Annotated in this window: 52 protein-coding genes, 4 tRNA genes and 2 pseudogenes (1 of these 58 running past the window's edge); all 58 read left to right on the plus strand. The window is 50.7% G+C overall.

Going from position 1 to position 57,671, the window contains the following annotated elements:
* Positions 1-371 precede the first annotated feature (371 nt).
* Positions 372-447: transfer RNA gene (locus HMPREF1250_RS09160), tRNA-Asn, on the plus strand.
* 1 nt (position 448) lies between these two features.
* A tRNA-Glu gene (locus tag HMPREF1250_RS09165) sits at positions 449-523 on the plus strand.
* Between the two features lie 3 nt (positions 524-526).
* Positions 527-602: transfer RNA gene (locus tag HMPREF1250_RS09170), tRNA-Val, on the plus strand.
* A 391-nt stretch (positions 603-993) separates the two neighbouring features.
* The gene (locus HMPREF1250_RS09175) at positions 994-2,100 is read left to right on the plus strand and encodes a DUF362 domain-containing protein (RefSeq protein ID WP_155914519.1); all 1,107 of its coding nucleotides are present in this window, start codon (positions 994-996) and stop codon (positions 2,098-2,100) included.
* Positions 2,101-2,244: 144 nt separating this feature from the next.
* A complete protein-coding gene (locus HMPREF1250_RS11650) occupies positions 2,245-2,409 on the plus strand; it encodes a hypothetical protein (protein WP_023054432.1) in 165 nt (54 codons plus the stop codon).
* A 230-nt stretch (positions 2,410-2,639) separates the two neighbouring features.
* The gene (locus HMPREF1250_RS09180) at positions 2,640-4,043 is read left to right on the plus strand and encodes an esterase-like activity of phytase family protein (protein WP_023054520.1); all 1,404 of its coding nucleotides are present in this window, start codon (positions 2,640-2,642) and stop codon (positions 4,041-4,043) included.
* Between the two features lie 229 nt (positions 4,044-4,272).
* A pseudogene (locus tag HMPREF1250_RS09185) lies at positions 4,273-5,460 on the plus strand (PLP-dependent aminotransferase family protein).
* A gap of 88 nt (positions 5,461-5,548) precedes the next feature.
* Positions 5,549-7,351, plus strand: coding sequence for a DNA helicase RecQ (gene recQ, locus HMPREF1250_RS09190; RefSeq protein ID WP_023054410.1), 1,803 nt, complete (start codon positions 5,549-5,551; stop codon positions 7,349-7,351).
* A gap of 13 nt (positions 7,352-7,364) precedes the next feature.
* Positions 7,365-8,156 carry a thymidylate synthase gene (locus HMPREF1250_RS09195; protein WP_023054485.1) on the plus strand — a complete coding sequence of 264 codons (792 nt, stop codon included), beginning with the start codon at positions 7,365-7,367 and terminating at the stop codon, positions 8,154-8,156.
* On the plus strand, positions 8,156-8,650 hold the full coding sequence (locus tag HMPREF1250_RS09200) for a dihydrofolate reductase (RefSeq protein ID WP_023054421.1): 495 nt from the start codon (positions 8,156-8,158) through the stop codon (positions 8,648-8,650). Before HMPREF1250_RS09195 ends, HMPREF1250_RS09200 begins: the two co-directional genes overlap by 1 nt.
* 162 nt (positions 8,651-8,812) lie before the next feature.
* Positions 8,813-9,010, plus strand: a complete 198-nt coding sequence (locus HMPREF1250_RS09205; RefSeq protein WP_023054391.1) for a cold shock domain-containing protein — start codon at positions 8,813-8,815, stop codon at positions 9,008-9,010.
* Between the two features lie 172 nt (positions 9,011-9,182).
* Entirely contained in the window at positions 9,183-10,127 is a 945-nt protein-coding gene (locus HMPREF1250_RS09210) for an ornithine carbamoyltransferase (RefSeq protein WP_231391308.1), read from the plus strand.
* A gap of 61 nt (positions 10,128-10,188) precedes the next feature.
* Positions 10,189-11,157 (plus strand): D-2-hydroxyacid dehydrogenase, encoded by a 969-nt coding sequence (locus HMPREF1250_RS09215; protein WP_023054396.1) that lies wholly within the window; start codon positions 10,189-10,191, stop codon positions 11,155-11,157.
* A gap of 12 nt (positions 11,158-11,169) precedes the next feature.
* Positions 11,170-12,024: an NAD(P)-dependent oxidoreductase gene (locus HMPREF1250_RS09220; RefSeq protein WP_023054511.1), complete on the plus strand. Its 855-nt coding sequence runs from the start codon at positions 11,170-11,172 to the stop codon at positions 12,022-12,024.
* 158 nt (positions 12,025-12,182) lie between these two features.
* Entirely contained in the window at positions 12,183-13,742 is a 1,560-nt protein-coding gene (locus HMPREF1250_RS09225) for a purple acid phosphatase family protein (protein ID WP_023054426.1), read from the plus strand.
* A 98-nt stretch (positions 13,743-13,840) separates the two neighbouring features.
* Positions 13,841-14,863 carry a YibE/F family protein gene (locus tag HMPREF1250_RS09230; RefSeq protein ID WP_196806868.1) on the plus strand — a complete coding sequence of 341 codons (1,023 nt, stop codon included), beginning with the start codon at positions 13,841-13,843 and terminating at the stop codon, positions 14,861-14,863.
* Between the two features lie 263 nt (positions 14,864-15,126).
* Positions 15,127-15,579, plus strand: coding sequence for a CtsR family transcriptional regulator (locus tag HMPREF1250_RS09240; RefSeq protein WP_023054476.1), 453 nt, complete (start codon positions 15,127-15,129; stop codon positions 15,577-15,579).
* Positions 15,580-15,602: 23 nt separating this feature from the next.
* The gene (locus HMPREF1250_RS09245) at positions 15,603-16,112 is read left to right on the plus strand and encodes a UvrB/UvrC motif-containing protein (RefSeq protein ID WP_023054445.1); all 510 of its coding nucleotides are present in this window, start codon (positions 15,603-15,605) and stop codon (positions 16,110-16,112) included.
* Between the two features lie 2 nt (positions 16,113-16,114).
* Positions 16,115-17,167, plus strand: coding sequence for an ATP--guanido phosphotransferase (locus HMPREF1250_RS09250; RefSeq protein WP_023054516.1), 1,053 nt, complete (start codon positions 16,115-16,117; stop codon positions 17,165-17,167).
* A 66-nt stretch (positions 17,168-17,233) separates the two neighbouring features.
* Positions 17,234-19,663, plus strand: coding sequence for an ATP-dependent Clp protease ATP-binding subunit (locus HMPREF1250_RS09255; RefSeq protein WP_023054441.1), 2,430 nt, complete (start codon positions 17,234-17,236; stop codon positions 19,661-19,663).
* Positions 19,664-21,037, plus strand: coding sequence for a DNA repair protein RadA (radA, locus tag HMPREF1250_RS09260; protein WP_023054488.1), 1,374 nt, complete (start codon positions 19,664-19,666; stop codon positions 21,035-21,037). It abuts the gene before it with no gap.
* A gap of 96 nt (positions 21,038-21,133) precedes the next feature.
* Entirely contained in the window at positions 21,134-21,493 is a 360-nt protein-coding gene (locus HMPREF1250_RS09265; protein ID WP_023054501.1) for a hypothetical protein, read from the plus strand.
* A 132-nt stretch (positions 21,494-21,625) separates the two neighbouring features.
* Positions 21,626-22,804 carry a PIN/TRAM domain-containing protein gene (locus tag HMPREF1250_RS09270; protein WP_023054461.1) on the plus strand — a complete coding sequence of 393 codons (1,179 nt, stop codon included), beginning with the start codon at positions 21,626-21,628 and terminating at the stop codon, positions 22,802-22,804.
* A gap of 13 nt (positions 22,805-22,817) precedes the next feature.
* Positions 22,818-23,999 carry a 2-C-methyl-D-erythritol 4-phosphate cytidylyltransferase gene (gene ispD, locus HMPREF1250_RS09275; RefSeq protein ID WP_023054386.1) on the plus strand — a complete coding sequence of 394 codons (1,182 nt, stop codon included), beginning with the start codon at positions 22,818-22,820 and terminating at the stop codon, positions 23,997-23,999.
* A gap of 14 nt (positions 24,000-24,013) precedes the next feature.
* Positions 24,014-25,474, plus strand: a complete 1,461-nt coding sequence (gltX, locus tag HMPREF1250_RS09280) for a glutamate--tRNA ligase (RefSeq protein ID WP_036243192.1) — start codon at positions 24,014-24,016, stop codon at positions 25,472-25,474.
* Between the two features lie 319 nt (positions 25,475-25,793).
* A pseudogene (cysS, locus tag HMPREF1250_RS09285) lies at positions 25,794-27,236 on the plus strand (cysteine--tRNA ligase); the annotation flags it as partial.
* Between the two features lie 72 nt (positions 27,237-27,308).
* Positions 27,309-27,728 (plus strand): Mini-ribonuclease 3, encoded by a 420-nt coding sequence (locus HMPREF1250_RS11865; protein WP_269208561.1) that lies wholly within the window; start codon positions 27,309-27,311, stop codon positions 27,726-27,728.
* Positions 27,729-27,730: 2 nt separating this feature from the next.
* Positions 27,731-28,471, plus strand: a complete 741-nt coding sequence (gene rlmB / locus HMPREF1250_RS09290; RefSeq protein WP_036243219.1) for a 23S rRNA (guanosine(2251)-2'-O)-methyltransferase RlmB — start codon at positions 27,731-27,733, stop codon at positions 28,469-28,471.
* The gene (locus tag HMPREF1250_RS09295) at positions 28,468-29,004 is read left to right on the plus strand and encodes an NYN domain-containing protein (RefSeq protein WP_231391309.1); all 537 of its coding nucleotides are present in this window, start codon (positions 28,468-28,470) and stop codon (positions 29,002-29,004) included. Before rlmB ends, HMPREF1250_RS09295 begins: the two co-directional genes overlap by 4 nt.
* A gap of 10 nt (positions 29,005-29,014) precedes the next feature.
* Complete coding sequence (gene sigH / locus HMPREF1250_RS09300; RefSeq protein WP_023054460.1) at positions 29,015-29,704, plus strand: RNA polymerase sporulation sigma factor SigH; 690 nt, start codon at positions 29,015-29,017, stop codon at positions 29,702-29,704.
* Between the two features lie 44 nt (positions 29,705-29,748).
* Positions 29,749-29,985, plus strand: coding sequence for a preprotein translocase subunit SecG (gene secG / locus HMPREF1250_RS09305; protein WP_023054405.1), 237 nt, complete (start codon positions 29,749-29,751; stop codon positions 29,983-29,985).
* Positions 29,986-30,075: 90 nt separating this feature from the next.
* Positions 30,076-32,289, plus strand: a complete 2,214-nt coding sequence (rnr, locus tag HMPREF1250_RS09310) for a ribonuclease R (RefSeq protein ID WP_081696528.1) — start codon at positions 30,076-30,078, stop codon at positions 32,287-32,289.
* A gap of 12 nt (positions 32,290-32,301) precedes the next feature.
* A complete protein-coding gene (smpB, locus tag HMPREF1250_RS09315) occupies positions 32,302-32,766 on the plus strand; it encodes an SsrA-binding protein SmpB (protein ID WP_023054474.1) in 465 nt (154 codons plus the stop codon).
* A 33-nt stretch (positions 32,767-32,799) separates the two neighbouring features.
* Positions 32,800-33,198, plus strand: coding sequence for a hypothetical protein (locus HMPREF1250_RS09320; protein WP_023054393.1), 399 nt, complete (start codon positions 32,800-32,802; stop codon positions 33,196-33,198).
* Between the two features lie 12 nt (positions 33,199-33,210).
* The gene (gene polA, locus HMPREF1250_RS09325; RefSeq protein ID WP_023054457.1) at positions 33,211-35,790 is read left to right on the plus strand and encodes a DNA polymerase I; all 2,580 of its coding nucleotides are present in this window, start codon (positions 33,211-33,213) and stop codon (positions 35,788-35,790) included.
* 9 nt (positions 35,791-35,799) lie between these two features.
* Positions 35,800-36,621, plus strand: coding sequence for a bifunctional DNA-formamidopyrimidine glycosylase/DNA-(apurinic or apyrimidinic site) lyase (mutM, locus tag HMPREF1250_RS09330; protein ID WP_023054404.1), 822 nt, complete (start codon positions 35,800-35,802; stop codon positions 36,619-36,621).
* Positions 36,622-36,634: 13 nt separating this feature from the next.
* Positions 36,635-37,276 carry a dephospho-CoA kinase gene (gene coaE / locus HMPREF1250_RS09335; protein WP_023054472.1) on the plus strand — a complete coding sequence of 214 codons (642 nt, stop codon included), beginning with the start codon at positions 36,635-36,637 and terminating at the stop codon, positions 37,274-37,276.
* Entirely contained in the window at positions 37,254-37,829 is a 576-nt protein-coding gene (locus tag HMPREF1250_RS09340; RefSeq protein WP_023054414.1) for a lytic transglycosylase domain-containing protein, read from the plus strand. The genes coaE and HMPREF1250_RS09340 overlap by 23 nt, the downstream gene beginning before the upstream one ends.
* A gap of 7 nt (positions 37,830-37,836) precedes the next feature.
* Positions 37,837-37,921 (plus strand) — tRNA-Leu (locus HMPREF1250_RS09345).
* 25 nt (positions 37,922-37,946) lie between these two features.
* Positions 37,947-38,618 (plus strand): hypothetical protein, encoded by a 672-nt coding sequence (locus HMPREF1250_RS09350; RefSeq protein WP_231391310.1) that lies wholly within the window; start codon positions 37,947-37,949, stop codon positions 38,616-38,618.
* A 139-nt stretch (positions 38,619-38,757) separates the two neighbouring features.
* Positions 38,758-39,219: a ribosome maturation factor RimP gene (gene rimP / locus HMPREF1250_RS09355; RefSeq protein WP_036243195.1), complete on the plus strand. Its 462-nt coding sequence runs from the start codon at positions 38,758-38,760 to the stop codon at positions 39,217-39,219.
* A 15-nt stretch (positions 39,220-39,234) separates the two neighbouring features.
* Entirely contained in the window at positions 39,235-40,371 is a 1,137-nt protein-coding gene (gene nusA, locus HMPREF1250_RS09360; RefSeq protein ID WP_036243197.1) for a transcription termination factor NusA, read from the plus strand.
* Positions 40,372-40,380: 9 nt separating this feature from the next.
* Complete coding sequence (rnpM, locus tag HMPREF1250_RS09365; protein WP_023054500.1) at positions 40,381-40,644, plus strand: RNase P modulator RnpM; 264 nt, start codon at positions 40,381-40,383, stop codon at positions 40,642-40,644.
* Positions 40,641-40,949: a L7Ae/L30e/S12e/Gadd45 family ribosomal protein gene (locus HMPREF1250_RS09370; protein ID WP_023054416.1), complete on the plus strand. Its 309-nt coding sequence runs from the start codon at positions 40,641-40,643 to the stop codon at positions 40,947-40,949. Before rnpM ends, HMPREF1250_RS09370 begins: the two co-directional genes overlap by 4 nt.
* A 13-nt stretch (positions 40,950-40,962) precedes the next feature.
* Positions 40,963-43,503, plus strand: coding sequence for a translation initiation factor IF-2 (gene infB, locus HMPREF1250_RS09375; RefSeq protein WP_023054462.1), 2,541 nt, complete (start codon positions 40,963-40,965; stop codon positions 43,501-43,503).
* Between the two features lie 18 nt (positions 43,504-43,521).
* Entirely contained in the window at positions 43,522-43,869 is a 348-nt protein-coding gene (gene rbfA / locus HMPREF1250_RS09380; protein ID WP_023054403.1) for a 30S ribosome-binding factor RbfA, read from the plus strand.
* An 8-nt stretch (positions 43,870-43,877) separates the two neighbouring features.
* The gene (locus HMPREF1250_RS09385; RefSeq protein ID WP_023054491.1) at positions 43,878-44,822 is read left to right on the plus strand and encodes a DHH family phosphoesterase; all 945 of its coding nucleotides are present in this window, start codon (positions 43,878-43,880) and stop codon (positions 44,820-44,822) included.
* On the plus strand, positions 44,819-45,706 hold the full coding sequence (gene truB, locus HMPREF1250_RS09390; protein ID WP_023054430.1) for a tRNA pseudouridine(55) synthase TruB: 888 nt from the start codon (positions 44,819-44,821) through the stop codon (positions 45,704-45,706). The genes HMPREF1250_RS09385 and truB overlap by 4 nt, the downstream gene beginning before the upstream one ends.
* Before the next feature lie 12 nt (positions 45,707-45,718).
* On the plus strand, positions 45,719-46,648 hold the full coding sequence (locus HMPREF1250_RS09395; RefSeq protein WP_023054433.1) for a bifunctional riboflavin kinase/FAD synthetase: 930 nt from the start codon (positions 45,719-45,721) through the stop codon (positions 46,646-46,648).
* Between the two features lie 99 nt (positions 46,649-46,747).
* Complete coding sequence (locus tag HMPREF1250_RS09400; RefSeq protein ID WP_023054506.1) at positions 46,748-47,932, plus strand: PLP-dependent aminotransferase family protein; 1,185 nt, start codon at positions 46,748-46,750, stop codon at positions 47,930-47,932.
* 328 nt (positions 47,933-48,260) lie between these two features.
* Entirely contained in the window at positions 48,261-50,234 is a 1,974-nt protein-coding gene (gene recJ, locus HMPREF1250_RS09405) for a single-stranded-DNA-specific exonuclease RecJ (protein WP_023054435.1), read from the plus strand.
* An 11-nt stretch (positions 50,235-50,245) separates the two neighbouring features.
* Positions 50,246-52,438, plus strand: a complete 2,193-nt coding sequence (locus HMPREF1250_RS09410) for a RelA/SpoT family protein (RefSeq protein WP_023054493.1) — start codon at positions 50,246-50,248, stop codon at positions 52,436-52,438.
* Positions 52,438-52,887: a D-aminoacyl-tRNA deacylase gene (gene dtd, locus HMPREF1250_RS09415; protein WP_023054420.1), complete on the plus strand. Its 450-nt coding sequence runs from the start codon at positions 52,438-52,440 to the stop codon at positions 52,885-52,887. The genes HMPREF1250_RS09410 and dtd overlap by 1 nt, the downstream gene beginning before the upstream one ends.
* Before the next feature lie 12 nt (positions 52,888-52,899).
* Complete coding sequence (locus HMPREF1250_RS09420; protein WP_023054490.1) at positions 52,900-53,535, plus strand: MBL fold metallo-hydrolase; 636 nt, start codon at positions 52,900-52,902, stop codon at positions 53,533-53,535.
* Between the two features lie 3 nt (positions 53,536-53,538).
* Positions 53,539-54,666, plus strand: a complete 1,128-nt coding sequence (locus tag HMPREF1250_RS09425; protein WP_023054412.1) for an AI-2E family transporter — start codon at positions 53,539-53,541, stop codon at positions 54,664-54,666.
* Positions 54,638-55,111: a Fur family transcriptional regulator gene (locus HMPREF1250_RS09430; RefSeq protein WP_023054468.1), complete on the plus strand. Its 474-nt coding sequence runs from the start codon at positions 54,638-54,640 to the stop codon at positions 55,109-55,111. The genes HMPREF1250_RS09425 and HMPREF1250_RS09430 overlap by 29 nt, the downstream gene beginning before the upstream one ends.
* Positions 55,104-56,561: a coproporphyrinogen dehydrogenase HemZ gene (gene hemZ, locus HMPREF1250_RS09435; protein WP_023054389.1), complete on the plus strand. Its 1,458-nt coding sequence runs from the start codon at positions 55,104-55,106 to the stop codon at positions 56,559-56,561. Before HMPREF1250_RS09430 ends, hemZ begins: the two co-directional genes overlap by 8 nt.
* Positions 56,561-57,671, plus strand: the 5' portion of a protein-coding gene (gene hisS / locus HMPREF1250_RS09440) for a histidine--tRNA ligase (protein WP_023054443.1). The gene runs 155 nt beyond the window's last position; only the first 1,111 of its 1,266 coding nucleotides appear in the window; its start codon is at positions 56,561-56,563; the stop codon falls past the right edge of the window. Before hemZ ends, hisS begins: the two co-directional genes overlap by 1 nt.

The following is a 57,671-nucleotide window of genomic DNA, read 5'->3' on the forward strand; positions in this document are numbered from 1 at the left end:
AGCTGGGGCGTTATTAGTCGGCCTTGCTATGAAATAGCTGATATATAATATATGTAATATAAAGAAATTTTTATTTATTAATGCGACCAGAGAACAGAACGAGAACAAAATACTTAAACCTAAAAGTAAATGGTAAGAAATGAAGTGATTCGATGCTTGAAAAACCACGATAAAATGGGGCTTCTTAATGCTTCAAAAATTAGGCGAAAATCAATGAAAAAATGCCCGGTATGATGTAAGATCGGTAAATTTATCATATGATTGGGAAAAGCTGTCGTCCGATTCGGACGGCAGCTTTTTTTGAATAAATACTTGCCAAAATATACCTTCTCTGCTATAATACGTATTGTTCCTTGCGAATGGAACCGTATTCCTCAATAGCTCAGTTGGTAGAGCAATCGGCTGTTAACCGATTTGTCGTAGGTTCGAGTCCTACTTGAGGAGCCAAGGCCCCTTGGTCAAGTGGTTAAGACACCGCCCTTTCACGGCGTGAACGTGGGTTCAAATCCCGCAGGGGTCACCATACGGGCGATTAGCTCAGCTGGGAGAGCGCCTGCCTTACAAGCAGGATGTCAGCAGTTCGATCCTGTTATCGCCCACCAAGACAGACAAATGCGAACTTTTGATTCTCATAATGGAGAATTGAAAGTTCGTTTTTGCATTTGATGAAGTAATTGGCTGCCAAGAATTATTCTGTACCTTGCGGCGTAGCGAGGCGATAGATGCGTCGAAGGGGGCACGCGGCGCGGCATGGGGCGCCTGGTGAAACGGCGGACGGCGTAATCTTTCGGCCTGCCGCTTCCGGCTTTTCTGCATGTTTCGTAGCCGCTTTTACGGTGGGACGAAAACGGTAAAGGGGGAATTCATGGCGCTTGATTCTCTCGTATCTGCCGCTTTTCCTTTTTCGGTAAATAGGGTATGATAATAGCGGGTATAGGAAAAGCGCATCTTTTCCGTCAGAATGGAGTCATGTATGTCAAATATAGGGGAGGAATAATCATGTCAGATGTATTTTTTACTACGATGAGGACAAAAGAAGGGGAAGGGCTGGCGCATAAACTGGGAAGGTTGGTGCGGGTAGCGGGGATTGAAAAGATAGATTTTACCAATAAGTTTGTCGCCGTCAAATTGCATTTCGGGGAACCGGGTAATCTGGCCTTTCTTCGTCCACAGTACGCTGCCGAGATTGTGCAAATTGTCAAGTCTTTAGGAGGCAAACCGTTTTTGACCGATTGCAATACATTGTATGTCGGCGGTCGGAAAAATGCCGTCGATCATATTGAATCGGCCTATAAAAACGGTTTCACACCGTACACGACAGGCGCCCAGGTCATTATTGCCGACGGCCTGAAAGGGCTGGACGAGGCGCTGGTGCCGCTGCCGGACGGCGAATATGTCAAGGAGGCCAAGATCGGCCGCGCTTTGATGGATGCCGATATCGTCATTTCCCTGACTCATTTCAAGGGGCATGAGGCGGCAGGCTTCGGCGGCGCCATCAAAAATTTGGGCATGGGCGGCGGTTCTCGGGCCGGTAAAATGGAACAACACAGTGCAGGCAAGCCTTATGTTCAGCAGGAATACTGTATTGGCTGTCATAAGTGTGAAAAAATCTGCGCGCATGATGCGGTGCATGTAACGGACGGCAAGTCTTTCATCACGGAGGAAATTTGCGTCGGCTGCGGACGGTGTATCGGCGTCTGTCCTGTCGACGCCATTGCGCCTGTTTGGAATGAAGCCTATACGGTGTTGAGCAGGAAAATGGCCGAATATACGGCGGCTATCGTCCGGGGCCGGGAAACGTTCCATATCAGTCTGGCCGTTGACATATCGCCGTGTTGTGACTGTCATTCTGAAAATGACGTGCCCATCGTTCCTGACATCGGCATGTTTGCGTCTTATGATCTGGTGGCTCTTGACCAAGCCTGTGTCGATGCCGTCAATCGGCAGCCGGTTATGGCCAACAGCGTTTTGAGTACTAAAGAGCATAACGGGGATTATTTTACGGATATCGAGCCGGAAACGGACTGGCAAGCCGCTTTGGAGCATGCTGAAAAAATGGGCCTCGGTACGCGTGAATATCGGTTAATTGAAATAAAATAACTACCTGAGTATAAAAGGAGAAGGCGTCCGCAACGGATACTTTCTCTTTTTTTATGATTTTACAAGATATTGACGATAATTCAATCATTTATATACGCACGCCGGGTATAGTAAAGGTACAACGTAAATAAAGGAGGGCATGGAATGAAAAGATTAGCAATAGTTGCAGCGGTAGGGACGGCCTTGACGATGTACGTGACACATACCGGTAAAGTTGCTGAAGCGATGGCGAAATTGAAAAAACTGACCCGTCTTAGTATTTACGACAAGCCTCCCAAGGAGTCGACGGATAAACCACTCTACTTCTAATTCGGAGGTGATCCTCTTATCTCCCCGGTCAGGGTTAAGACCGCTATGGTTAGCCCTGTAGAACAGATGGATAAGGCTCTGTTTTACAGTTGATACATACAGGTTGCTCCCCAGTACGAAACCCCAACCAAGGTAAAGCCGGCCGGTGAAGCCGGCTTTACGCTTATTCAGCGGAGGATGACGGTGTGGCGTGCAGCAAAACAATATATAGTGAAGCGGAGGCGTGTTTTATGAAAAAGAAAAGAATAATGATGGTTTTGGCTGGGTTGTGTCTGGGGGGTTCAGCGGCTTTTTTTAGCGTTCATGCCGCGCAGATCGTTGCCTATCAAAAATATCCGCTGGTTATGGATAAACGGTACTATGTCCCCAGCGCCGCAGCCGATAAAAAAATATTTCCCAATGGACTGAACGCGGCTTTCGGCTCGGGGCTTTCTTTTGAAGGATATACGCAAGAGGGAGCGCCGCGTTTATTGACAATCACGGACAGAGGGCCGAATTTGGATGGGATGGATGTCATCTATAACGGTAAAAAATACACTTCCAAGCTCTTCCCGGCGCCTGATTTCCACCCTGAAATCGGCGAAGTGATTTTAGCTGACGGAAAAGCCGCCGTAGTAAAGGTTATGCCGATTAAGGATCCATCGGGAAATGCGATTTCCGGCCGTCCCGTTCCTCCCGGCGAGACCGGTTCCAGCGGGGAAGTAGCGCTGTCCAGTGATCTCAAGCTGCTTCCTTTCGATGAAAACGGTTTGGATACGGAAGCCATTGCCCGTGATCGGGACGGCAATATCTGGATCAGTGATGAATATGGCCCGTTTGTCGTCAAAATGGATCGGCAGGCGAGAATTCTTGAAAAATATTCGCCTAAAAACGGGTTGCCGGCTATTGCTGGCGAACGGACGCCCAATCGCGGCGCTGAAGGTTTGACGATCATGCCCAATGGCCATATCCTGTTTTTGGTTCAAAGTATCTTGACGAATGGCGGAAAAACGAAGAATGCAGTCGTTTGCCGCTTGTTTGACTGGAATCCGACGGATTGTACTTATAAAACGTATGCTTATCCGCTGGAAGGGACGTACAAGAAGATGGGGGATGCGAAATTAGGCGATGCTTATGCAATCGACAATCATCGCGTCTTGATTATCGAGCAAGGAAAGCAAGCCGATAAATCAATGATGAACAGGGTCTATATGGTGGATCTTTCGACCGGTACGGATGTTACGAATACAAAAATCAACGGCAAGGACATCGAATTTGCGTCCCGCGAAGAGCTGGCGCCGTATCTTCCGGTCAAGACGCTGATTGCCGATTTGCGGCGTTACGGCTGGGATACGGAAAAAGCGGAAGGGCTGACGATGAGTTATGACCATAAAACGATGTTCGTATCGAACGATAACGATTTCGGCATTGCGACAACGGTTCGGGACGCAGCGCATAAGAAAGCGAAAATAAGTGATTATACATACGATGCGGCAAGCGGTATGATCTATTATCAGGATAAAACGGGGCGGAACGTGCCGGCTCATCCGCAGATAGACATGGAAGTCGGGCCGGATACGCCGCAAATATGGTCGTTTACATTTGATCGGTCGCTGGACGGCGTGCAGTCGTCTGCACGCGGCAATAAGCAGTGACGTCGGGCGTTTTCAATTAACCGGTTTGAGTGCGGACCCTTCTGTATCTCCGATATGGAAGGGTCTTTTGCTGGCGCCATTCCGGTATGCAGTGATGTGGCGGCGTGCCGGCCGTAGCGGAATAATCGGCGCGGAAATAAAAATGATGGAAAATGAAAATTGCCAATGACGCATAGCGATGGTATAATGTATGCCATTAGGGGATTTATCATTAAAAGGGGTGTTTGTCATGACTAAATTTTCAAATTTTGCCAATTCATTACAGTCGTCCGATATTGCGGCCTTATTAGCGCTGACGGAAAAGCCGGAAATCATTTCCTTTGCGGGCGGTCTTCCGGCGCCGGAGCTTTTCCCGATTGAAGAGATGAAGCAGGTGGATGCGGCTATTTATGCCGAAGAAGGACGTCAGGCCGTGCAGTACGGAACGACGGAAGGGTATGTGCCGCTCCGTGAAGAAATTGCCCGGCGAATGAAGGATAAATTTTTCGTCGATTGCCAACCGGAACATATCGTCGTGACGACCGGTTCGCAGCAGGCGCTGTTCATCTTAGCGTAGATACTGGTTGATAAAGGGCAGTCCATCTTGATGGAAAGCCCGTCGTACATGGGGGCTATCATGGCCTTTGATCCCGCCGGACCGCGCTATACGGAAGTGCCGACAGATGACAAGGGGATTATTCCGGAAGCATTGGAAAAAATTTTAGCTGCAGACGACGCTGTCCGTTTGATTTATGTCATTCCTGAATTCCAGAATCCGACAGGCGTAACGTGGCCCCTGGAACGGCGGAAGGCTTTTATGGATATCGTCAGCAAATACGATGTTGTCGTGCTGGAAGATAATCCGTACGGCGAAATTCGTTACGGTCTTGAAAAAATGCCGTCTTTAAAATCGTTGGATACGCAGGGGAAGGTCGTTTTTCTGGGGTCTTTCTCCAAAATTTTTATGCCCGGCCTGCGGCTCGGCTGGATCGTTGCGGCACCGGACATCGTTGATAAATTTGTCAAGTTCAAACAGGCCGTCGATCTCGGCACATCCACGTTCGGACAACGGCAGGCGGCGTATTTCTGTAAGTTGTTTGATATGGAAGCGCACATTGCCCGTATTACGGCGCTTTATGCGAAAAGGCGCGATCTGATGTGTGACGCGATGAAGACGTATTTCCCCGCCGATGTCACCTTTACGTATCCGCAAGGCGGCCTGTTTACGTGGGTTACCTTGCCTGACGATGTGGACGCAAAAAAATTGATGCCCAAATGTATTGCGCAGAATGTCGCTTATGTGCCGGGCGATATCTTCTATCCGAATGGCGGTCACGGCAATCACTTCAGGCTAAACTACTCCAATATGCCTGAAGACCGGATTGTTGAAGGAATCAAGCGTTTGGGAGCCGTTCTTGCAGAAGAACTGAAAAAATAAATTTGATATAATATAGGGACTGTAATAAAATGAGGAAGGACTCGTTTTATGGCAGTCCCGTTTTTACGTTTTGTTGAATGGAGTTATTATGCAGCCGACAGATGTGTTAAAACAGTATTTCGGATATACGGCGTTCAGGCCCGGGCAGGAAGCTGTTGTCACTGCATTGCTGCAGCAGCGTGACAGTTTGGTCATCATGCCGACGGGAGCCGGAAAATCACTTTGTTTTCAGATCCCGGCGCTGCTGATGCCCGGTCTTACTTTGGTTATTTCACCGCTTATTTCCCTGATGAAAGATCAGGTTGATTCCCTTCTGAATCAGCAGATTGCCGCGACTTTTATCAACAGTCAATGTACCTTTGAAGAATCGAAGGAACGATTTTCGCAAATTTGCAGGAGTAAGTTCAAGTTGGTGTATATTTCGCCGGAGCGACTGCAAAATGAATTCTTTACTTCGCTGATGAAGGAATTGCCGCTTGCCATGGTCGTCATTGACGAAGCCCATTGCGTATCGCAATGGGGACATGATTTCCGGCCAAGCTACGGGGCGATCAGTTCCTGGATCGAGGCGTTGCCGCAGCGTCCCGTTGTGAGCGCATTTACGGCGACGGCGACGGAAAAGGTCAAGGGGGATATGTTGGCGCTCCTGGGGCTGCAGAAACCGCAGTTGTTTATCGGTGGTTTTGACCGGCCAAACTTGTATTTTCGTGTTGTCGGCAACGGCGACCGCATGGCTTTTTTGGAAGCCTATTTGCGCGAACACCGGCGTGACAGCGGGATTATTTACGGGGCGACGCGCAAAGATGTAGATCGTATTTATCAGCGACTGCAGCGTCAGGGCTTTTCTGTCGGCCGGTACCATGCCGGTTTGTCCGATGAGGAACGGCGGCGCGTGCAGGAAGCCTTTTCGTATGACCGGCTGGCAGTTATTGTAGCTACGAATGCTTTCGGAATGGGTATTGATAAAAGCAATGTCCGATTTGTGATTCATTATCAAATGCCGAAAAATATGGAGAGTTATTATCAGGAAGCGGGTCGTGCCGGGCGCGACGGAGCTCCCGGCGAATGCATTCTCCTGTTTAGCAGGCAGGACATTATGATTCAGAATTATTTGATTGAAAGATCCGTGCATGATCAACAACAGCAGCGGCACGAAAAGCTCCTGCTTCGGCAAATGATCGACTATTGCGAGCAGCCGGGGTGTCTGCGCCGCGCCATTTTGGCGTATTTCGGCGAGACGCCTGCTTGGCGTGACTGCGGCCATTGCGGCAATTGCGACAGTCCGAAGGTGGAAGAAAAGATTACGCCGGAAGTTCGGCTGATCTGCCTTTGTGTCGATGAACTGAAAGGCCGTTTCGGGATGACAATGGTCTGTGATATACTGAAAGGGACGGCTAATGCCAAGGTCAGGCGTTACGGGTTTGAAGGGAAGGCGTCGTTTGGCATGTTGGGCGATTTTTCCCAGGAAGAGATTCGCAGCCTTATTCGAACATGTTTGCAGTTACACTTCCTTGAACAATCCGACGGTCAGTATCCTGTCCTGTCATTGACGGCGGCAGGGAGGGAACAACTGCAGAGCGGCAGGACCGTCGTCAGAACGAAACGGATTGCCGCCGCTCCTTCGGCGGAAAAGAAAAAACGGTTTTCTGCCGATATCGACGAAGTTGCGTTGCGACCAGTGTTTGAAATCCTGCGTTCGTTACGGTACAGATTGGCCAAAGAGGAACAAATCCCGCCTTTCGTTATCTTTTCCGATGCCACGTTGTGGGAAATTGCAGGACGGCGGCCTCAGTCGCTTGACGAGTTGGGAGAAGTAAAAGGAGTCGGCTCCTTTAAACTTCACAAATATGGGCATATTTTTTTGGAAGCGCTTCGAGAATTTGATGAATAATGAGGTGAAATGCATGAGCAGCGCAGATACGCAATATCTCGATATTGTTGAGAACATCATCGAGCACGGTTTTTATGGCAATAACAGAACGGGGATTCGGACGTACAAGTTACCGCATCAAGTCATGCAGTTTGATTTAGCGGCGGAATTTCCCATTTTAACGACGAAATTCGTCGCATTTAAGACGGCAGTGAAGGAAATCCTTTGGATCTGGCAGCTTCAGAGCAACGACGTACGGGAGTTGCAGAAGATGAATTGCCACGTTTGGGACGAATGGATGCGGCCTGACGGCACGATCGGCAAGGCTTACGGATATCAGATTCGGAAATACAGGCAGGTAGATACGCTTTTGGAGCAGCTGCGGACAGATCCGCAGAGTCGCCGCATGATCGTTTCCCTCTGGAACTTGGATGATCTGGACGATATGGCGCTGCAGCCTTGCGCTTTTCAGACGCTTTGGGATGTTACGGCAGGACGGCTGAATTGCATGTTGATACAGCGCAGCGGCGATATGGGACTCGGTGTTCCCTTCAATATGACCCAGTATGCCGTTTTGGTACACTTGATTGCCCAGTCTGCAGGACTGAAACCGGGCCTTTTCACACATGTCATTAATAACGCCCATGTTTATGAAAATCATGTAGAAGTATTGCGGCAGCAATTGGCTCGGCGTGATGCCGCCATGGCGGCGCCCGACTTGCTGATCAATACGGCGGTGCGAGATTTTTATGATTTTAAAATAGAGGATATCACACTGGATAATTATCGGCACTTAGGAAAATTATCGATGGAGGTCGCTGTCTGATGCTGCACTTGATCGCCGCCGTTGCGGAAGATGGAGGTATCGGCAGGGATAATCAATTACTCTGTCATATTTCGGCGGATTTACGGCACTTTAAAGCGTTGACGATGGGGCACCCGATGATTATGGGACGGAAAACCTTTGAAAGCTTGCCGGGAATCTTACCGGGTCGCAGTCACTGGGTATTAACGTCTCAGGCGGATTACGGTAAGCGTCGAAAGGATATTGCGGTATATCATTCCGTTGCGGACTTGAGACAGGACATGGAGCCGTCGAAAGAGTACTTCGTCATTGGCGGCGCATCGCTTTATGCGGCATTTCTGCCGTTTGCCTGCAGTCTTTATTTAACAAAAATAGAGGCCGTGTTCGAAGCCGACGCATTTTTTCCACCTTTTGAGGAAGGGCAGTGGCAATTGGAATCGGCAGAACGGTTTGAAAAAAATGAATCTAATAAATATACGTATTCTTTTTGTCACTATCTTAGAAAAGACCTATAAAACAGCAGTAATCATAAATCTTAATAAGATAAATATGAATAAAAATTTTAAAATATTTATAATTATGAGAGGAAATTACATTGACATGCCACTTTGATTATGATACACTAACGTAAGAGCTACAAGATAGCTGGAATTGTTTTTATTTAGGAGGATTTTGGTATGCACGGTAAAGTAAAATGGTTTAGCGCAGAAAAAGGTTATGGCTTTATTGAAAGAGAAGATGGCGGCGATGTGTTTGTACATTTTTCAGCTATCCAGGAAGACGGCTTCAAATCCCTGACAGAAGGTCAGGAAGTTGAATTCGACATCGTCGATGGCGCTCGTGGACCGCAGGCTGCTAACGTTACAAAAGCGTAAGAAGCTTGAGTAAATAGAAAACCTTTTAACCGGTGATTCCTTTGGAATCACCGGTTTTTATTTTGAACAAATAAATTAAAAATGCAAAAATATTGTATAATTACTTGAAAAAAATACGCTTTATATGATACGATAAATGCATTCGACGGAGGCATGTATTTATGGAGGAGATATGATGAAACACGTTAACAGCTTTAAAAATTACACGTCTGATGAATTACAGGGCATCTTATTGTTGGCAAAGAAAATAAAAGAAAATCAAGAGGCATATGCGAATATTTTATCAGGGAAAAAATTATATACGCTTTTTGAAAAAACCTCTAATCGGACATATTTATCTTTCGTCATAGGCATGGAAGAATTAGGCGGAAAGGCGTATAATCAAAAATGGAGTGATAGCAATTTTACGATCGGCGATACGATGAGTGAAGTGCAGTACGTTTGCCGCAATGTGGACTGTATTATGGGGCGATTCAAGAAAGCTGAAACGACGGCAGCCTTTATGAACAGTGCTACTGTACCGGTTATCAACGGTTGCGATAATACGTTTCACCCGACGCAGGCGTTGGCGGATATGCTGACGTTATATGAAAAGCTGGGGCGTTTCTCGGCATCGGTTCTGTACATTGGCGCCAAAAACAATACCTTTAATTCTTTATCTGAAATCGTTACGGCCTTAGGCGGGCAGATGTACGGGCTGACACCTTTCAGTCAGGTCATGGCTGTGGGCGGTGATTTTTACGATTCATTGAAGGCCACGGGACGTTATCATGAAATTTCTCCGACTGTCAGCAAAGAAGAATTGAAGAAAATTGTCGGTGCCGTGGACTGCGTCTATACCGATACATGGGTCGACATGGAATTTTTTACGAATCCTGCCTATGAGGAAAAGAAGAACGCCATCATTGAGCAGATGATGCCGTATCAAATCGATGCGGCATTACTGGCAGGCACAAAGGCGCTCGTATTCCATGATATGCCTATCCATCCGGGCTTCGAAATCAGCAAAGAGGTCATGGAGCAGCACTTGGAAACGATTTTGGATGAAGCCGAAAATCGCCGTCATGCGGAAAAAGGATTGCTCGTCTACTTGTTGACGGGAAAACTGGACTGGTAGAAAAATAGTTCCCGCCCTATGTGATATTGCCGGAAGAGTCCATATATGGGGAGGTTTTCAGTTGAAAATTTTAGTTGCAATGGAAGTTACGGAGAAACATAAAACGCTCATTGAGGCGGCTGCCGGCACCAATACCGTAGTCTATGCCGATGTGCAGGGGCCGGTAAGTGCTCTTGTCAAGCCGCAGGATCTGGCTGACGCCGAAGTCATTATCGGCAATGTGAAGCCGTCTTTGCTGCAGCAGGCCAAGCAGCTTCGCTGGCTGCAGCTGAACAGTGCCGGCGCCAATACGTATTGCGGTGACGGCATTTTGCCGGCCGGCACGTTGCTGACAAATGCTACGGGGGCCTACGGGTTGGCCTTGGCCGAGCACATGCTGGCCCAGCTATTAGCCATGATGAAACGGTTATACGCTTATTATGATAATCAGAAGCAGGCCCTTTGGCGGGATGAAGGCCCCGTTACGTCTCTTTACGGTGCAACAGCCGTGATCGTCGGTTACGGGGATATAGGCAGTCAGTTGGGGCGGCGGCTGCAGGCCTTGGGAACGCATGTCATCGGCATTCGCCGCCGCAGCGTGACGCCTGCACAGGGCACGGATGAAATGGCGCTTATTACTGATCTCGACCGGCAGTTGGCGAGAGCCGATATCGTGGCTTCATGCCTTCCTGATACGCCGGAAACGTATCATTTGTATGATGCGGCGCGTTTCGGAAAAATGAAAAAGGGCGCCTGGTTTTTAAATATCGGTCGCGGTTCCAATGTCGTGCAGCAAGATTTATGTGCCGCCGTGACGTCCGGTCACCTGGCGGGGGCCGCTGTCGATGTTACGGATCCGGAGCCTCTCCCTGCCGCGGATCCCTTGTGGCGGACAGAAGGCATCTATATTACACCGCATATTTCCGGCGGCTATCATGTGACGGCGACGCACGACGCGATCGTCCGTATCGCCGTCGATAATTTGAAGGCGTACATAAACGGCAAGCCGTTGCAGAATGAAGTGGATTTTACGACGGGGTATAAAAAATAGGAGGTAACTGTCATGAAGACGATAGGGTTTATCGGCGTCGGTATCATGGGCAAACCGATGGTACGCAATTTGCTGAAGGCCGGCTTTTCTGTCCGGATCTACGCGCGTACGAAAGAGAAAGCGGCAGCGCTTCTGACGGCGGGCGCCGCATTCTTTCCGACTATCGGTGAATGTGTCAACGATTGTGATCTCGTCATGACCATGGTAGGGTTTCCTGCTGATGTCGAAGAGGTTTATTACGGCGCAGGCAATATATTTGACGCCGCGGCACCGGGAACGTATCTGGTTGATTGTACGACGACGAGTCCGACCTTGGCCGAGCGGCTTTACCGGGATGGCAAGGCCAAAGGCTTTCACGTCCTCGATGTCCCCGTCACCGGCGGCGAAAGCGGCGCCATTGCCGGTACGTTGTCACTTTTGGCGGGTGGCGAAAAGGGCGACTTTGAAACGCTGTTGCCCGTATTTCGCGCCGTCGGTAAGACGATTACGTATTTGGGAAAAGCCGGCAGCGGTCAGCACGGCAAATTGGCGAACCAGATTCTCATTGCCGGCGCGCTCAGCGGCGTGTGTGAAGCGTTAACATACGGTAACGCGCAAGGTCTCGATCCGGCCGTGCTCTTAGGGGCGATTTCCGGCGGCGCCGGCGGCAGTGCGCAGCTCAGCAGCTTAGGGCCGAAAATACTGGCACATGACTATGCGCCGGGATTTTATATGAAACACATCATCAAGGATTTCAAGTTGGCGCAGGAAGAAAGTGAAAAGAAAGGGATTTCCCTGGATATTTTACAGAAAGCCTTGGAAAACTTTGAAGAACTTGCCGCGGCAGGCTATGAGAATGAAGGCACACAGGCCTTGATCCGGCATTAATTATATAAAAAAATAACCGGCAGTACGGCAGGCGGAGCGAGCAGCGTTTCACCTGTTTTTTTACAGGACTTTGACAGAAAGCTCGGCGATTCATTACAGAGTACCGGTATAGTGAAAGAAATCATGTTTATAATTTATGACGAGGAGATGTTGAATCGATGGATTCCTTTCACACGAACAAAAAGAAAATTACTGCGTACGTTGCTGCTGTATTATGTATGGCTTCTGTCGGCGTATTTGCGGCGACAAGTCATTGGAATGATGCTTCCCTGACGCCGCAAGCGACGACGCGGACCGCCGTTTCCGATAACACGGACTGGCAGGAATGGAAGGCGCATTGGGAAGAAATCAAAAGTGATTACGAGCAGGTTTCGATTGCCCCCGGTACGAATGAATCGAAGTTGAACTTTGCCTGGTATTCGAAGGAAAAGGCAGATCGTGCGGAAGTGCGTATATCCCGCAACGAGGATATGTCGAAAGCCAAGACTTTCGGCGGCGTCTGTCAGGAAGGAACGGTTATTGGCGGCAAAACCTATTATGCGAACAAGGTTGAAATCAGCGGCTTGAAGGCCGATTCGACGTATTGGTATCAAGTTAAGAAGAACGGGCAATGGCAGAAAGCCGAAATGATCAAGACCGGAAATCCGCATGATTTTTCCTTCATGTATGTCGGCGACCCGCAGATCGGCGCTTCGAAAGGACAGACTCCTGCCGACGGCGCGAAGAAGATGAACGGCGATATGGCGGCCAGAAACGATGCGTACAACTGGAACAAGACGCTGAATGCCGCTTTGGCGCAGCATCAGGATATCGATTTCCTGGTTTCGCCTGGCGACCAGATCAATGAACCGGCAGCCAATCAGGATCCGGCTAAAATTTTACAGCAAGAAGAAGAATATGCCGGGTATCTGTCGGCCCGCGCTCTGCGCAGCTTGCCGGAAGCATCGAGCATCGGCAACCATGACAGCATGACTGTCGGCTACGGGAACCATTTCAATGTGCCGAACCCGTTTGTGGAAGAAAAGAATCCGACCGTTGCCGGGCACGGGTATTACTATGCTTACGGCAGTGCGCTCTTTATCGTCATTAATGCCAATAACTATAATGCCGCCGATCATCAGGCGTTGATTCAAAAAGCGATCGCCGCGTATCCGGATGCCAAATGGCGTATCGTCGTCATGCACCAGGATATTTACGGCAGCGGTCTCGATCATTCCGATTCTGACGGCATCCTCTTGCGTACGCAGCTGACGCCGATCTATGACGCCAATCATATCGACGTCGTTCTGCAAGGACATGACCATACGTATGCGCGGACTTATCAGATCAGCAGTGACGGCAAGAAGCATCTGTCTTTCAGCGACCTGCGCGGTCAGGGACAGAGCGGACAATCGCACAGCTTGTTGGACACGGCGCTGAAAAACAGCGCGTTTAAGGATATGTACACGTCACAAAACCTGTGTTATACGATTGCCGATATGAAGCAGGGCGTACTGCACAATCCGCAAGGCGTTTTCTATATGTCCTCCAACTCGGCGACAGGGTCCAAATTCTATGAGTTGATTCCGCAGCAGCAGGATTATATTGCCGCCAGAAGTCAGACCTGGCGTCCGACATATTCCGTCATTCGCGTGACCGATACGTCATTCACGATCAACACATATGACGTTGAAAGCGGCGCGCCCATTGATGACGCGTACAGCATCGTCAAAGACTGATGACCTTGCAAAAAGCAAAACGATTTGCACTGATAATCGCGGTGCTTCTTGGCGCCGCGCTTTTCCTCCAGAACTTTCAGCATGTAGAGAAGCCGGAAATGGTCGCTACCCAAGGGCGGACCTTTGAAACGGCAACTGTTGCTGAGATCGTGCGGGATAATTTGCAGGAAGACGGCAGCCGTGCAGGCGATCAGGAGGTATTGCTGCAGATGACGAGCGGCAGCCAAAAGGGTCGGCTCGTGGCGGCAAACTGTCCGAACGGACTTTTGTTCGGTACGATCTGTGAGCCTGGCATGAAGGTCATCGTTTTGTCCAGCGTCGTCGGGGCTCTGGATCTGCATACCGTTTATAATGTCGACAGATCACTGCCGATTTATCTTTACATCGGCACGTTTTTGCTCATGTTGTCGCTTATTGGCGGTAAAAAAGGCATGAAATCCGCCGCGGCCCTGGTCTTGACCTTTGTCTGCTTTGTCTATCTCTTTTTTCCTATGATTTTCCGCGGGACGCCGCCTGTCGTTGCCGCTGTTTTGACAGCAGCCGTAATTTTAGCGGCAACGATGTACCTGATAAACGGTTGGAGCCGCAAAGGAGGCATCGCCTTCTTGGGGACTCTCGGCGGCGTCGTTGTTTCCGGCGCGGCAGCGCTGATTTTCGGACAGATGACCAACCTTTCGGGATATAATGTGTCAAATATCGAAAGCCTGCTGTTCGTTGCGCAGAACACGGCGATCGACGTCGGGCAGCTGCTCTTTGCAGGCGTTCTTTTTGCTAGCCTCGGCGCCGTTATGGATATTGCCATGGATATTACGGCGGCCTGTACAGCCGTGGTCAAAGAAAACCCCGCTATTTCCCGGGAAAAACTCTTCGCCGTCGGCATGGATGTCGGGCGCGACGTGATGGGAACCATGGCGACGACACTGATTTTGGCTTTCTTCGGCGGTTCACTTAGTGTTTGGGTATTGGATTATGTTTATGACCTGTCGTATTTACAACTCATTAATTCCAACTCCGTCGGCGTTGAGATTATGAAAGGGTTTGCCGGAAGCTTCGGCGTCATTTTGACGGTACCCCTGTCGGCGGCATTAAATGCTTTTGCTGCGGAAAGTAAAAAATCATAACTATCTTTTTAGAATCACAGAAGCAGGAGGACTGTGCCGGTCTTCCTGCTTTTACTATATCCGGAATCGGGTTTGCAATTGCGACGGCGCATTTCAGCGCACGATTTATGCAGATTGTTCGGAGATAAAGAAGTCAACGGATACAGGAATGGAATGACGACTTTTCTTGCAAAAAGTCAAAAAGACGAATATAATATACAGTGTAAGGTCAAAAAGTTTATCTTAATGAGATAGGATAGATACCGATAAGAAAGGTGATCAGCATGAGCGTATTGGCAGATAAAATTGAACAGTTTATTTTGCATAAACTGTTGGAAGAAGAAAAAGAGAATATTATTTTGCGGCGAAATGAGCTGGCTGATGAATTGGAATGCGCTCCGTCTCAGATCAGCTATGTCCTGAGCACACGTTTTTCTAATGAACGGGGATTTCTCGTTGAATCGCGGCGCGGTTCGGGCGGGTTTGTACGGATTGTCAGGCTGACGGCAAAAAAAGCGGACCATACACCGGCTTTACTCACGGAACGCCTGCCTGCCGTGAGTATTACCTTGGATGACTTGGATAATTTACTGTTTCAGTTGATCAGGAACAAGGTAATTACCAACGGAGAAGCCATTATCCTCCATCATACCTTTCAGGCGCTTTTCCTTGAAATTGACGACGCGTCAAAGCGCTTTGCCGTCATTAGCCGTATTTTGAAACAGATAGCGATATAGCGTTACAGGAAGGAGTGTGTACCATGCTTTGTGATCACTGTAAAAAGCACGAAGCTGTCGTGCATATTACGAAAATAGAAAACGGCCGTCGCACGGATATTCATCTCTGCGCCGATTGCGCGGGAAAACAGAGTCCCTTCGGAAGCGACGGAGAGTCGAATATTGTCGATAATGATTTCTTTCGTAAAATGGCTTATCCCGACCATCACGGCCGGTACGGCGAGGAATTGCGCTGCAACAGCTGCGGCACGACTTATGAAGAATTCAATCGCAACGGAAAATTCGGCTGTCCCGATTGTTATGAAACGTTTGCAGAAGAAGCGACGCCGCTGCTGCGGCGTATACATGGTCACGGCAGACACGTCGGCAAGGTGCCCGAACGGGGCAGCGGCGTGTTTCGTACGGAAACACAGTTGAAGCGGCTTCGGCAACATCTGCAGAAGCTCATTGCCGCGGAAGCGTATGAAGATGCGGCAACGGTGCGTGACGAAATTCGCGCCCTTGAACAGCAGCGTGGCGGCAAGGAGGGATAGGGATGTTTGCAGAATTGCTTACGGCACCGTTGCTGCCCTGGCAGGACGGCTCCGGTGAAGCTGCCGATATCGTTTTGGAAAGTCGGATCCGTTTGGTGCGGAACCTGAAAAAGTATGTTTTTCCCGGTAAAGCGTCGGCTGCGGAACTGCAAGCCGTCCTGACGGAGGCGAAGGCGCAGGTACCGCGTTTACAACAGTTGGGGACGGGGCGCTATGAATATCTCGAACTCGGCAAGTTGTCTCCAGCGGAGAGGGATTTGGCTGCGGCCAAGCATTTTATCGCGCCGAGTCAGCCGGGGACGGGACAAGGCCTGCTGTTGCGAGAAGACGGCGCTGCGGAGGTCATTGTGAATGAAGGTGAACATTTTATCATTCAGGCGGCTGCTGCCGGTGCGGCATTGGATACGGTATGGCGTACGGCCTTGCAGCTTGACGATACGTTGGAAAGCAAGCTCAACTTCGCTTTCCGCGATGACTTCGGCTATCTGACGGCGAATCCGGCCTTGACGGGAACCGGCTTGGTTGCCGGCGTTACCTTGCATTTGCCAGGATTGGTGACACAAAAAAGGATGCAGAAGATCGTTCAGGGCATTACCAAATTCGGATTTTCCGTATGCGGCGTCTATTGCCGGGGAAATACATATATCGGCAATATTTTCCAGATCGCCAATCAGATTACGTTGGGGATGTCGGAAGACGATGTCCTGACGCAGTTGAAAAAAATTGTTACGCAAATTGTCAAGGAAGAGCGGAATTGCCGACAGCAACTGTTGGAGAGAGACGAAAACGGTCTCCGCGACGGTGTTCTTCGCAGTTACGGCATCCTTTCGCAAGCCTGGCTCATGGAGCAGGAGGAAGCGATTCGCCTGTTGAGCGATTTGCGCTTAGGCATTGATCTCGGCATCATTCATGAACGGCCTTCTGTCTATGAAGCCCTGCTCTTTCTCTGCGAAACCGCACATTTACGGCAATCTGGTGCGGGAAAGAATGATGACGCCGAAGACCGGGTACGGGCGGATATTATCCGTAAAACGCTGGCGGCGTATGCCATATAAATTGTGATAATTACGATAAAATGCCAAACCCTTTACGGGCAGGCACGTGCATGAGGGGGGAACGACATGTACAACAGATTTACAAATGACGCAAAAAAAGTGCTGCATTATGCCCAAGAAGGGGCGCAGCGGTTTCATCATGACTATGTCGGCACGGAACATATTTTGCTGGGGCTGGTAATGGCTGACGGCGGTTCTGCCGGGCAGCTTCTGGCTCAGTTGGGGGTAACACAGGAAAATGTGAGCCGCGCTATTGAAAATACCGTTGGTATCGGAACGAAAGGCGCTTCCGGTCTGGCGTTGACACCGCGAACGAAGCGGGTTCTGGAGATGGCTGTTGCCGAGGCGAACCGACTGGGACAGGAATACGTCGGTACAGAACATATTCTGGCCGGTATCCTGGCTGAAGGGACGGGGATGGCCGTTCAAATTTTGGAAACGATGGATATTGATCCGGAACAGATCGTGCGGAAGCTGAATGAGCTGTTGGGAGCGGCTCCGGATGAAGGCGCCGCCGCGGAAGAAAACGGCAAAGTTTCGCTGGAAAATTACGGCCGCGATTTGAATGCCGCCGCCAAAAGTGAAAAAATAGATCCCGTAATCGGCAGAGAAAAGGAAATAGAACGCGTTATTCAAATCCTTTGCCGTCGGACAAAAAATAATCCTGTATTGTTGGGGGCTCCCGGTGTCGGCAAGACGGCGATAGCCGAAGGGCTGGCGCAGCGGATCGTCAACGGAACGGTGCCTGAACTGTTGGCGGCAAAGCGTGTCTTTTCCCTGGATATGGCCGGTTTGGTTGCGGGAACGAAGTACCGCGGCGAGTTTGAAGAGCGAATCAAAGCGGTAATTGAACTGTTGGCAAAAGATGATTCGGTTATTCTCTTTATTGACGAATTGCATCAGCTTATCGGTGCCGGCGCCGTCGAAGGGACGATGGATGCGGCAAATATTTTGAAACCGGCGCTGGCTCGCGGTGAATTGCAATGTATCGGGGCGACGACGTTGGACGAATACAAAAAGTATATTGAAAAGGATGCCGCCTTGGCGCGCCGCTTCCAGACGGTCCACGTGGGAGAGCCGTCCGAAGAGGAAGCCGTTCAGATACTGAAAGGCTTGCGAGACCGGTATGAAGCTTTTCATAATGCGCGCATCACCGACGAGGCAATTGAAAAAGCCGTAAAATTATCAGCCAGGTATATTTCCGACCGGTATTTGCCGGATAAGGCGATCGACATTATGGATGAAGCGGCCGCCAAGGTAAAGTTGGCCGCATATGCGCCGCCGGAGAAGCTGAAAGCACTGGAAGTTCAGTTGGCCGATATTAACAAAGAAAAAGCGGCGGCGTTGGCTGCTGAGGAGTTCGAACGGTGCGCAGCTCTGCGTGACGAAGGACAGCAGTTGAATGACATGATCTCGCAACTGCAGCGCGAACGGAAGCAGCAAGATGATGTCAAACTGATCGTGACGGAAGCGGATATTGCCGCGGTAGTTTCACTTTGGACGGGGATTCCGGTGCAGCAAATTACGGAGACGGAGTCGCAGCGGCTGCTGCATCTGGAAGAAGAACTGCACAAGCGCGTCGTCAGTCAAGATGAAGCGGTTACGGCGGTGGCCAAGGCGGTGCGTCGAGCCAGGGCCGGCTTGAAGGATGAGAAGCGGCCGATCGGCTCCTTCCTTTTCCTCGGTCCCAGCGGTGTCGGCAAGACCGAATTGGCGCGCACGTTGGCATGCCAGCTTTTCGGCAGTGAAGAGGCGATGATCCGTATCGATATGAGTGAATTTATGGAACGCCACAGCATTGCCCGCCTGGTTGGGGCTCCTCCGGGGTATGTGGGCTATGAAGAAGGCGGGGAACTGACGGATAAGGTCAGGGAAAAGCCGTACAGTGTCATCCTTTTTGACGAAGTGGAAAAGGCCAGCAGCGATTTCTTTAACATTTTGCTGCAAGTGCTGGATGACGGCAGATTGACCGATTCCAAGGGAAGAACCGTCGATTTTCGCAATACCGTCATTATTATGACCAGCAATCTCGGGGCGGCTCATTTGAAGCCGGCAGGGCCGACGGTGGGATTTGCCGCTGCCGCCGGCAAGCAGGACAGTGAGAAGGAATTTCAGCGGGCGAAGAATGAAATTCTCAGTGAGGTGCGGCGCTTCTTCCGTCCGGAATTTTTAAATCGTATTGATGAAATACTCGTTTTTAAGCCGTTGAAGCAAGAAGACCTGCGCCGTATTGTGTCGCTTCTGTTGCGGGAACTGACGGGACGTTTGGAAGAACAGGGCATCAACATGGATTGGACAGCGGCTGCCGACACTATTCTCGTTCGCGAAGGAAGTGATTTTGCGTATGGTGCCAGACCGCTGCGGCGCGCTATACAAAAACTTGTAGAAGATCCTATTTCCGAAATGCTCTTAAGCGGCGAACTGAAGAGCGGCAATTGCGTCCATGTTGATGGCGGCGATCAAAAGAAACTTGTGTTTACGACGGAGAAAGAGTAAATGGCTAAAAGCAAGAAACGATATGTCTGTGAACAGTGCGGCAGTGTCTTTAGCAGTTGGTTTGGCCGCTGCCCGCACTGCGGTGAATGGAATGCGATTCGCGAAGAAACCATCGTTCAAGATGGGCCGAAGAAAGCTGCGGCAGTGAAACGAGACGGGGACAGCGTCAGGCCGGCCTTGCTTAACGAAATCGCTATGGAAAAGATGCGCCGGCTGACAACGGGGATCGCCGAAGTGGATCGCGTCCTCGGCGGCGGCATCGTACCCGGTGCGCTGATGCTTCTCAGCGGTGATCCGGGTATCGGCAAATCAACGCTGGTTTTGCAGTTGTCCGTTGCAGTCAGCCGTCATCAAGGCAGCGTCCTTTATGCGTCAGGCGAAGAATCGGCCGGGCAGATTAAGCTTCGTGCAGACCGGCTTCGCTTGGCTGCCGACGGCCTTTGGATACAGGCGGACACTTTTTTGGATGCTATTTTGTCGGAAGCGGAAAAGAAACATCCGGGACTGCTCATCATTGATTCTATTCAAACCATGTACGGCAGTGAATGCGACGGCGCTCCCGGCAGCATGATGCAGATTCGGGAAGGAACGAACCGTTTGCTGACCTTTGCCAAGACGACGGGAATACCGGTTATCGTTATCGGGCATGTGACAAAAGACGGAAATATCGCCGGGCCGCGTGTTATGGAGCATCTTGTCGATGTCGTTCTTTACCTGGAAGGAGAGCGGCAGTACCCATTCCGCATCTTGCGGAGTATTAAGAACCGTTTCGGCTCGACTGATGAATCCGGATTGTTCACGATGACGGAAACGGGACTGACGGAATTGGATAACCCGAGTTCACTGCTCTTGGCAGAGCGGGCGACGGCGAACTCGGGTTCTGCCGTCGTCGCCGTCATGGACGGTATGCGGCCGCTTATGGGCGAAATCCAGGCCTTGACAACGCGATCCGTTTTTTCCGTACCGCGCCGTACCGCCGTCGGCATGGATTATAATCGGCTGATCATTCTCCTGGCGGTGTTGGAAAAGAGGGTCGGTCTTTCACTGGCGGCTCAAGATGTCTATCTTACCGTTGTCGGCGGCCTGAAAATAACGGAGACGGCAGCTGATCTTCCCATCCTTTTGGCGATCCTGTCGTCTTGTCGCGACAGCGTTATCGACAGCAATACGGTTTGCCTCGGTGAAGTCGGCCTCACCGGTGAGATTCGCCGTGTACCCCATTGTCTGCGCCGTATCAGGGAGGCCGTCAAGTTGGGGTTCAAACGCTTTATCATTCCCCGGGGAAACCATGAAGAGGTAGTCGGAGCCGTCGACGCGTCTTGTCGCGTTATAGCCGTTGCTACGTTACAAGAAGCTGTAGCGGCGGTTTTTTGATCGGAAAAGCGGCAGGTTAAAGAGAAAAACTGTTCTTTTTTATAAATAATGTGTTATACTAACAATAGTATGACCATTTAATGGAGGAGGAATCATATGGATACGGAGCAGACGGACAGGCGTCGTATGCTTACGGCGCTGGTCTGTGCCTTGTGTGCTACCGTCCTTTTTGCAGCCGGTACGGTCTCGGCATCTTCGCCGGTGGGAAGTGTGAACAATCGGCAAGTTGTGTATACAACGGGCTCGAACGGCATGACAGGCCCGATCGTAAACTACGAGCATTATCGGATCATGGCTGACGGGCATATGGAGCCGATTGTGAATCATGACACGTATGTGATCAATACGCAGGGACAGCAGGAACGGGTACAACCTGTCAATTATCGTTATCAGCGATCCGATTGCCGCTCCGGCGGATTTTGCAGCTATGGAGCGCGTGCCGGATTTCATCGGTAAGAACGTGCAGATGCAGCTCTGTCGAAATGTTGTTTTCGGCAGAGTTTATTTTGCCGCAAAAGTTTTTAACGGATGATACATTAAAAACGTGTACAATCGTATTATCGTGAATCTTAAAAGGAGGTGAACCATATGTCGGAAAGGAAGGAAACCGCTCCGTCTGCAGAAGGCAAAAACAATAAGCGGTTCAATGGGCGAAATATGGCTAATAAGGTGATGAAAGCAGCTATTTCTTTGGTTTTCGCGCTGATTTTTGTCATGCTTGCCGATCAAATTGTTTCGATGCCGCTGTTTAGCGCCGAACTGGAGATCGAAAGCGGGACTGCCGGCATATTCGGCACGACTGTCGTGACAATCGTCGCCTATATTCTCAGCGCCGTTTTGGGGGCCTGTATCGGGTATTTGCTTTCATCATTCATTTTGCGTCTTCTTTGGATTGCGATTCATTGGATGGAAAATAGTTTGGGCGCTTTCGCCAGTCAGGATCTGATGGTCGGGACCTTGGGCCTGCTTTTTGGACTTATTATTGCTACCTTAATTGGATTTGCCTTTGCCCGCCTGCCGATTATCGGCGCATATGGACCGATTGTTTTCAGTATTGTTTTCGGGTATGCCGGAATGAGTATTGCCATGCGCAAGAAAAATGAAATCATCCAAATGGTGTCTGCTCTTCCCTTCGGCAAAGCCGGTAAGGAAAACCGTAAAAAGGAAAGGGAATTTTCCGGGAAATTACTGGATACGAGTTCCATTATCGACGGCCGCATTGCCGAAATTTTCCGGACCGGTTTTCTGGAAGGTCCTTTGCTGATACCGGTATTCGTCTTGGAGGAATTGCAGCTCATTGCCGATTCTTCCGACCTTCTGAAACGGAACAAAGGGCGGCGCGGACTGGATATCTTAAAGCAAATGCAGGAAGATCACCCTGTTGAAGTACAGATTATTCATGATGACTTTGATGATGTGCAGGGAGTCGATTCCAAGCTGGTTCGTTTGGGAAGAAAAATCAATGCCAAGATTGTGACGAATGATTATAATCTGAATAAGGTCGCCGCTTTACAAGGCGTAGTTGTACTGAATATCAATGATTTGGCCAATTCCTTGAAGCCGTCGCTGATACCGGGGGAAGAAATGGAAGTACTCGTTGTCAAAGCCGGTAAAGAGAACAATCAAGGGGTGGCGTATTTGGATGACGGTACGATGATCGTTGTCGAAAACGGTGAGAAATATATCGGAAAGACGGTTCCGGTAACAGTGACTTCCGTACTGCAAACCTCTGCAGGCCGTATGATTTTTGTTCGTGTTTCGGAATGAGCAGGTGAGTTGATTGAACGTTTCTGTAATACTCGTGGCTGCCGGCTCCGGCCGGCGTTTCGGATACGAACAGAATAAGCTTTTTTACCCCTTGTGCGGCAGTCCCGTTTTGACGCACACGTTAAAAAATGTGTTGGCGGCGTCTTGCGTTTCCGAAGTCGTCATTGTCTTTGCCGAAGTGGATCGGAAGATGATTGAAGCGATTGTCGCCTCTTTGCAACCGGCAGTTCCGATAAAATACGTCTTAGGCGGTGCGGAGAGAGAGGATTCTGTTTATAACGGTCTTCTGGCGACTGCCGCAACATCCGAGATCGTCATGGTTCACGACGGTTCGCGTCCTATGGCAGGGCCGGAATGGTTCGACAATGCCGTTGCGACGATGGCCCATGCTAATGCGGCCGTTTATGCCATTCCCGTAACGGATACGGTAAAAATGAAGGAAATAGCGGAAGCGGAAGGACTGCAACGAATAACGACATTGGACAGAAGCCGACTGATCGCCGTACAGACACCGCAGATATTTCGGCGAAATACGCTGTTGCAGGCACATCGTCATGCCAAGGAAACCGGGATCAGCGGCACTGACGACGCGTCGTTGGTAGAAGTACTGGGGGAAAAAATCCTCATCTTGCAGGGCAATAAACGAAATCATAAAGTGACTACGATGGATGATGTGCCGATTCTGGAATTTTATATGAACGGGCCGACAGAGCATCGGGTCGGCAGCGGCTATGATGTTCATCAGCTCGTTACCGGCAGGAAGCTGGTACTCGGCGGCGTTGAGATTCCCTTTGAGAAGGGACTGGCCGGCCATTCCGATGCCGATGTGTTGATTCACGCCCTGATGGACGCTCTGCTCGGCGCTGCCGGCTTGAAGGATATCGGTACGTATTTTCCCGACAGTGATATGACTTTTAAAAATATTTCCAGCCTTGTTTTATTGCAGAAAGTGCGACAGATATTGGTGGAAAACAGCTGTCGCGTCATTAACGTCGACGTGACGCTTATGGCGCAGCGTCCGAAGATAAAAGCATATGTAACGGAAATGATTCAAAATATTGCGGCTGCTCTGCAAATTGATGCGGCAGCTGTATCGGTAAAGGCGACGACGACGGAACGTCTCGGCTTCGTCGGCAAAGAAGAAGGCATGGCGGCACAGGCGGCGGCCATGATACTCAAATACAGGACAATATAGTAGGAGGCAGTATGATGTCAGAAGAAATGCGCGTTCGTTTTGCTCCCAGCCCGACAGGGCCTTTTCATATCGGCGGTGCCAGATCCGCTCTTTTTAATTATTTGGCCGCCAGGCACGCAGGCGGAAAGTTGATTGTCCGCATTGAAGATACGGATCAGAAGCGTTCGACACGGGAGTCGGAAGAAAATATTAAGGAAGCGTTGCGCTGGCTCGGCATTACTTGGGACGAAGGGATTGACGTCGGCGGTCCGAACGGTCCGTACCGCCAGATGGAACGGCTCGCCTGCTATCAGCAGTATACCGATAAGCTGCTGGCTGAAGGAAAAGCGTATTACTGCTTCTGTACCCCTGAAGAACTGGAAGCGGAACGACAGGCGCAGATGGATAAGGGAGAGACTCCGGTTTATGGCGGTCATTGCCGTAACTTGCCGAAGGAAACGGTCGAACGGTATTTACAGGAAGGCAGGCCTTATGTCATCCGCATCGTCACACCGCCCGATGAACTTCTGGAATTTGATGATATCGTGCGCGGTCATGTATCTTTCGACGCCAATAAAGTAGGCGATTTTGTTATCGTCAAGTCTGACGGTGTTCCCGTTTACAACTATTGCGTAGTTCTGGATGATGCCTTAATGGGAATCACCCATGTCATCCGCGCTGAAGAACATTTATCCAATACGCCGCGTCAGCTTGTTCTGTACAAGGCATTGGGGTTTGCTGCGCCGACGTTCGCTCATGTTTCGCTGATTCTCGGTAAAGATAAAAAGAAAATGAGTAAACGGCACGGAGCCACGTCTGTACAGCAATATCGTGATTTGGGGTATTTACCGGAAGCCCTTGTCAACTTCCTCGCTCTTCTCGGGTGGACACCGGAAACGGATCAGGAAATCTTTTCGAAAGAGGAATTGATCCATTCTTTTTCACTGGGCAGAGTGGCAAAAAATCCGGCTGTTTTTGATATTGAAAAGCTGAATTGGATCAACTTCCACTATATGAAGGCATTGACTCCGGAAGCACTGCTTGATGTTTGTCTGCCTCATTTGCAGCAAGCCGGTTTTGTATCGGAAGAAATAGACGACGGGCAGCGTCAGTGGCTCATGACCATGGTCGACGCTTTGCGCGAACATCTCCAGTACGGCGCACAGATCGTCGATGCAGCCAAAATCTTTTTCAGTGATGATTTTACACCGGAAAACGAAGAAACGGCAGCCGTCTTGAACGAAGAAACGGCGGCTGCCGTTTTGCAGATGTTTGCCGATGAATTCGCCGCGCTTGACGAAGTGACCCCCGACGCGGTACAGCCTCTCTTTAAAAAAATTCAAAAAGGGCTTAAGGTAAAAGGAAAGTCCGTCTATATGCCGATCCGTGTAGCCCTTACCGGCGTTATGCACGGCCCTGATCTTAATGTCATCGCGGCGTTGATGGGACGGGAGAAAGTGTTGGAACGAATTGGGAAAAGTGGACTTTTACAGTAAATTTCCTTGACAGAATGGCACTTACTGGGTATTATAATGAGTACAAAATAATAATCCATGTCAACAACGATGAGCAAAATTTTTTGCTGGTGACCGCGACAGAGAAAGGAAACGATGGCTGAGAGTTCCTTACGCAGACGAGCCAGCAGAGCTGCCTTTGTGAGTTGACCGGGTGAAGTGACAGTAATCCGGTCCGGACGGCTCCGTTATAGGCCTTTGAGATTGCGGTGCAGAACCGTAAAGCAGAGTGGAATCGCGGGCCACCGTCTCTGTAAGGGGATGGCGGCCTTTTTGTATGCATTTTCGGGAGGGAATCGGAATGAGAGAATTAATGGTATATAACACGCTGACGCGTAAAAAAGAAAAGTTTGTGCCCGTAACGCCCGGACAGGTTAAGATGTACGTATGCGGCATTACGCCGTATAATCATTCCCATATGGGAAACGCCAGGCCCTTTGTGACTTGGGATGTCATTAAACGGTATCTGGAACATCTCGGGTATGAAGTGCTTCATATTCAGAATTTTACCGATGTTGACGATAAAATCATCAATGCCGCCAATGGGGAAGACGTATCGTGGGATACGATTTCCAATCGGTACATTGCGTCTTATTTCGAAGTTATGGATGCGCTTCACGTACGTCGCGCCGACAAGTATCCGCGCGTTTCCGATCATATGAGAGATATCATCCGTATGGTAGAGACGCTGATTGAAAAGGGACATGCTTACGTCCTTGATCATGACGTTTACTATAAGGTGGACAGTTTTGCCAACTACGGTCAGCTCAGCGGCCGTACGCTTGATGATATGATGGCCGGCGCTCGCATAGAGATTGATGATCGCAAAGAAAACCCGATGGATTTTGCTTTGTGGAAGGGGGCAAAACCGGGCGAGCCGGCTTGGGACAGTCCTTGGGGTAAAGGGCGCCCAGGCTGGCATATTGAATGTTCGGCAATGAGTAATCGGTATTTGGGAGATACCTTTGATTTTCATGGTGGCGGCAGTGATTTGATTTTCCCGCATCACGAAAATGAAATCGCTCAGTCTGAAGCTTTTTGCGGTCATGGTCCTATGGTCAGATATTGGCTCCATAACGGTTTTATTACGATCAATTCGGAAAAAATGAGCAAATCGTTGAACAATTTTTTCCTCGTCAAAGATGTGTTGGCTCATTACAGCGCTGATGCGCTCCGTTATTTCCTCATTTCCAACCATTATCGCAGCCCGCTGGATTTCAGCGACGAACGTCTGGAAGAAATGACGCGCAGTTTGGAACGTCTCGGCACGGCGATTGACAATACGCTTTTCCTGCTGGAACAACCGAGCGGTGCGCAGTCTGCGGCAGGAAAACAGCTGTTGGCTGATGCGCAAAAGGCGGAAGAAGATTACGAAGCGGCTATGTGCGACGATTTTAACACGGCCCTTGCCAGCGCGTCCATGTTTGAGTTGGCCAAAAAAATCAATATCTACAAGAATGATGTTGTTGCCAACGGCGTACCTGTCGATGCCTCCGTGCTCGCCGAAGTCAAACGCATTTTCAAGACCATGACCGATATTCTCGGCATTTTGGAAGCGCGTTGGACCGGATCGGCAAGCAGTGCCAATGATGAAGATTACGCGAAGCTGATGGCGGCCATTTTGGAGATCCGCCAGGAATGCCGTGTGCAAAAGCAGTATGCGCTGGCAGATGCTATCCGCGATAAACTGGCGGCGCTCGGCATTACGATCGAAGACTCGCCGCAGGGAGCGCATTGGAAAAAAGTGAAATTCAAACAATTTACGTCATTAAAAAAAAAGGCTTATGACGCCTTTGCCGCCGGCAGTCGACTCGATGTGCCGCAGCAGCAGGCGATCGGCCTTGATTCCATTTCCCTGGCCTTTGTAGGTGACGCTTACTATGCGCTGTATCTGCGGCGCCGCCTGGTGGCGACAGGGATTCCCAACGTGCAAGTTTTACATACGTTGGCAGCGGAATTTGTTTCGGCCAGAGTACAAGCGTATGTGTACCGGCAGCTTCAACGTACGTTGACGGAAGAGGAAGCCGCCTGTTGCAGGCGGGCGCGCAATGCCTATTCGCAAGTGCCGAGGAGCGCGTCTGTCGCCGAATACCACGACAGCACGGCGCTGGAAGCGTTGATCGGGTATCTGGTTATGGCTGAAGATGCGGAGCGGTTGACTGAAATGATGGAAATGGTTTACACCTGCACAAGGGATTATTGCCGGACGGTGCATGTTGTGAAAGAGCGGGAATGACGATGAGCAGCGAATGTATTATTACGGGCCGCAACAGTGTCAGCGAGGCATTGCGTGCCGGTCGGTCCATTACGAAACTATATTTGGCGAACGGTCGTCCGTCGCAGCCTTTGCAGCGAATTTATGAAATTGCCCGCGAACGCGGCGTCACCGTGGAAATGGTGCCGTCAAAGGTATTGCAACGGTTGGCCGGAGGAACGGCGCATCAAGGTGTCGTTGCCGTGGCGGCGGCCATTGATTTTGCCGATTTGACTGAGGTTTTGGCCGATGCGGCAGACAAGGGAAAGGTGCCTTTTTTGGTTCTGTTGGACGGGATTGAAGATGTGCATAATTTGGGAGCCATTATCCGTACGGCAGAGTGCGCCGGTGTTGATGCGATTCTGCTGCCGAAACGGCACAGTGCGCCTGTGAACGAGACTGTCGGTAAAACCTCGGCCGGCGCCGTTGAGTATATGCCTATCGTACAGATCGGCAACAGCACGCGGCTTTTGAAGGAATTGAAAAAACGCGGATTTTGGGTGATCGGTGCCGACATGGACGGTACTGTCGATTATTTCCACAGTTCGCTGACAGCGCCTGTCATTCTGGTTATCGGCAGTGAAGGACGCGGCATTTCACGGCTTGTGAAAGAAACGTGTGATGTGCTGGTACAGATTCCCATGTTCGGCAATGTTAATTCGTTGAACGCGTCAGTGGCAGCGGCCCTGCTGATGTATGAAGTTGTGCGTCAGCGGCGGTTATGACCATGAAGGATCTGTATTTTATAGACGGGTATAACATTATTTTTGCCTGGGATGAGCTGAAACAGCTGGCACGGGAATCGCTGGAGCACAGCAGAGAGCGGCTGCAGTCTCTGCTGGCCAGTTATGGCAAGGCTAAAGGCATCGAGATCGTCGTCGTCTTTGACGCCATGCACACCGACGACGATGGAAAAATACAGCACATCGGCGCCGACTGCACCGTCTTATTTACTGATAAGGATGAGACTGCCGACAGCCGAATCGAAAAGCTGGTTTACACTTGCCGGAATCGTCAGCGGACGATTTACGTCGCTACCTCCGATGGACCGGAACAATTTCAGGTTCTCGGCAGCGGCGCTTGCCGCCTATCGGCCCGGGAATTGGCGGATGACGTCAGGCGCGTTCGCGAAGAGGCAAAACGGTATCACGTCGGGAACGGCGGCGTTGCTGACGGAAGTAACCGTAATGAAGTCGTTTACCGCGTTCGGGACAGAGATGTTCTGAAAAAGCTGGAGGAACTGAGAAGATCAAAATAGGAGCGATGAAATGGCTGAAGAAACAGAAGATAGTCTGATCGGCCGGCGGTTTGAAACGATGACGGACGAAGAAATCGTCACGCTGGCTCAGGAAACCGATGACGGCTATGCTACGGATTACATTGTCCACAAGTACAGAAATTTCGTAAAGGCGAAGGCGCGCTCGTATTTCCTTATCGGCGCCGATAAAGAAGATATTATCCAGGAAGGAATGATCGGTCTTTACAAGGCGACCCGCGATTTTCGCAATGATAAACTGGCATCGTTCCGTTCTTTTGCCGATTTGTGCATTACGCGGCAGATTATTACGGCCATCAAAACGGCAACACGACAGAAGCATATGCCCCTTAATTCTTACATATCGCTGAATAAGCCGATTTACGCGGAAGAATCTGATCGGACACTGCAAGATGTCCTGACGGGCATCAGCGTAACGGATCCGGAAGAACTGATTATCAGCCGTGAAGAGATCTGCGACATGGAGTTGAAGATGAACGAGATTCTGAGCGATCTGGAGTGGAAGGTACTGTTGGCATATCTGGATGGCAAATCGTATCAGCAAATGTCGGAGGAACTGCAGCGCCATGTCAAGTCCATTGACAATGCCTTACAGCGGGTCAAACGGAAATTGGAACGGTATCTGGAAATGCGTCACAGTGAAAATAAAGCGCAGTCACCTATTGATAGAAAATATAAATAAGTGTACAATGATACTGTTAGGTATGTTTGGTTAGGAGGAATAGCGTGATTACCGTATTGCAAATTGCAGTAGTATTATTGGCACTGCTTCTCATCGGGGTTGTCGTGGCACAGAAGAGCAAGACGCAGGGCATGGGTGCCGGCTTCGGCGGCGGTGCCGAAGATTTATTCGGCAGCAGAGCGCGCGGGTTGGATGCGTTGTTGTCAAAAATAACGATCATTCTGTCCGTTCTGTTCGGAATACTGACGCTGATTTTGGGACGAATGATGAATACCTTTTGAGCGATGTACGGGCCTGCAGTTGAAGCTGCAGGTCTTTTTTTGTAGGGACAGAAAGCGGTTGTAGGTGTTTATGGCCCGGTCATGGTATAATTGAAACGTACAGTAAGCAGGTCATCCGGTCCGTGCGCCGGAACGTTTTTTTTAATAAAGGAGGGAAGGCTCGTGGGCGTCGCAGGAGATCGTTTGTTGGCAACCAAGAAACCGTTGGAGATCGTCGGCATTTATAAGGGGTATACGAAGGCTTTCGGATTCGTGCTCAGTGAAGATATGAAGGAAGATGTCTATATTGCCGAGCAGCATCGCCATACGGCAATGAATAATGATAAAGTTGTCGTCCGCATCATTCATCGTGCCGATGGCGGTCATAAACGGGAAGGCGAGATTGTCCGCATTGTGGAACGGGCGAATGAAACGCTGGTCGGAACGTATGACAGACAGAAAAATTTCGGCTTTGTCACGCCCGATGACGAACGGATCCGGGAAGATATCTACATCCCGCTTCAAGCAGACGGCAATGCCCGCAGCGGCGCCAGAGTCCTCGTCGGGATCACGCAGTGGCCGCAGGAACAGCGCAAGGCCGAAGGCCGCATTCTGGAAGTGCTCGGTTATGACGGCGATAAAGATTTGGACATAAAAGTTATTATGGCCCGTCATCAGTTGCCCTTCGCATTTCCCGAAGCCGTTCTTCAGGAAGCGGCTCGCATCAATATGGCTGTCCGCTGTACCGATGATCGCCGTGATTATCGCGACAGGACGCTGATCACCATTGACGGTGAAGATGCCAAGGATTTGGATGACGCCATTGATATCGCTCTCTTGCCCGACGGACACTATCGTCTCGGCGTCTATATTGCCGATGTCAGTCACTACGTCCGGCCAGGCAGCGCCATTGACAAAGAAGCGTACGAACGGGGTACCAGCGTTTACCTGGTGGACAGGGTGATTCCCATGTTGCCGACGGTTCTCAGCAACGGCATTTGCAGTCTTAATGCCGGCGAAGACAGGTATTCCATGACTTGTGTCATGGAAATCGACGAAACGGGTAAGGTCCTTCAGGCCGATATCGGGCCGGCCGTGATCAATGTCAAACGGCGTTGCAATTATAAAGAAGTCAAAAAAGCGCTTGTCGATGATATTGTTCCTGACGATTTGCAGCCGTTCCTTCCCATGCTGCGAAATCTGGAGAAATTGTCGAACATCTTGAAGGCGATGCGCCTTCGCCGCGGCGCCGTCGATTTCGATTTCCCCGAATACAAAATCCTTTTGGATCGAGAAGGGAAACCGCTGCGGTTGGAAAAAAGGGAACGGACGATTGCCGAACAGATCGTGGAAGAATCGATGTTGATCGCCAACGAAACGGTTGCGGCTTATTTGCGGGACAGTGAAAACCCTGCCGTTTATCGGATTCATGAATTGCCGGATCCGGAGCGGATCACCTTGATGAAAACAGTCCTTTCCGCTTTTAATCTGCCTATTCCGGCAGCGGATGCGGTTACGCCTGCTGATTTTCAGCGACTTCTGAATCTGACTAAGGGAACGGAAGCGGAACTTGTCGTGCAGACGATCGTCCTTCGCTCGATGCAGCAGGCCTGCTATTCTACGGTAAATGCGGGACACTTCGGACTGGCTTCCGAATGTTATACGCATTTCACTTCGCCGATTCGGCGTTATCCCGATCTCATGGTTCATCGCCTTATACGGACTTATCAGCAACGAGGCAAGATGAAAGAAAAAGAAATCGAAGAGTCGCGTCTTTTTCATACGGAGGCGGCCGCTCAGGCAAGTACGCGCGAACGGATTGCCGTTACGGCGGAACGGGAGACAGATGATCTGAAGAAGGCTGAATATATGGTACCCTTTATTGGCGAAGCGTATGAGGCGCACGTTGCGGGCATTACGTCTTTCGGCCTTTTCGTCGCGCTGGAAAACGGCATTGAAGGGCTGGTACATATTTCTTTTCTGACTGACGACGAGTATGAATTCGATGAAGGAACGTATACGATGATCGGCAGGCGGAGCGGCAATGTCTACCGTTTGGGCGATGCGCTGACCGTTACGCTGGCACAGGTCAACGTCGAAAAGTGTGAAATAGATTTTGTTCCCGGCAAGATAGAATCGTTGGATGATTTGCAGCAGTTAATGGCGGCAAATAACGAACGTCGTCGTAAACGGGGCAAGAGCGGCAAGGAAAGCCGCGGCGGAGACGAAGCCGGAAAAAAGAGCAGAAAAGGCAAGAAAACGGAAAAAGAGAGCAAGAATAAAAAGGGCAGAAAGAAACGCAAGACAAGTAAGAAAAGAAAGTAGGAGGAAGTGCGATTGGCTAAGACGACGGCAGGCGTAAAATATATTACGGATAACCGCAAGGCGCGCCACGATTACTTTATTCATGAAACCTTCGAAGCAGGGTTGGCACTGACGGGAACGGAAGTCAAGTCGCTGCGTCAGGGGAAGGTGAACTTAAAAGACAGCTTCTGCCGCATTGAAAACGGTGAACTTTATCTGCTCGGCATGCATATCAGTCCCTATGAACAAGGCAATCGGTTCAATGTCGATCCGCTGCGGACGAGAAAACTGTTGATGCATAAATATGAAATACTGAAGCTTTTCGGAAATGTCAAAGAGAAGGGATATACTTTGATTCCCTTGAGCTTGTATTTTAAAAAGGGAAGAGTAAAGGTGGCCATAGCCTTGGCAACAGGAAAGAAGCTTTACGATAAACGCCGAGACTTGGCGGAAAAAGAAGCGAAACGAAATATTGAGCGAACGATGAAAAATCGATAGTAAAAGAAAAATCTTCAGGAAGGAGGCATTGCGATGCAGTCTGTCGTCGGCTCGGAATCAGGTGCTGGCGGCGGTAACGATGGCGGCATTGCAGATGCGGCAGGTATATACAGGATGGAACAGGATACAAAGATAATGTCCGAAGAAGAGCGGGATAATTTCCAAGGACAAACGATAGAAGAAGACGGGACCGTCCACGCTGCCGGACAGCAGCGCAGCGTGGCTCATGATGACGTTGCAGGAGCGCGCTTCAACGTATACAGCAGCAATCTGAACTGGCGCGTCAAGCTGGCGTTGGGATTCATTGTTTTCTGTATTGTCGCCGTGATCGTCAGCGTTTTCGGGTTGCTGCTCGTTGCCGCGCCATATCTGATCGGCACTGCGCTTATCATTATTGTCTACAATCTTGTTAAATCGTTTTTAAACAGGTAGAAGAGAGGAATTATGAAGGAAAAGCTGATGATCATTGACGGCAGCAGTCTGTTATATCGGGCTTTTTTCGCCATTCCGACGCTGACCGACAGTCATGGGAATTATACGAATGCCGTATACGGGTTCCTCACAATGTTGTTGAAGCTTTATGAGGAAATCAATCCGCAATACGTTGCCGTTGCCTTTGATAAGGATAAGCATACGTTCCGCAATGAACTGTATGACGGGTATAAGGCGACGCGCAAGCCGGCGCCTGACGAGTTGCGGCCCCAATTTGCTCTGATTCGCGAAGTGCTGGCCTGTTTGGGGATCAGTGTTCTGGAAGTGGAAGGCTATGAAGGCGACGATATTATCGGCACGCTGGCCAGAGAGGTTGCCGATCTGGACGTCGCCGTTATTACCGGGGACCGTGATGCGCTTCAGCTTGTTGATGACAGGATTACCGTCTACCTGACTAAAAAAGGGATAACCAATATGTTGGCTGTCACACCGGAAGTAATGCGGGAAACGTACGGATACGGGCCGGCGCAGGTCATTGAGATGAAAGCGCTCATGGGCGACAGCGCCGATAATATTCCCGGCGTACCCGGTGTCGGAGAAAAGACGGCGTTGAAGCTGTTGGATGCTTACGGAACGGTACGGGGAGTCTACGATCATCTTGATGACGTGCAAGGCAAGAAGTTGCGGGAAAAGTTGGCTGACAATCATGCGCAGGCCCTCCTTTCCCGGGAACTGGCGACGATTCGCTGTGATGTGCCGTTGGCGTACGGCTTGGCTGATTTCCTGCCGCACCCTCGCGTCAGTGAAGTGACGGAGTTGTTTCGCACCTTGGGGTTTAAAAACCTTTTGGCCCGATTGGCATCTTTTGATCGCTTTGCCGACTTGGAAACGGTGGAAACGACTGTGCCGGATATGACTTTGCTCACGAAGGAAGATTTCCCGCCTGAACGGTTGTGTCGTCGGCTCGTTGCGGCGGAGGCCGTCTATGCGGCCGGGCAGCCGGCGCCTTCTTTTCGGACTTTGGCCATTGCGACGGAAGACGGTGTTCTCCTTGTTGCGGCGGCGGATTTGGAGACCTATGTTCAGGCATTATCGACGGCGGCCGGTGTTATCACTTCGGACGGGAAAAAATTGTTGAAAGCGGCCTATGGGATTACGGGCGGCCGGCGAATCGCCGTGCGTGATGTTACGCTGGCGGCGTATCTGCTTGACCCGTCACGGACGGCGTACGGTTTATCGTATCTGTCCGAAGCCTTTGCCGTGGATTTTCGGGAAGACGCGGGCGATGAGGCGCGGCAGGCGGCGGCCTGTGCCGCTTTTGTCTATCGTTTATGGCCGCCAATCGACGCCGCCTTGGCGCAGCACGAGCTGCTGCCGTTGTACAATGAGATCGAGCGTCCGTTGCTCCATACCTTGGCCGTCATGGAGATGACGGGCTTTGCCGTCGACCGGCAGCGTTTGGAAGAAATGGATCGGCAGCTGTCGCTTGAGGCCGATACCTTGGAAAATGAAATTTATGATGCCGCCGGAGAGGTGTTTAATGTAAATTCAACGAAGCAGCTCGGCGTCGTTCTTTTTGAAAAACTCGGACTTCCCCTCATCAAGAAGACGAAGACCGGTTATTCGACGGATCAAGCCGTATTGGAGGAATTGAGCGGACTGCATCCGCTGATTCCCAAGGTACTGCGCTACAGGGAATTAAAAAAACTGATCTCGACGTATCTGGACGGGCTGGAGCCGTTGATCTCAGCGGAAACGGGGCGTATTTACACGTCTTTCAACCAGATGGTGACGGCGACAGGAAGACTGAGCAGTTCCGATCCGAACTTGCAGAATATACCGATTCGCACGGAACAGGGACGAAAGATCCGTTCGTTTTTCGTACCAGGACCCGGGTATGACTATCTTCTGTCCGGCGACTATTCGCAGATTGAACTGCGTCTGCTGGCACATCTGTCGCAGGATCCGACGATGATTGACGGTTTTCGGAAAAACCAGGATATTCATCGCCGCACGGCGGCAGAGGTTTTCGGTGTGCCGTGGGAAGAGGTCACTGCTGAACTCCGGTCTCACGCCAAGGCCGTAAATTTCGGCATTATTTACGGTATCAGCGATTTCGGTCTGGCACGCAATTTAGGCATTACGCGGCAACAGGCCAAGAACTATATTACATCTTATTTCGACCGGTACGGAACGATACGGAAATATTTGGACAGCCTGATTGATGACGCGAGGGAACGGGGCATCGCCAAGACGATGTTCGGCAGAATTCGGCCGTTGCCGGAGATCAACAGCAAGAATTTTACCCGCCGATCTTTTGCCGAACGGACGGCGATGAATACGCCTATTCAGGGCAGCGCCGCCGATATCATCAAGATAGCCATGAATCAGGTGCAGGAAAAACTGGAGAAAGAAAATCTCAAAAGCCGCATTCTCGTCCAGGTCCATGATGAACTGGTTCTGGAAGTTCCGGCGGCGGAGCGGGAAACGGCGGCGGCTTTGCTGAAAGAAACGATGGAACAAGTCGTGACTTTAGCGGTACCTCTCGTTGTGGACATTCACTGGGGCAAAGATTGGGAAGCGGCAAAATAGGAGGAGATCATGCCTGAATTACCGGAAGTGGAGACTGTCCGCGCTTATTTGGCTCGGACTTTGAAAGGACGGCGCATCGAGGCCGTGGAAGTGCGGTTGCCGCGCCTCCTCAAAAACAGGACGGCGACTGCATTTATCGGTGCTCTTACGGGACGGCGGATCCGATCTGTAACGCGCAAGGGAAAATACCTCGGCGTGCAACTTGATGATGCGTCGATGCTGTTAATTCATTTACGCATGACCGGCACGCTGCGCTACCTTTCCGACGAACGGCCCGTTCCGCCGTCAAGTCATTTGATCTTCACCTTGGATAAAGGCTGTCTCGTCTATGGAGATGTGCGTACTTTCGGTTGTTTTTGGCTCGTGCCGCAGCAGGGAGAAACTGGCGTCAAGGGGTATGATTCGTTGGGGCCTGACGGTAACGGCGAGGCCTTTACGGCCGACTATTTGTGGCAGTTGTTGCATGCTTCGACGCGGCGCATTAAAACGTTGCTCCTGGACCAGTCGGCAGTGGCGGGATTGGGTAATATTTATGCCGACGAAGCGCTTTTTCTGGCCGGCATCCGGCCGGCGCGACGTTGCAGCCGCATCAGCCGTGCCGCTTCCGACAGGCTGCATGCGGCGATCCGCAAGGTGTTGGCGGAAGGTATCGCTCATGGCGGCACGACGATTCGTGATTTTGTCGACGGCAGCGGCAATGAGGGAAAAAACAGGGAGAACCTTGCCGTTTACGGCAGAGAGGGACAACCTTGCAAACGTTGCGGCACACTTATTACATACGTCAAGCAAGGCGGCAGAGGTACGCATTACTGTCGTCGGTGTCAACGATAAGGGAGGAATTCGGTTGTATCGGATCGGGCTTACAGGCGGTATTGCATCGGGGAAAAGCACAGTTACGGCTATGCTCCGTACTCTTGGCGCCGCCGTGATCGATTGTGACGGTTTGGCAAGGCATGTCGTCCGGCCGTCTTCACCGGGGCTGGCGGCGGTAGCCGCCGCATTCGGCCCGCAGACGCTGCTGCCTGACGGCACGATGGATCGGCAGTATATAGGCGCCTGCGTTTTTGGGGACGACGGCGCGAAGAAAAAGCTGGAGCAGATCCTCTTTCCGCTGATTATGGAAGAAATTGACGAGCATATTACGGCATGGGAAAATAATGCAAAATATCCGTTCATATTTCTTGACATGCCCCTGCTATTTGAGATAAAATATGATGCGTATGTTGATGAAGTTTGGCTCGTATACGTTGATCCTCAGACGCAGTTATGCCGTTTAATGGAGCGAAACGGGTATACGGAGGCCGAAGCTTTATCACGTATGCGCGCCCAACTTCCGATAACGGAGAAACGGGCGTTGGCACAGGTCATCATTGATAATACCGGTGCTGTCGATGCGACACGGGAGCAGGTTCGGCATTGCTGGAATAGGCTGATGTCAAATTTTGGTCTCCAGGGAGATAGTATTGAAACGCAGTCGATACCATAAGGGAAATCTTATAACGGCAATTATACTGGTCGTTCTGTCCGGAACCTATTTCGTCTCATGGCGTCATGTTTTGGTGCAGAAATACGTATTTCCCATGGATTACGGCGTGACGCTTCAGACGTATGCCCGTGAGGATCAGGTGGATCCTGCGTTGGTCGCCGCCGTTATCCTAGCGGAGAGCAAGTTCAACCAGGGCGCTTCGTCTCATCGCGGCGCCAGCGGCTTGATGCAGATTATGCCGGAAACGGGCGCGTGGATAGCGGAACAGATGGGTATTCAGCATTTTACGCCTGAAATGCTGAAAGATGTAGAGCAAAATTTGAAGATGGGGACGTGGTACCTCTCCTACTTGTTGCGAGAGTACGACGGTAATCAAATCCTGGCTCTGGCAGCTTATAATGCCGGCCGCGGCCATGTCGACGAATGGATGCAGGAATACGGTTGGGATAAAAGTTTTTCAAAAATTGAAGAAATCCCCTTTTCAGAAACGCGAGAATATGTTAAAGTAGTATTGCAAAATCAAGAAGAGTACAGAAAGTTGTATGATTTCTAGTTATTATGCGGTTGTGGCGGAATGGCAGACGCGCTGTCTTCAGGCGGCAGTGACCTCTGGTCGTGCGGGTTCAACTCCCGCCAACCGCACCATTTTACTTTACCTATGAATGATGCTTTGATTGCACGTATAACACAATGGAATATCCTTGATATTCTCCCACCTCAGGTGGGAGATTTTAAGTTACACCGCCATTTAGAGATGATCGAGAAAGGCGGTGAAGCTGTCGAATATCTGCTGTTTTCTTATCGCAATGACAATAACGGCTGGTCTGTTCGTGCCGTTTTGAATCTGCAGTCGGAAGAATTTTCACTGCGTACGGATCTGGGGATGCTTGAGTTCGTTTTGATCGAATTCATTACCGATGATTTCGAGCTGTTCCGGCAGATGACGGAGACGCGATTGGCCGACCGTATCGACGCCGACTATGTACACCGGGAACGGAATTTCAGCGAGATCCTGAAGCGGAAAGGCGTGCCTGTCGTCGCTTGGGATGAGTTTTTGCCGGAAACGTGCGCAGGTTTTACGCGGATCATTTGTCCGGGAGAAGCTGTACGCATCATTAACGGTTCCTATATGATCCTGGCGTATTACGACGGTAAAACGAAAAGCGGCCTTTCGCTCATGTACAACGTGCTTCGCGATGATTTTTTTGCAGAACAGCGGATACATAATTTTCCCAACTTGGTGCATGAGTTTGACAGCAAAGAACTGAAGGTCTTGAAAGGGACGCTGCAGAAGCATCTCGTTCCCGTTCTTTCCAGGCTGCGGATTGAGGCGGACAGATAGGCCCGGCGCGTGCTCTGCGTTGTCACGGATCGTCGATAGTGGTATACTGAAAGAAACGAGACGTTTATTTTTGAGAGTGGGTGGAAACCCGCTCTCAACTTTTATGCAAATACGTTAGCAAAGGCAAATGGTGACGGTCATGAAAAAAGAAAAAGTTGAAGAATTTGTAGCTCGGGAAGTGACGGAGATTATCGCTCATACGCCGTTGGAATTGGTCGATGTCGAATACGTCCGTGAACGGGATTGGTATTTGCGCGTCTTTATTGATAAGGAAGGCGGCGTCGATCTGGAAGACTGTCAGAAGGTCAGTGAACAACTGAGCCGGGTGTTGGATGAAAAAGATCCGATAAAAGAGAATTATTTGCTGGAAGTATCATCTCCCGGCTTGGATCGCATTCTCAAACGGGATTCCGATTTTATACGGTATCAAGGCAGGCAGGTTGACGTTCATTTTTTTAAGCCCTATGAAGGTGCGAAGCTGTTGGTTGCGGAATTGGTCGGCAGAAGCACCGACCGCCGGATTACCCTTCGTACGGCGTCAGGTGAAAGGACGATCGATCAAAAGGATATCGCACAGATCAGACTGCACATAGATTTCTAGTTGGAGGTTATGGAAGTGAATAAAGAGCTACTGAATGCAATTCAATTTTTGTCGAAGGAGAAGGGCGTTTCACCCGATGTTATCTGTGATTCGTTGGAAGCCGTACTGATCACGGCTTATAAAAAGGAACCGGACGCCAATCCGAACGCTGTTGTCGAATTGAATCGGACCAACGGCGAGTACCGTATTATGGCGGCTAAGACGATTGTTTCCGAAGTGACCGACGAGTTGGCGGAGATTTCGCTGGCGGCAGCGCAGAAGCTGGATGAGGATTACGAAGAAGGCGATGTCGTCAATATCGATGTGACACCGAAGAATTTCGGCCGCATTGCGGCACAAGCGGCCAAACAGGTGATGATTCAGCGTTTGCGTGAAGCGGAACGGAGTATCGTTTACGATGAATTTTCGAATCGCACCGATGACATTATAACCGGTATCATTCAACGCATTGAACAGAAGAATGTGTATGTCGATTTGGGGAAGGCGGAAGCTGTCCTGCCGGTATCGGAACAGATCCCGACGGAAACTTATGTCATGGGGCAACGGATCAAGTGTTATGTCGTCGAAGTCCGCAAGACGACAAAAGGAGCGCAGATCCTTTTGTCGCGGACTCATCCGGGGTTGCTCAGGCGCCTCTTTGAACTGGAAGTGCCGGAAATCTACGACGGCGTCGTTGAATTGAAATCCGTTGCCCGTGAACCGGGACGCCGATCCAAGATTGCCGTTTACTCGCGCGATGAAAATGTCGATTCCGTCGGCGCCTGTGTCGGTCCGAAGGGGACGCGCGTGCAGAATATCGTGACCGAATTGCAGAATGAAAAAATAGATATCGTGAAATGGGATGAAGATCCGGCCGTCTATATAGCCAATGCCTTGAGTCCGGCGCAGGTCATCTCGGTTACCGTAGATGAAGCGAACAAGACTTCCGGCGTCGTCGTTCCCGATTATCAGCTGTCGCTGGCGATCGGCAAAGCCGGTCAGAACGCGCGGCTTGCTGCTAAATTGACAAATTGGAAGATCGATATTAAGAGTGAAAGTCAGGCCGGTGAGGCGCTGCCGGCGGCTGCCGCCGACGCCGGTACCGATGTGGATCTGATGGCGGAAATGGGCGTACCTGACGAATTGCAGGCAGCACGTGCCGACGAGAATTAGGAGGCCGCAATGATCAAGAAAAGGAAGATTCCCCTCCGCGTCTGTGCAGGTTGTCAGGCGCAGAAGAGCAAAAAGGAAATGACTCGTATCGTTCGCACGCCGGAGAATGTCGTGGAAATTGATGAGAGCGGCAAAAAAGCGGGCCGCGGCGTTTATGTCTGTCGCGATGCAGCCTGTCTGGAAAAGGCATATAAGGAGCATCGACTGGAACGTTCGTTGAAAACGAATGTTTCTGAAGAAATTTATGAATCGTTGCGGCAAAGCCTGACATGAAAGATGGCAGCGTATTGAGTCTGCTTGGTCTTGCCCAGCGTGCCGGCAAGACGGTAAGCGGCGCCTTTGCAGTCGATAAATACTTGAAGAAAAAGACGGTTCCTCTGGCTTTCCTGGCCAGTGACGGCAGCAGTGAAACGGCCGGAAATTACAGGAGACTGGCAGAACAGAAGAGGATTCCTTTATTGGAAATATATACGAAAGAAGAATTGGGCAATGCCCTGGGGAAAGAACAAAGCGTTGTCGTTCTGATCACCGACAAGGGATTTGCCAAAGCCATAGAAGACGTGTTACGTACTAACTGAAGGGGGTAACTAGATGACGACAAAACGAATATTTGAAGCCGCACGTGAATATGGCGTGCCGACAAAGTCAGTTATTCAAAAGTTGGCTGAACATAATATAAAGGCCGGTAATTTTACCGGCGTTGACGATAAAATACAATCCATATTGGATAAGAGTTTTAAAGGAAAGAAGCAAGGGGATGCGCCGAAACCGCAACAGAGCGCCGGCCGGCAGGGCGGTAAAACACCGCAAGCCGCCGCCGTAAGACCGCCGCAGCAGCGCGAAGCGCGGCAGCGAAAAGCGACTGATGCGGCAGACGGGCGGCAACAGCGGCAGAAGGATCGCAGCGTTCGGCAGATGCCTGATAACCGAAGTAAGCAGTCGGGCAATCAAAACGGCCAGCAGCGCGACGGTCAGCAAGGCGCGCAGCGTCACGGCCAGAGCGGAAAGAACGGCGCCCAACAGAACCGCGGCAACCGCCAGAATACCGCCAATGGGCGGCGCAACCAGCAGACAGAACAGCGTGACAACCGCGCCGGAGGTGCGGTTCAGGGGACACAGGGTGGCCAGCATAAACAGGGCGAGGCCAAACGGACGAAGTATTTCGGTCATAGTCAGCAAAGCGGTGACAGTGGTCACGGCAAAGGCGGCCGCACCCAAAACCACGGCAATAAGAACGGCGGCAACGCCAAGGGGAGCGGCAGTCGGCCACACACGCTTCTTTCCAATGTGCTGAATAAGGGGAAAGGCAAGAAGAATAAAAATAACCGTCAGGCGCAGCATAATCAGCAAAACCAGGTAAATGCGGCGCCGGCGCGCAAGAAAAACTATCCGACGGCGATCGAACTGCCGGAAATGATCAGTGTAAAAGATTTTGCCGAAAAATTGGGGCGTGAAGTCGGTGAAGTCATTAAACGGCTCCTTATGGGCGGCATTATGGCGACGATCAATCAGGAGATCGATTACGATACGGCTGTACTGATTGCCGATGAATTCAATGTTGCCGTAACGATGGAGGCGGCGCCGGAGGATCCGACGGAAATCGAAGAAATTATCGATGCCGAAGATTCTCTTCAGACTCGTCCGCCTGTCGTCACGATCATGGGACACGTCGATCACGGCAAAACCAGCCTGCTCGATGCGATTCGCGAAACTAACGTTACCAGTCACGAAGCCGGCGGTATTACGCAGCATATCGGCGCTTATCAGGTACGGTATAAGGGCAGGAAGATCGTTTTCATGGACACGCCCGGGCACGAAGCGTTTACGGCCATGCGTGCCCGCGGTGCACAGGTTACGGATATTGCCGTTCTTGTCGTCGCCGCAGATGACGGCGTCATGCCGCAAACCATCGAATCCATCAACCATGCCAAATCCGCCGGCGTTCCCGTCATTGTCGCCATCAATAAAATCGACAAGGAAAGCGCTGCGCCGCAGAATGTCATGCAGCAACTCACGGAATACGGGCTGATCAGCGAAGACTGGGGCGGCGATACAATTATGGTTCCCGTCTCGGCTCACACGAAGATCGGCTTGGATGAATTGCTGGAGAACATTCTCGTCCTTGCAGAAGTCTCCGATCTCAAGGCCAATCCCCATCGTCCGGCACAAGGCGTCGTCATCGAAGCCAAACTGGATAAAGGTCGCGGCCCTGTCGCGTCCGTCCTGATCCAGAAGGGAACGCTTCATGTCGGCGATACGATCATCGTCGGAACCTGCTTCGGCAAAGTCCGCGCCATGAACAGTGAACGCGGCGAACGGGTGAAGAAGGCGGAACCGTCGATTCCCGTCGAAATTCTGGGGTTGAACGATGTGCCGGAGGCCGGTGATATTCTTCATGTGACGGATGAAAAGACGGCCCGTTCCGTAGCGGAAAAACGGGCTGAAAAGAAGCGGTCCTCTGAACTTCATGTCAACGCCAAGGTGACGCTTGACGATCTGTTCAACCAGATACAACAAGGTGAATTGAAAGAATTGTCGCTCATCGTCAAAGGTGACGTGCAAGGTTCCGTAGAGGCGCTCAGTCAGTCGCTGATGGCGATCAAGAGCGATGAAGTCCGTATTTCCATCGTACACTCCGGTGTCGGCGCCATTACGGAATCCGACATCATGTTGGCTTCGGCGTCGAATGCGCTGATTATCGGCTTCAATGTCCGGCCCGATGCGGCGGCCCGCAAGGCGGCGGAACGGGAAACCGTTGACATGCGTACGTACCGCGTCATTTACGATGCCATTAACGATGTGGAAGCGGCTATTAAGGGGATGCTCGATAAAAAGTATGAAGAACATATCCTCGGGCGTGCCGAAGTGCGTAAGGTCATTACGACGCCGAAGGTTATTGTCGGCGGCTCCTATATCAAAGAAGGCAAGATTACCAATTCGTCGAAGATTCGGCTGATCCGCAACGGTATCGTCGTTCATGAAGGAGAAGTCGACGGCCTGCGTCGTTTCAAGGACGATGTCAAAGAGGTTGTAGAGGGATACGAATGCGGGATTACGTTGGAAAACTATCGTGACATTAAAGAGGGCGACGAGATTGAAGCCTATGAAATGGTGGAAGTCGCGCCGGAATAATGTCCGGAAAGGAAATCCATGGGAGAGTTACGAATACGCAAAATACAAGAGTTTATCAAGCAGGAAGTTTCACAGATTATCTTGCAGGAACTGAAGGATCCCCGCGTCGGTTTTGTTACGGTCACCGATGCCCGGATTACCGGCGACTTGCGAGAGGCGACGGTCTATGTCAGTCTTTTTGGCAATGATGCCGCGAAAAAAGAGACGTTGCAGGCCTTGCAGAGCGCTAACGGATATATTCGTTCCGAAGTCGGCAGGCGACTGGGGATTCGGTATTCACCGATGATCGCATTCAAGGAAGACACCTCTATTGATTACGGCATGAAGATCGATAAGCTGCTGACCGATATGGATAAAAAGGATTGAGTGCAGTCATGAACACGACACCGCAAGAAATACGCCGTATTTTTGACGAATATGACAAGATATTGCTGACTGTTCATGTCAGCCCCGACGGCGATGCGATCGGCACGTTGTTGGCTCTGTATGAATGGTTGCAGCGGCAGGGGAAGACCGTTGTCGCCGTTATCGATGATACGATTGACGACACCTTTTCTTTTCTTCAGGGAGCGGCAGAGATCAAGAAGCCCGACGCGGTGACTGTCGACGCGTCGTGGCTTACGGTCGTTCTGGACGCGACGGCAAAGAGCCGGACTGGTGCGGTAGAAACGTTGATGCAGGGAAAGGTACTCAATCTTGATCATCATATTTCGAATGAGCATTTTGCCGACTGGGAATATATTCGCACCGATCATGCCGCTGCCGGCGAAGTACTGACCTCGCTTTTCCAATCGTGGCGGACGGAAATTACGCCGACGATGGCGACGGCGCTTTATCTCGCCATCGCCACGGATTGCGGCTTTTTCAAATTCGGGAATACGACGGGACATACATTGCGGACGGCGGCGGCCCTCGTTGATGCCGGTGCGCTGCCCAATGTTATTTCCGAACACCTGGACGCCTGCCCGTGGCAGAAGATCAGAGCGCTTTCGGAAGTGTTAAATAAGGTGGAACTTCTCGGCGGGAAACGGATTGCCTGCATTGCTTTTACCCCGGAGCTGCTGCAATATACCGGCGAACATACAGGCGGTTATATCGATTATGCCCGCAATATCAGCGGCGTCGATGTCGCTTTCACCGTGAAATACGAGCGCCCTGAGGAAACGCGTGTCAGCTTGCGTTCCAAAACAGTTGATGTCAACGCCATAGCCGCCGTCTTCGGCGGCGGCGGTCATGTCAGAGCGGCAGGCTGCACGATCTTCGCCTCGTTGGCGGCTGCTAAAAAGATGATTGCCGCAGAAATCATGAAGGCTTTATGATGAACGGGATCATCAATGTGCTGAAGCCGTCGGGCATGTCGAGCCACGATGTTGTCGGACAGGTGCGGCGCATTTATCAGCTGAAAAAGGTCGGCCACTCCGGCACTCTCGATCCTCTGGCGGCCGGTGTCCTGCCCGTTTATTTGGGACAGGCAACGAGGCTGATCGAGTATGGCGACAGCGACGTGAAAACGTATCGCGGCGAGTTTGCTTTCGGGTTTTCTACGGATACGGAAGATAGTACAGGTGTCGTCGTGGCCGAAAGCGGGCTGCCGCAGGTGACGGTTGCGGAGTTGGAAGCCGTTGTCGCATCTTTCGCAGGCCTTGTCGATCAGAGGCCGTCACGTTATTCGGCGATCAGCATTAACGGCGTCAAAGCATATAAATTGGCACGTCAGCGTGCGGATTTTGCAATGCCGGTCCGCACTGTGGAAATTCATGCCGCACAGCTGTTGGCATACGATGCGGCGCAGGGACGCGGTCTCTTGGAAATCACCTGCTCCAAGGGGACCTATATCCGTTCACTGATCTGCGATCTGGGCGAACGGTTGGGCTGCTGTGCCTGTATGACTTATCTCGTGCGTTTGGAAGCAGGCCTTTTCACGATTGCTGAGGCTGCGACGCTGGAAGAATTGAGGGCGACTCCGGAACAGTACATCTTGCCGCCTGATACGGCGATTCGGGGGCTGCCGGCGGCGGCCCTCAATGAAAGGCAATGCGGCGAACTGCTTCAGGGGAAAGCGGTTCCTTTTGCCGGACCTTGTTTGTCCGCAGGAAGTGTCGTTCGCGTATACGGGCAGGACGATCGATTGGTCGGTATTGCCCGCTTCGATCAGGAACATCACGTTTTGCGTCCGCATAAAATGTTTGCACAGATGGGATGAGGTTAATTACAGATGAACGTTTTTCACTCTTTTCAGGAAATAAAGGGAATCAGTCATTCCGTCGTCGCGTTAGGGACCTTCGACGGCGTGCACAGGGGGCACCGGAAGGTCATGGAGAAGGCAATGGCGATTGGCCGTCAAAAAGGCTGTCTGACTGCTGTTGTCACCTTTGCTGCGCATCCGTTATCGATTCTGGCGCCGGAACATGAACCGCTGCGCCTGGCGACGGTAGCGCAAAAAACATGCTACATCGAGGAAATCGGCATTGATGCGCTGGTGTTACTGCCTATGAACCGACAGCTTATTGACGAATCGCCCGATGATTTTTGCCGACAACTCATACAGTATATACAACCGAGCGCCATCGTCGTCGGAGCGAATTTTACCTATGGGAGCAAGGCTGCAGGCAATACGGAAACATTGCGGGCTTTTATGAGCCGATATGATATTCCCGTTCATGCCCTTTCTCTCCTGGAACGACCTGGTAAAGCATCGCCGATAAGCAGCACGGCTATTCGTAAGCTGGTCTGTATGGGGCACATGGAGACGGCGGCGCTGTTGTTGGGCCGTCCGTTTGAAGTGGAAGGAATCGTTGTCAAAGGCGATCGGCGGGGACGAACCATCGGTTTTCCTACTGCCAACATGCTGCTTCCGCCGCATATGGCTATGCCGCCTGACGGCGTATATGCCACACGGATCCGAGTTGACGGCACCTGGCACCGGGCGATGACCAACATCGGTGACAACCCGACGTTTTCCAATCAGTACAGGCGAATAGAAACCAATGTCTTCGATTGGCAGGGATGCTTGTACGGAAAGACCGTTTCCCTGCGTTTTTATAAGCGTATTCGAGGAGAAGAGCGGTTTGATACGACGCAGGAACTTATTGAGCAAATGGATGAAGATAAACGTAAAACTTTAATTTATTTTTCACATAAATAGAATTGAAAAGAACGCATACCAATGATATAATAAAATCATAAGGTATGCGTTTTTTATTTTGTCATAATGGTAAAGTGTTTAGAAGAAGGAGTGACTGTAATGAAATTTTCTGATCTTGCAATGAGTTTGAAGGCTTCTGAAATCCGCGAATTGTTGAAGTTGACGACGATGCCGGAAGTAATTTCTTTTGCCGGCGGACTTCCGGCTCCGGAGCTGTTTCCGTTGGAAGAAATGAAAAAGGTTGACGTTGAAATTTTGGCCAAAGAAGGTCAGGCAGCCGTTCAATACGGGACGACGGAAGGGTATAATCCGTTACGTGAAAAAATCGCCGCTCGTATGAAACAGGCGTTTCAAGTTGACTGCAAGGCGGAAGAAATTATTATTACCTCAGGCTCGCAGCAAGGGTTGTCCATGTTGGCACAGATCTTCCTGAATAAAGATGACGTTGTTCTCGTAGAAAGCCCGACGTATCTCGGCGCTATTAACGCGTTTAAACTGTCTTTCCCGAAATTCATCGAAGTACCGACCGACGATAAAGGCATTATTCCGGAAGCGTTGGAAAAAATCTTGGCGGAAAATGATCGCGTTCGCATGATGTATGTTATTCCCGAATTCCAGAACCCGACGGGCATCACGTGGCCTTTGGAACGCCGCAAAGCCGTTATGGATATTGTCAATAAATACGATTTCCCCATTATCGAAGATGATCCGTACGGCGAACTTCGTTATGACGGCGACGTCGTTCCGTCCTTGAAATCGATGGACACGAAGGGAAATGTCATTTTCCTCGGTTCCTTCTCGAAGATTTTCATGCCCGGCCTGCGTATAGGATGGATGGTGGCTAATCCGGAAATCATCGACAAGATGGTTAAATTGAAACAAGCCATTGATTTGCAGTCCTCTTCGTTCGCACAACGGCAGGCGTCTTTCTTTATCGATATGTTCGATCTGGACGCTCATGTTGCAAAAATCAAAGCCCTCTATGCCAAACGCCGCACGTTAATGTGCGACAGCATGAAAGAATATTTCCCTGAAGGCGTTACCTACACCTTCCCTGAAGGCGGTCTCTTTACGTGGGTAACTTTGCCGGAAGGTATGGATGCAAAGGAAATTATGCCGAAAGTATTGGCCAAAAATGTAGCGTACGTTCCCGGCGGCCCGTTCTATCCGAACGGCGGCAATGCCAATCATTTCCGTCTGAATTATTCGAATATGCCTGAAGACCGCATTGTTGAAGGCATCAAACGGTTGGCGGAAGTATTGAAAGAAGAAATGGCGAAATAAACTGTTTTATAAAAGGTGAGCCCTTTATGGGCTCACCTTTTTTTTGTAAAAGGCGCAGACGGAATAAGGGGCAGAAAACAACGGTACCCAATACGGGATAAGTCGCCGGCGCCGGTTCCGTTTATTGTTCCAGCTATTTTTCCGATATGGTAATAAAATACAGATAATAGTTACGGCCGTTTTTTTAGACTTTTCTCATTCTCATAAAAGTGAAAAGTACGTAAAATGAGGAATTATTTATGAATACGACGCTTTATTTTGAGAATAGAATATGATAAAATAAAAACATAATTGATAGTGATTATTTATGAGAATGCGTTGTGATTTCATGAAGAAATGGATTAATGAAGCTGTTCCTGCCTCGCTATTGGAGCAGCTGGCTGAAAAATTGCATATATCGCCGGCAACGGCCCATGTTTTGTGGAATCGGCAGATTCGCACTGCAGAGGCGGGCAGGCATTTTTTATACGACACAATTGACGACTGCGGCGATCCTTTTCTGATGCAGGGGATGGAGAAGGCTGTCAATCGGATCCTTCAAGCTGTGAAGAAAAAGGAAAAGATCGTCATTTACGGGGATTATGATGTTGACGGCATTACGTCGACGGCTTTGTTGCAGCAGGTATTGACCGCTCTTGGCGGCGTTGCCTCTTTTTATATACCGGAACGGCAAAGTGAAGGATACGGACTGAACAGGGAAGCCTTGCAGCAGTTGTCGCGGGGAACGGCGGATTTGCTGATCACCGTTGACTGCGGCATTTCGTCAACAGCGTTGATCAATGAGTTTTCAACAAGACTGGATATTATCGTTACCGATCATCATCAGCCGCCGGAAACATTACCGCAGGCCGTTGCCGTATTGAATCCGAAGCAGTCGGGATGCGCCTATCCGTGCAAGGACTTGGCCGGCGTCGGCGTCGCTTTTACCTTGGCCAGAGCTTTATGGCAGCGTCATTTTAAGGAAGCGCTGACGGCTTTCACGGAAATCGTCGCCTTAGGTACGATCGCGGATCTGGTGCCGCTGACGGGGGAAAACAGAATTCTTGTGCGCCACGGACTGGAACGGATGAAAAAAGGCAGCAATATCGGTATTCAGGCGTTGATAACGGCAGCCGGACTCACGGCGTCAGCCGTTTCTTCGGGGCGTGTCGCTTTTACGCTGGCGCCGCGGCTGAATGCGTCGGGGCGCCTCAGTCATGCCGAACGGGGAGCGGCATTATTGCTGGAAGAAAATGCGGAGAAGGCGGCCGTTATCGCGGCGTCGTTAAGCGAATTGAACCGGGAACGGCAGCAAGTGGAACACATGATTGCCGAAGAGGCGATAGCGCAGATAGAGGCAAAGGGGCAGGCGGAAGATGGAGTGCTTCTCGTTTATCAGGAAGGCTGGCACAGCGGGGTCATCGGTATTGCCGCTTCCCGGCTGGTGGAACGGTACTATCGGCCGGCCCTGGTTATTACCGTAAAAGACGGTGTCGGCAAAGGATCTTGCCGCAGTATCCGCAATTTCAATATGTATGAGGCCTTGCGGAGCGCCGATGATCTGTTGATCCAGTACGGCGGCCATACGATGGCGGCCGGCTTTTCCGTAAGGGCCGAAAATATTGAACCCTTGCGGCAGCGGCTGCAGGCATATGCAGCCGCACATTTGGCGGCAAGCGATTATATTCCGACGGTAGCCGTTGACTGGACGTTGCCGCTAGAGGACATATCGCTCGCGCTTATTGACGAGCTCAGCCTGTTGGAACCGTACGGCATGGCCAACAGCCGTCCCGTTTTTGCCTCTCCGCGATGCAGATTGGCTGAAGTGAGAACGATCGGCAAAGAACGAAATCATTTACGCATTGTCGCCGGTGAAAAGCGGCGGGTCAGCGGTGTCGGTTGGTCCATGGCCGACCGGTACGGCGATATTCTTTCCGGTGATTATGCGGAATTGGCTTTTCAATTGGAGCGCAATGAATTCAACGGGAGCGTTTCGCCGCAAATGGTTCTGCAAGATATTCATGCCGATGCGCCGTCGGTCGTTTTGAATCGGGCTGTCATGGCCGATATTTACAAAGAAATGAAGGGCTTGTTGGCCGCCCGGCGGCGGTTGCCGTTATGGGAATTGGAACGCCGATTGATCACCCTTGAGGACGGCCGTTATACGGGACATGTCGTCAAGGCGGCGTTGCAGGTCTTTCGCGAGTTGGAGATATTGACGGTTCACAGCGAGAAAGATGAAACATATTGTGACTTGCCGCCGATCGAAGGGAAGATGAGTCTGGCGGCATCGGCTACGTATATGCAATACGGCAGCCACTAGGGGGAATCGATATGGAGTTTAAAAATAAGGAAGAAGAATTCAGGCGCTTGGTGAATACGATACGCGAGTACCAGCCTGCAGCTGATTGCAGTGACGTAAAAAAAGCTTATGAATTGGCCGAAAGCGCCCATCAGGAACAGCATCGTGTCAGCGGTGAACCCTATATTCTGCATCCCCTGGCAGTGGCACAGATTCTGGCCGATATGAAAATAGATACGACGACGATTACAGCGGCCATACTTCATGACGTTGTCGAAGATACGGAATGTACTCTTGATGATCTGACGAGGCTTTTCAGCAAAGAAGTGTCGTTCCTCGTTGACGGGGTAACGAAATTGAGCCGCATTGATTATCGTACCAAAGAAGATCAGCAGATCAACAGTATGCGGAAAATGTTTCTGGCCATGGCGAAAGACGTTCGCGTCGTTGTCATCAAGCTGGCTGACAGGCTGCATAATATGCGTACCTTGAAATATATGCGCAGCGACAAACAGAAGCGGATTGCCCAGGAAACGCTGGAGATTTTTGCGCCTTTGGCGCACCGGTTGGGGATCTTCAATATTAAATGGGAATTGGAAGATCTCTCCTTCCGGTACTTGGAACCGGACAAGTACTATGATCTTGTCGATCAGATGAAACAGAAGCGTCATGTTCGCGAAGAAATTGTGAATGAAGCGATTGAAGTGCTGCGCAAATCGTTGGGGGAATCGCAGATACGTTTTGAAATCAACGGCAGGCCGAAGCATTTTTACAGTATTTATAAAAAAATGAAAAAAGATAACCGCGACTTGAGTCAGGTCTATGATCTGTACGCCATCCGGGTCATCGTTGATACGGTACAGGACTGTTACGGCGTTTTGGGCATTGTACACAGCCTTTGGAAGCCCCTTCCTTACCGGTTTAAAGATTATATCGCCATGCCGAAACCCAATAATTACCAATCACTCCATACAACTGTCATCGGTACGCGCGGGCAGCCAGTAGAAATTCAGATCAGAACCTGGGATATGCATCACATTGCCGAATACGGTGTTGCGGCGCATTGGCGTTACAAAGAAGGAAATGCCAACGGCGGTAAGAACGAGTTTGACGAAAAGATGGGCTGGCTCCGTAATTTGCTGGAATGGCAGGATACGAGCAATCCCCAGGAATTTGTTAACGCCTTGAAACTGGACGCTTTTTCCGATGAAGTTTTCGTTTTTACGCCGCGCGGTGACGTCATCGATTTGCCGCAAGGTGCCATTCCCATCGATTTTGCTTATCGGATTCATACCGATGTCGGTCATCGTTGCGTGGGCGCGAAGATAAACGGCAAAATCGTGCCTCTCGATTATGCGTTGAAAAACGGCGACATTGTCGAAATTGTTACGTCAAAAACGGGCAAGCCGAGTCTTGACTGGCTGAAAATAGTAGGCAGCTCGGAGAGCCGGTCGAAAATTCGCAGTTGGTTCAAAAAGGAAAATCGCGAAGAAAATATTGTCAAAGGGATGGAAGCGCTGGAACGAGAATGCCGGCGCCTCGGCCATGATTGGAAGGAACTCAATAAAAGCGGCCGTTTAGCCCGCGTCGCCAAGCAAATGAATGCCGGCAGTGAAGAGGATTTGACGGCTGCCGTCGGGTACGGCGGTTTTGCCGTGAATACGGTGCTGATTAAACTTCTCGAATTCCACAAAAAGGATGTGCAGAAGGAAGAACTGTCGAATATTGACGTGATCGAAAAGCTGCGGCCGAAAAAAACGGTGCATAAGAGCGGCTCCGGTATCCTGGTAAAGGGAGAACAAGGTCTTCTCGTCCGTTTGGCAAAATGCTGCAGTCCCGTTCCCGGCGATCCGATTGTCGGCTTTATTACGAGAGGTCGCGGCGTTTCCGTTCATCGCGCCGACTGCCCCAATATCAGTAACGAACAGGCCGATATCGACAGGCTTATCGATGTGGAATGGGATTATGGCGGCACCGAGACCTTTGAAGTTAACCTGGAAATTACGGCCTATGACCGTACCGGCATTATGGCCGAAATTATGGCGGCGCTGGCGGAATTGAAAATTTCCATCGTTGCCATGAATGCCAAAATAAACGATGCCAAAATAGTGACGATCCACATGGGAATCAGCATTAAAGATTTGTCGCAATTCGAGTTCATCGCTACGAAAATACGGCGCTTGAAAGATGTTTATACAGTTGATCGATATACGGGAGGTACTTGATGCGGGCAGTAGTACAACGGACCTTACAGTCGTCCGTCACGTCGGCGGGGGAACTGGTCGGGACGGCGGCGCATGGCTTGACCGTGCTTCTCGGCGTAGCCAGGGAAGATGGGCCGGCAGATGCGGTATACTTGGCGGAAAAAATAGTTAACTTGCGGATATTTGAAGACAATAAGGGAAAGATGAACCGTTCGTTGTTGGATTTTGGCGGAGAAATGCTCGTCGTATCGCAATTTACGCTTTGCGGTGATGCGCGTCGTGGCAGACGGCCGAGTTTTACGGAAGCGGCGGCTCCGGAGCTGGCGGAATTACTGTATACCGATTTTGTTCGCCACGTAGAACGGCAAGGCATCACCGTCGGCACAGGCAGGTTCCGGACGGAAATGGTCGTGTCGCTGGAAAATGACGGCCCGGTGACGATTTTGCTGGATAGTCGGAAAACTTTTTAGGAGGCATGTGCAATGTCAATGAAATATGAAATGATGATGCTCGGATCGATTATGACGAATTGTTACGTCGTTTACGACGATGCGACGAAAGAAGCGATGGTTGTCGATCCGGCATGGGATTACCAGGCAATTGACGCCGCGTTGCGGGAAAAGTCGTTAACGTTAAAATTGATTTTTCTGACGCACGGTCATGCCGATCATATCGGCGCGCTGCAGGAACTGCGGATACGGAAAAATGTTCCCGTCTATGTCGGCGCCGGCGATGTGGCGCTTATTTCCAATTCACATAATAATTTATCTGCTTTTATGGGCAAGCCCATTGAATGTGAATCGCCTGATTATATTGTGCATGACGGGGATACAATTACGTTGGGGACCTTGACGTTTACGGCCTATGAAACGCCTGGGCATACACCGGGCGGAATCAGCTTATACGGCGAAGGCGTTGTCTTTTCCGGCGATACGCTCTTTCAATATTCCATCGGCCGGACCGATCTGTACGGCGGTTCGGCGGCTACGCTATTGGACAGCATCAATACGAAGCTGATGGCTTTGCCTGATGAGACTGTCGTTCTGCCTGGACACGGGCCGGCGACGACAATCGGCAAAGAGCGGCTGAACAACCCGTTCCTGGATGGGAGCTGGTAACTGATGACGGCCTATAAGGAAGCTCAATTCTGGCTGCGCGTCGTACTCGCCGTTTTTGCCGTTGCACTCTTCCTGTCGGTTCATGCCGTTTACTGGCCCGTTGTCGTATCGCTGATCATCACGTTCGTCTTGATTCCTGTCCGGGACGGTATCGGCAAGGGGCTGAAAAAGATAACGAAGCGGGATGTGCCTGTCGGTGTGTCTATCATTCTTTCCTTTGCCGTACTGCTTTTGACCCTGTTCATTATTACCAACATTATTTTGCGGCCGCTCCTGGCGCAGGTCAATTTACTGGCCGCCAATTTCAATACCATCGTCAATCAGATGGCGGCCTTGGTCACACAGTTGGAAAATGAGCAGACGCAGTTCTATGTGCCTGATCAGGTGAAAGCCGTTATCAACGACACCTTTGTCAAGATCAGCAATTACGGTATTGACGGCATTCGCGATCTGATCAGGTCCATTTTCGTCATTGCCGGTACTGTTGTCGAGTTTTTTGTCGTACCTTTCATTACCTTCTATTTCATGAAAGACGGCAAGAAGATGGTCAATTCCTTTATCGCCATTTATCCGCCCGGCTATACGGCTCATATCCGACAGGTCTTCATTGAGATACATCACGTCCTGAGCCGGTATATTCGCGGTCAGCTGCTGATGAGCTGCATCATTGCGACGCTGACATTTTGCGGTATGTGGTTCATGGGCGTGCCCTATCCTATGGTTATCGGTCTTCTGGCGGCTGTCACGGAATGGATACCGATCATCGGTCCGATTATCGGCGCCGTTCCGGCAGTTTTGCTCGGCGCAACCGTCGATTTGCCATTGGCTGTGAAGGTACTCGTTTTTTATGTCGTTGTCCAGCAAATGGACAGTCACTTGATCATGCCGCAAGTTATGGGGGCCGTTATCAGCATCCATCCCGTTGTCATCATGATCTCTCTTCTCGTAGGCGGGACGCTCTTCGGCGTGACGGGAATGGTTTTGGCCGTTCCGATAACGGCGGTTCTCCAAATTATAGGCAAGCACTTATGGTTTTATAATTCATACAAAGAAAAGGCAGATGATTCCTGTGGAAAAAACGAAAGAAGAAGTCCTGGAACTGATGATGAAGCGCATGAAGGACAAAATTAAGGATAAAAAATACAAAATGACGTCACAGCGGCAAGTCGTACTTCGCGCTTTTGTTGAAAGTTCGGCCCGTCACTTGAGTGCTGAAGATGTTTTTGAAATCGTCAAAAAAGTTGCGCCCGATATCGGCTTGGCGACCGTATACCGCACGCTCGATCTTTTTACGGAAATGGATCTGTTGAAAAAGCTCGATTTTGACGACGGCTGCAGCCGCTATGAATTGAACGACTGCGAAGAAGACGGCCATTTTCATCATCACCTGATTTGTCTCAGCTGCGGCAAGGTTTGGGAATGCAAGGACGATTTGCTGGAAACGTTGGAAACGATTTTGCAGAAACGCCTTCATTTCCACACAGTCGATCATCAGCTGAAAGTTTACGGCTATTGCGAAGAATGTGAAAAAAAGCGGCAAGCTGACGGACTTGATAAGGAAACGGCGGATGCCTGATCGGCGCGAGTCCTATACCTACAGGGGGCCTGAAACGTATCATTCCCATGTCGGACAGATCATGGCCTGTCTGGGGTATAGCGGCGGTCATGAGCCGCGTACTGTCGGCGCGCAGGTCGTCATTGAGGAAAGCGGCGGCAACTGCCGTCTCTGTTGCCGCTTTCTCCAGGCAGGCGCCGTTGCGGAGCGGCAGGCCTTACTGACGGCACGGCGGGAGCGGCAGGAAATGAAAGATTATCTGCTGCAATGGCATCGCGACATTTATCATTTGCCGCCGTCACCGTGGGGATCTTTGATCGGTGTACGTCCTACCAAACTGGTACATCATATTTTGGACAGCGGCGTTTCACCGCAAGCGGCTGTTGGCCGGTTACAGGAGACCTATGGCGTTGCGGAAAAAACGGCTTCCGAATTGGTGAAAATGGCGCTTCTGCAGCGTCCCTATGTAACGAACCGGCAGCGCAGGGCAGCCGTTTACGTCAGTATTCCCTACTGTTCCAGCCATTGCTTGTACTGTTCTTTTCCGTCACGGCTGATCGGCGGCGAAGAGCCTTCGCATTTGGCCGGCTTTCTGGCGCGGCTGGAAGCGGATGGGGCTGCTGCCGCCGCTTTATGCCGCGAGTTTGCTCTTACTGTCGATGCCGTCTATGTCGGCGGCGGGACGCCGACGTGTTTGCCGCTGCCGCTTCTGGAGCGGTTATTGCGAATTTTGCAGCCCTTGGTGACGGCGGCGACGGAATGGACGGTGGAAGCGGGTCGGCCCGATACGGCGACGGCAGAGAAGTTGCAGTTGCTGAAGCGATACGGTGTCAATCGGATCAGCGTCAATCCGCAGACCATGCAACAACCGCTCTTGGATCTGCTGGGACGGCGGCATCGGATAGAAGACATATACACCATGATGGCTTTGTGCAAAAAACTTGCTTTTCCTGTGATCAATATGGATTTTATTGCCGGTTTGCCGCGACAGACGCCGGAAAATATGCAGGAGAATATGGAAATCGTTTGCCAATTGGGGCCCGAAAATGTTACAATTCATACGTTAGCATTAAAAAAGGGCGCTCCGTTATTTCATCACGACTTGCGCCGCGCTATCGGCACGGCGGAGGCGGTGACGGCAATGGTAGACTATTGCCGGGAGAAATTACAACGTGCCGGCTATGTACCGTATTATCTGTATCGGCAGAAATACATGGCCGCCGGTTTGGCCAATATCGGGTACGCATTGCCGGGAGCGATCGGTCGTTACAATATTGAGATGATGGAAGAACGGCAGACCGTCATCGGCATCGGGCCGGGCAGCGCCAGCAAATTTATTTCCCCGACATCGAACCGGATGGAAAAGCTTTACATGCCTAAAGATATTACACGTTACGGGCAGATACTTGCGGCGCAGCTTGAAGAGCGCCGTCGTTTGTGTACCGTCGTATATGGAGGAGAGGATAGATAATGGCAATTACTGCACCGCGGGGTACGCAGGATTTCCTGCCGGAGCAGACGGCGGAATGGCAGATCCTGGAAGCGAAGATCCGGCAAATTTGCAGCCTCTACGGCTTCGGCGAGATCCGTACACCTATATTTGAGAGTACCGAGCTCTTTCTGCGCGGTATCGGCGAGACGACCGATGTCGTCACGAAAGAAATGTACACCTTTGATGATCGCGGCGGAAGGAGCATGACGTTGCGGCCTGAGAATACGGCCTCCGTCGTTCGCGCTTTTCTGGAGCACAAACTATATGGCGATCCGAAAATTCATAAATTCTATTACATGGGTCCCATGTTTCGTCATGATCGGCCGCAGGCGGGGAGATATCGGCAGTTTAACCAGTTCGGCGTCGAAGAGATCGGTTCGAAGGACCCGGCCGTCGATGCCGAGATTATTGTCATGGCTTTTCAGCTTTTTCATGAACTGGGATTGAACGACTTGGTTCTCCATTTGAATTCCGTCGGCTGTCCCAAATGCCGCCCTGTTTATCGTCAGAAACTGTTGGATTTCTTTGCCGATAAAAGGGAGATGCTTTGTGACGACTGCAACGCCCGCTTGGAAAAAAATCCGCTTCGCGTTCTTGATTGCAAGGAAGACGGCGAAAAAATGATGGTTCTCGGCGTGCCGCAATTGACAGAAAATCTTTGTGACGATTGCAAAACGCACTTTACCGCTGTTCAGGCGTATTTGACGAAGATCGGCATTCCGTTTATCCTGGATCCGCAGTTGGTTAGGGGCCTCGACTATTATACGAATACGGCTTTTGAAATCATGTATGCCCCCCTCGGCGCGCAAAGCACGATCTGCGGCGGCGGCCGCTACGACGGCCTGATCGCCGAAGTGGGCGGGCCGCCGACGCCGGGTATCGGCTTTGCCATCGGCATGGAACGATTGCTGCTCACGTTGAAAGAGCAAGGTCTGCTGCCGCCGGTTCCGGAAAATAAACCGGTCTTTATCGTTGCCTTGGGGAATGCCGCTAAGACGATAGCCTTCGGCTGGCAGCAAGAATTGCGCCGTCGCGGTATTTATGCCGAGATCGACGTTATGGGGCGGAGCATGAAGGGGCAGATGAAAG

The sequence above is a fragment of the Megasphaera vaginalis (ex Srinivasan et al. 2021) genome (genome assembly GCF_000478965.1).
GTDB classification, from domain to species: domain Bacteria; phylum Bacillota; class Negativicutes; order Veillonellales; family Megasphaeraceae; genus Megasphaera; species Megasphaera vaginalis.

Coding starts and splice junctions, on each gene's coding strand:
- HMPREF1250_RS09220 (WP_023054511.1), top strand. CDS start 11,170: ATGAAGACGATAGGGTTTATCGGCGTCGGTATCATGGGCAAACCGATG.
- infB (WP_023054462.1), top strand. CDS start 40,963: ATGACGACAAAACGAATATTTGAAGCCGCACGTGAATATGGCGTGCCG.
- HMPREF1250_RS09240 (WP_023054476.1), top strand. CDS start 15,127: ATGAGCGTATTGGCAGATAAAATTGAACAGTTTATTTTGCATAAACTG.
- HMPREF1250_RS09410 (WP_023054493.1), top strand. CDS start 50,246: ATGGAGTTTAAAAATAAGGAAGAAGAATTCAGGCGCTTGGTGAATACG.
- HMPREF1250_RS09395 (WP_023054433.1), top strand. CDS start 45,719: ATGAACGTTTTTCACTCTTTTCAGGAAATAAAGGGAATCAGTCATTCC.
- HMPREF1250_RS09180 (WP_023054520.1), top strand. CDS start 2,640: ATGAAAAAGAAAAGAATAATGATGGTTTTGGCTGGGTTGTGTCTGGGG.
- HMPREF1250_RS09225 (WP_023054426.1), top strand. CDS start 12,183: ATGGATTCCTTTCACACGAACAAAAAGAAAATTACTGCGTACGTTGCT.
- sigH (WP_023054460.1), top strand. CDS start 29,015: ATGGCTGAAGAAACAGAAGATAGTCTGATCGGCCGGCGGTTTGAAACG.
- HMPREF1250_RS09385 (WP_023054491.1), top strand. CDS start 43,878: ATGAACACGACACCGCAAGAAATACGCCGTATTTTTGACGAATATGAC.
- recQ (WP_023054410.1), top strand. CDS start 5,549: ATGCAGCCGACAGATGTGTTAAAACAGTATTTCGGATATACGGCGTTC.
- HMPREF1250_RS09425 (WP_023054412.1), top strand. CDS start 53,539: ATGACGGCCTATAAGGAAGCTCAATTCTGGCTGCGCGTCGTACTCGCC.
- radA (WP_023054488.1), top strand. CDS start 19,664: ATGGCTAAAAGCAAGAAACGATATGTCTGTGAACAGTGCGGCAGTGTC.
- HMPREF1250_RS09205 (WP_023054391.1), top strand. CDS start 8,813: ATGCACGGTAAAGTAAAATGGTTTAGCGCAGAAAAAGGTTATGGCTTT.
- rnpM (WP_023054500.1), top strand. CDS start 40,381: ATGATCAAGAAAAGGAAGATTCCCCTCCGCGTCTGTGCAGGTTGTCAG.
- HMPREF1250_RS11650 (WP_023054432.1), top strand. CDS start 2,245: ATGAAAAGATTAGCAATAGTTGCAGCGGTAGGGACGGCCTTGACGATG.
- dtd (WP_023054420.1), top strand. CDS start 52,438: ATGCGGGCAGTAGTACAACGGACCTTACAGTCGTCCGTCACGTCGGCG.
- HMPREF1250_RS09245 (WP_023054445.1), top strand. CDS start 15,603: ATGCTTTGTGATCACTGTAAAAAGCACGAAGCTGTCGTGCATATTACG.
- mutM (WP_023054404.1), top strand. CDS start 35,800: ATGCCTGAATTACCGGAAGTGGAGACTGTCCGCGCTTATTTGGCTCGG.
- HMPREF1250_RS09250 (WP_023054516.1), top strand. CDS start 16,115: ATGTTTGCAGAATTGCTTACGGCACCGTTGCTGCCCTGGCAGGACGGC.
- recJ (WP_023054435.1), top strand. CDS start 48,261: ATGAAGAAATGGATTAATGAAGCTGTTCCTGCCTCGCTATTGGAGCAG.
- rlmB (WP_036243219.1), top strand. CDS start 27,731: ATGAGCAGCGAATGTATTATTACGGGCCGCAACAGTGTCAGCGAGGCA.
- HMPREF1250_RS09320 (WP_023054393.1), top strand. CDS start 32,800: ATGCAGTCTGTCGTCGGCTCGGAATCAGGTGCTGGCGGCGGTAACGAT.
- HMPREF1250_RS09295 (WP_231391309.1), top strand. CDS start 28,468: ATGACCATGAAGGATCTGTATTTTATAGACGGGTATAACATTATTTTT.
- HMPREF1250_RS09400 (WP_023054506.1), top strand. CDS start 46,748: ATGAAATTTTCTGATCTTGCAATGAGTTTGAAGGCTTCTGAAATCCGC.
- rimP (WP_036243195.1), top strand. CDS start 38,758: ATGAAAAAAGAAAAAGTTGAAGAATTTGTAGCTCGGGAAGTGACGGAG.
- HMPREF1250_RS09420 (WP_023054490.1), top strand. CDS start 52,900: ATGTCAATGAAATATGAAATGATGATGCTCGGATCGATTATGACGAAT.
- rbfA (WP_023054403.1), top strand. CDS start 43,522: ATGGGAGAGTTACGAATACGCAAAATACAAGAGTTTATCAAGCAGGAA.
- polA (WP_023054457.1), top strand. CDS start 33,211: ATGAAGGAAAAGCTGATGATCATTGACGGCAGCAGTCTGTTATATCGG.
- HMPREF1250_RS09230 (WP_196806868.1), top strand. CDS start 13,841: ATGGTCGCTACCCAAGGGCGGACCTTTGAAACGGCAACTGTTGCTGAG.
- HMPREF1250_RS09265 (WP_023054501.1), top strand. CDS start 21,134: ATGGATACGGAGCAGACGGACAGGCGTCGTATGCTTACGGCGCTGGTC.
- HMPREF1250_RS09430 (WP_023054468.1), top strand. CDS start 54,638: ATGATGAAGCGCATGAAGGACAAAATTAAGGATAAAAAATACAAAATG.
- truB (WP_023054430.1), top strand. CDS start 44,819: ATGATGAACGGGATCATCAATGTGCTGAAGCCGTCGGGCATGTCGAGC.
- HMPREF1250_RS09200 (WP_023054421.1), top strand. CDS start 8,156: ATGCTGCACTTGATCGCCGCCGTTGCGGAAGATGGAGGTATCGGCAGG.
- hemZ (WP_023054389.1), top strand. CDS start 55,104: ATGCCTGATCGGCGCGAGTCCTATACCTACAGGGGGCCTGAAACGTAT.
- HMPREF1250_RS09255 (WP_023054441.1), top strand. CDS start 17,234: ATGTACAACAGATTTACAAATGACGCAAAAAAAGTGCTGCATTATGCC.
- HMPREF1250_RS09370 (WP_023054416.1), top strand. CDS start 40,641: ATGAAAGATGGCAGCGTATTGAGTCTGCTTGGTCTTGCCCAGCGTGCC.
- HMPREF1250_RS09270 (WP_023054461.1), top strand. CDS start 21,626: ATGTCGGAAAGGAAGGAAACCGCTCCGTCTGCAGAAGGCAAAAACAAT.
- HMPREF1250_RS09210 (WP_231391308.1), top strand. CDS start 9,183: ATGATGAAACACGTTAACAGCTTTAAAAATTACACGTCTGATGAATTA.
- gltX (WP_036243192.1), top strand. CDS start 24,014: ATGTCAGAAGAAATGCGCGTTCGTTTTGCTCCCAGCCCGACAGGGCCT.
- HMPREF1250_RS09195 (WP_023054485.1), top strand. CDS start 7,365: ATGAGCAGCGCAGATACGCAATATCTCGATATTGTTGAGAACATCATC.